Annotated in this window: 36 protein-coding genes; 12 read left to right on the plus strand and 24 right to left on the minus strand. The window is 61.0% G+C overall.

The genetic code is table 11. The features are described from left to right. From ONB25_10010 to ONB25_10075, 14 genes are all read right to left on the minus strand, one after another. On the minus strand, positions 1–229 hold a 229-nt coding region (locus ONB25_10010; protein ID MDZ7393212.1), incomplete at its 3' end, for an NAD(P)-binding domain-containing protein. A 137-nt stretch (positions 230–366) separates the two neighbouring features. Continuing rightward, positions 367–1,161, minus strand: coding sequence for an outer membrane lipoprotein-sorting protein (locus ONB25_10015; protein MDZ7393213.1), 795 nt, complete (start codon positions 1,159–1,161; stop codon positions 367–369). A gap of 564 nt (positions 1,162–1,725) precedes the next feature. Further along, positions 1,726–2,283, minus strand: a complete 558-nt coding sequence (locus ONB25_10020) for a DUF4252 domain-containing protein (GenBank protein ID MDZ7393214.1) — start codon at positions 2,281–2,283, stop codon at positions 1,726–1,728. 12 nt (positions 2,284–2,295) lie between these two features. Continuing rightward, positions 2,296–2,868 (minus strand): DUF4252 domain-containing protein, encoded by a 573-nt coding sequence (locus tag ONB25_10025; GenBank protein MDZ7393215.1) that lies wholly within the window; start codon positions 2,866–2,868, stop codon positions 2,296–2,298. A 2-nt stretch (positions 2,869–2,870) separates the two neighbouring features. After that, positions 2,871–3,422: a zf-HC2 domain-containing protein gene (locus ONB25_10030; GenBank protein MDZ7393216.1), complete on the minus strand. Its 552-nt coding sequence runs from the start codon at positions 3,420–3,422 to the stop codon at positions 2,871–2,873. After that, positions 3,422–3,949, minus strand: a complete 528-nt coding sequence (locus tag ONB25_10035; GenBank protein ID MDZ7393217.1) for an RNA polymerase sigma factor — start codon at positions 3,947–3,949, stop codon at positions 3,422–3,424. The genes ONB25_10030 and ONB25_10035 overlap by 1 nt, the downstream gene beginning before the upstream one ends. Before the next feature lie 49 nt (positions 3,950–3,998). Next, positions 3,999–4,709 carry a sulfite exporter TauE/SafE family protein gene (locus tag ONB25_10040; GenBank protein ID MDZ7393218.1) on the minus strand — a complete coding sequence of 237 codons (711 nt, stop codon included), beginning with the start codon at positions 4,707–4,709 and terminating at the stop codon, positions 3,999–4,001. Positions 4,710–4,720: 11 nt separating this feature from the next. Next, positions 4,721–5,638, minus strand: a complete 918-nt coding sequence (locus tag ONB25_10045) for a hypothetical protein (protein ID MDZ7393219.1) — start codon at positions 5,636–5,638, stop codon at positions 4,721–4,723. Positions 5,639–5,658: 20 nt separating this feature from the next. Then, positions 5,659–6,207 carry a peroxiredoxin gene (locus ONB25_10050; GenBank protein MDZ7393220.1) on the minus strand — a complete coding sequence of 183 codons (549 nt, stop codon included), beginning with the start codon at positions 6,205–6,207 and terminating at the stop codon, positions 5,659–5,661. A gap of 26 nt (positions 6,208–6,233) precedes the next feature. Continuing rightward, entirely contained in the window at positions 6,234–6,983 is a 750-nt protein-coding gene (gene sfsA, locus ONB25_10055) for a DNA/RNA nuclease SfsA (GenBank protein MDZ7393221.1), read from the minus strand. Between the two features lie 9 nt (positions 6,984–6,992). Then, positions 6,993–7,547 (minus strand): nitroreductase family protein, encoded by a 555-nt coding sequence (locus tag ONB25_10060; protein MDZ7393222.1) that lies wholly within the window; start codon positions 7,545–7,547, stop codon positions 6,993–6,995. A gap of 6 nt (positions 7,548–7,553) precedes the next feature. Beyond that, complete coding sequence (locus ONB25_10065; GenBank protein ID MDZ7393223.1) at positions 7,554–8,801, minus strand: endonuclease Q family protein; 1,248 nt, start codon at positions 8,799–8,801, stop codon at positions 7,554–7,556. A 65-nt stretch (positions 8,802–8,866) separates the two neighbouring features. Next, positions 8,867–9,667, minus strand: coding sequence for a 1-acyl-sn-glycerol-3-phosphate acyltransferase (locus ONB25_10070; GenBank protein ID MDZ7393224.1), 801 nt, complete (start codon positions 9,665–9,667; stop codon positions 8,867–8,869). A gap of 78 nt (positions 9,668–9,745) precedes the next feature. Beyond that, complete coding sequence (locus ONB25_10075; protein MDZ7393225.1) at positions 9,746–11,086, minus strand: polysaccharide deacetylase family protein; 1,341 nt, start codon at positions 11,084–11,086, stop codon at positions 9,746–9,748. 210 nt (positions 11,087–11,296) lie between these two features. On the opposite strand from ONB25_10075, the gene rlmB reads away from it, so the two are divergent. Further along, on the plus strand, positions 11,297–12,043 hold the full coding sequence (gene rlmB, locus ONB25_10080; protein ID MDZ7393226.1) for a 23S rRNA (guanosine(2251)-2'-O)-methyltransferase RlmB: 747 nt from the start codon (positions 11,297–11,299) through the stop codon (positions 12,041–12,043). 4 nt (positions 12,044–12,047) lie between these two features. Here rlmB and selA read toward each other — a convergent pair whose 3' ends face one another. The 7 genes from selA to ONB25_10115 all read right to left on the minus strand — a co-directional run bounded on the left by selA (position 12,048) and on the right by ONB25_10115 (position 22,101). Continuing rightward, a complete protein-coding gene (selA, locus tag ONB25_10085) occupies positions 12,048–13,487 on the minus strand; it encodes an L-seryl-tRNA(Sec) selenium transferase (protein ID MDZ7393227.1) in 1,440 nt (479 codons plus the stop codon). A gap of 78 nt (positions 13,488–13,565) precedes the next feature. Beyond that, on the minus strand, positions 13,566–14,252 hold the full coding sequence (locus ONB25_10090; GenBank protein MDZ7393228.1) for a hypothetical protein: 687 nt from the start codon (positions 14,250–14,252) through the stop codon (positions 13,566–13,568). 163 nt (positions 14,253–14,415) lie between these two features. Further along, complete coding sequence (locus ONB25_10095) at positions 14,416–15,981, minus strand: hypothetical protein (protein MDZ7393229.1); 1,566 nt, start codon at positions 15,979–15,981, stop codon at positions 14,416–14,418. An 87-nt stretch (positions 15,982–16,068) separates the two neighbouring features. Then, positions 16,069–16,326, minus strand: a complete 258-nt coding sequence (locus tag ONB25_10100) for a hypothetical protein (GenBank protein MDZ7393230.1) — start codon at positions 16,324–16,326, stop codon at positions 16,069–16,071. 179 nt (positions 16,327–16,505) lie between these two features. Further along, complete coding sequence (locus ONB25_10105) at positions 16,506–19,490, minus strand: carboxypeptidase regulatory-like domain-containing protein (protein MDZ7393231.1); 2,985 nt, start codon at positions 19,488–19,490, stop codon at positions 16,506–16,508. A 60-nt stretch (positions 19,491–19,550) separates the two neighbouring features. Continuing rightward, positions 19,551–20,519: a hypothetical protein gene (locus tag ONB25_10110; GenBank protein ID MDZ7393232.1), complete on the minus strand. Its 969-nt coding sequence runs from the start codon at positions 20,517–20,519 to the stop codon at positions 19,551–19,553. A 91-nt stretch (positions 20,520–20,610) separates the two neighbouring features. Continuing rightward, positions 20,611–22,101, minus strand: coding sequence for a hypothetical protein (locus ONB25_10115; GenBank protein MDZ7393233.1), 1,491 nt, complete (start codon positions 22,099–22,101; stop codon positions 20,611–20,613). A gap of 347 nt (positions 22,102–22,448) precedes the next feature. Between ONB25_10115 and ONB25_10120 the strand changes: the two genes are divergently transcribed. From ONB25_10120 to ONB25_10160, 9 genes are all read left to right on the plus strand, one after another. After that, entirely contained in the window at positions 22,449–24,470 is a 2,022-nt protein-coding gene (locus ONB25_10120; GenBank protein MDZ7393234.1) for a tetratricopeptide repeat protein, read from the plus strand. Then, the gene (locus ONB25_10125; protein ID MDZ7393235.1) at positions 24,467–25,288 is read left to right on the plus strand and encodes a DUF4292 domain-containing protein; all 822 of its coding nucleotides are present in this window, start codon (positions 24,467–24,469) and stop codon (positions 25,286–25,288) included. The genes ONB25_10120 and ONB25_10125 overlap by 4 nt, the downstream gene beginning before the upstream one ends. After that, positions 25,285–26,295 (plus strand): glycosyltransferase family 2 protein, encoded by a 1,011-nt coding sequence (locus tag ONB25_10130; protein MDZ7393236.1) that lies wholly within the window; start codon positions 25,285–25,287, stop codon positions 26,293–26,295. Before ONB25_10125 ends, ONB25_10130 begins: the two co-directional genes overlap by 4 nt. Continuing rightward, positions 26,292–27,386 carry a glycosyltransferase family 9 protein gene (locus tag ONB25_10135; GenBank protein ID MDZ7393237.1) on the plus strand — a complete coding sequence of 365 codons (1,095 nt, stop codon included), beginning with the start codon at positions 26,292–26,294 and terminating at the stop codon, positions 27,384–27,386. The genes ONB25_10130 and ONB25_10135 overlap by 4 nt, the downstream gene beginning before the upstream one ends. Further along, entirely contained in the window at positions 27,383–28,513 is a 1,131-nt protein-coding gene (locus tag ONB25_10140) for a glycosyltransferase (protein ID MDZ7393238.1), read from the plus strand. Before ONB25_10135 ends, ONB25_10140 begins: the two co-directional genes overlap by 4 nt. Positions 28,514–28,557: 44 nt before the next feature. Then, the gene (locus tag ONB25_10145) at positions 28,558–29,892 is read left to right on the plus strand and encodes a glycosyltransferase (protein ID MDZ7393239.1); all 1,335 of its coding nucleotides are present in this window, start codon (positions 28,558–28,560) and stop codon (positions 29,890–29,892) included. A 351-nt stretch (positions 29,893–30,243) separates the two neighbouring features. Further along, the gene (locus tag ONB25_10150) at positions 30,244–31,395 is read left to right on the plus strand and encodes a glycosyltransferase family 4 protein (protein ID MDZ7393240.1); all 1,152 of its coding nucleotides are present in this window, start codon (positions 30,244–30,246) and stop codon (positions 31,393–31,395) included. A 50-nt stretch (positions 31,396–31,445) separates the two neighbouring features. Beyond that, the gene (gatE, locus tag ONB25_10155; protein ID MDZ7393241.1) at positions 31,446–33,377 is read left to right on the plus strand and encodes a Glu-tRNA(Gln) amidotransferase subunit GatE; all 1,932 of its coding nucleotides are present in this window, start codon (positions 31,446–31,448) and stop codon (positions 33,375–33,377) included. Positions 33,378–33,761: 384 nt separating this feature from the next. Beyond that, positions 33,762–35,978, plus strand: coding sequence for an RNA-binding transcriptional accessory protein (locus tag ONB25_10160; protein MDZ7393242.1), 2,217 nt, complete (start codon positions 33,762–33,764; stop codon positions 35,976–35,978). Between the two features lie 100 nt (positions 35,979–36,078). Here ONB25_10160 and ONB25_10165 read toward each other — a convergent pair whose 3' ends face one another. The 3 genes from ONB25_10165 to ONB25_10175 form a co-directional block, all read right to left on the minus strand. Next, the gene (locus ONB25_10165) at positions 36,079–37,269 is read right to left on the minus strand and encodes a glycerol-3-phosphate acyltransferase (GenBank protein MDZ7393243.1); all 1,191 of its coding nucleotides are present in this window, start codon (positions 37,267–37,269) and stop codon (positions 36,079–36,081) included. A gap of 44 nt (positions 37,270–37,313) precedes the next feature. After that, positions 37,314–39,575, minus strand: a complete 2,262-nt coding sequence (locus ONB25_10170) for a TonB-dependent receptor (protein MDZ7393244.1) — start codon at positions 39,573–39,575, stop codon at positions 37,314–37,316. 68 nt (positions 39,576–39,643) lie between these two features. Next, entirely contained in the window at positions 39,644–40,216 is a 573-nt protein-coding gene (locus ONB25_10175) for a hypothetical protein (protein MDZ7393245.1), read from the minus strand. 498 nt (positions 40,217–40,714) lie between these two features. Here ONB25_10175 and lexA point away from each other — a divergent pair, with 498 nt between their 5' ends. Both lexA and ONB25_10185 read left to right on the plus strand, forming a co-directional pair. Continuing rightward, positions 40,715–41,326 carry a transcriptional repressor LexA gene (gene lexA / locus ONB25_10180; GenBank protein ID MDZ7393246.1) on the plus strand — a complete coding sequence of 204 codons (612 nt, stop codon included), beginning with the start codon at positions 40,715–40,717 and terminating at the stop codon, positions 41,324–41,326. 187 nt (positions 41,327–41,513) lie between these two features. Beyond that, a partial coding sequence (locus ONB25_10185; protein MDZ7393247.1) for a hypothetical protein occupies positions 41,514–41,970 on the plus strand: 457 nt, incomplete at its 3' end.

Below are 41,970 nucleotides of genomic sequence, written 5' to 3' on the forward strand. Positions count from 1 at the left end.
CCTCTCCTTCCAGCCGGATGCCACCTCGCTCCTGCACGGGCTGGATACGGCGCCGTCCGCGATTGAATAGGTTCACCTGGAATCCCATCAACGCCAGGTGCCCGGCCATCGCCAGCCCCCCGTGACCCGCACCCAGGACGCAAAACCTCAACTCCTTCGGGTCTTTTGCGAGCATGGCCTTCAGGTACGCCCGCCTCTTCGCGTCCAGGTCGGCGCTGTTTCGGTTCATGGTCATGCCCTCCTGTATGCCGGGCCCTCTAGCTCTCAGGCTATCGCCTGGAGCGCAGGGATGAGACCCCGCGAGTTTCGCATCCCCTGCACCGAGCAAAGGTCCTCCCTGCTCGGCACCCCCTGACCCGAGGGACTCTACGGCTGCTCCCGCTCCATCATCTGCATCCACTCCTTCATGCTCGGCCCTTTGACCTTTACCTTTTTGGGATCGAAGAGGTCATCGGCCAAGCCCGTGTTGACCTTGACCGAGGTCACCCTGGTCGTGCTGGAGAGTTTGCCACCCACAAACACATCCGTGCGGTAGGGGATCTCGAAATCTCTGTGGACGGTGTGAAAGTCAGAGCAGAGGATGCTCATCCGCTCTGCAGTTGCCCCGGCTGTGCCTTCAGCCTTGACCAAAAGAAAGGTCTGCTTGTCGATCCACAGCTTGGAGAATGGCGAGCCCTGTTTCGACTTCCCCTCCACCACGTGGCAGGTCCGACCGTTGACCTTCTCTTCGCCTACCACCCTGACCTCCGTGGTCATGCGATCCCACCATTCCCAGTTGCTGCGGTATTTTTCACCCTCCTCCTGGGGTAGCTTCTGGGTGCCCATCATCGGGGAGACGAGCCAGTAGTACGTGCCGTCCCCGATGACCACGGTTTGCATGCTCCTCATGTTGGCGGGCGCCCCGGGCCCAAGGTCTGTCTGCACATCGGCCCTAGTCTTGTCCCCCTTGAGGTAGACGGTCATCTGCGAGCTCATCTTGCCGCGGTCGGTGACGTTTTCCATCACCTGCTGCATGGTCATGTCGCGCACCTCCGCCCTGAACTTTGCATGGCGGGCCTGGGCCTCCTTTACCAACCCCGCATAGTCGATGGCTAAAGCTGTACCAGTCAGCGCTCCGCACACAAGCAGAGCGATGCCCATGACTCCTCGGTGCCTTTTCATTGCTTTCTCCTCGTTAGGTGAGAAACCTTAGGCGGGAAAGGCCACCCCTTCTTTGCTTGGCCCAGCTACAAGTACGTGTGCCAATATAGGCCTCCGTGAAGAAAAAATCAAGCTGTTTCTCCCACGAAGCAACAAAGGGGGTTCTCAGCGAAAGAGCAGAGCCGGAGGCATGGCAAGGACTGGCGGGGGGATTGCCCCTGGCAAGGCCGCGCCAAACATTGGGCCACCTGGCAGGGTACCTTCTTGGAGGATGCCCCGCCGACCGGTCGTCGGCTCATGCCGGCGGCGGCCTACGCTGTTACTGAGACGCACCGGCCCTGGACAGGGAGAAGACGCTCGCAAGTTTGGGCCGACACACGTCGGAAGGCATCAGTGAAGGCGTGGACACACAGCACAGGGAGCCGGCAGACCCTTGCGTGCAGAATACGTGAGCAAATGGACTCCCAACGCGCGAGCGGCGCAGGGAACAATTGGAACGCACTCGGCTTCGAGCCCTCCGTCGTAGCGCATCAGAAATTAAGGTCGGCGCGGTATGGGGAAGGCGGTGCCGATTAGTCCTACCGATCAAGACGTACCGCGGTTGCTAACCACAGCGATGGCTTTCTTGGTGCGCAGGCCCCGATTGCGGACTGCCTCCTGGACCACTCTCTCCAGCCGGCCCCGCACCTCGGCCAGTACCAGTTCTTCTCCGTCGATGGCCACGACAAGAAGGGCCTGCAGGCGCTCCTTGCGCATCCGGGCAAAGACAACGGTCGCCTCTCCTTTGTCACAGACTTTGACGATGGGCTCGTACCCCCGCTTGGCCAAACGACGCACCAATGCAGCTGGGGTTCGCCCGGCGTCTGTCACTTCGCCACGCAGGCGATATACGCCCACTTGCACGGCATGGATGTCGAGCAGGAGACCGGCCGCCTCGTCCTCGCCTGAGGCCAGCCTCGCCGCTGTCCCGCCGAGCCACAGCAATCCAGGCCCCAGGCCAATCTGAAACTCCGTGACTACCTCCCGGGTGCCGATGGATTGGACCACAAGATCGCGCACCCGACAAAAGTTGCCGTCCACGCCCGCACAGCCGAAGATGAAAGTGCAGGCGAAGGCAAGCAGAAGACACGTCGCTCTTCTCATCGCACGCACCGCCTACTTGGCTTTGCGGCCAGACTGGACCTCTTCCAGGACTGGGATGTCGAACTTTTTCCCCAGCTTACCGATGGCCTCCATGTCAATTTCGCCCACGATGTTGACGAATGCAGCCTCGCCCCCGGGTTCAACTGCCATCACCAGCAGGCCCAGTATCTTTTCGCCTTGCATCTTCATGTACACATGGGCCGTCTCCCCTCGCCGGTCCTTGGCACGAACCACTTTTTCCCATTGCTTTCTGGCCAGTTCTTGCTCAATCTTGGCAATCTGTGGCCGTAGGGCCAGAGCGGTGGCACTGTCGGTGCCAAAGGTGTTCACCCGCACCAAGAGGAGTTTGGACAACATTCTGGCCAATCCCTCCTCTTCATCTCCAGCGGCTTTGGCAACCAGCCGCAGGAGCGGGCCGCGAATGTACACCTCCACCAGTTCCTCCCCCTCAGTCGGGATAGGGAGCTGGGAAAAATCCACGTAGCCGGGATGCTTCTTGAGCTCTTCATCCTCCTGAGCCACCAGCGGGGCACCAGCGCTGGCCATGAGTGCCAGCACAGCCCCAAGCACCATTGCACTCCTCATGATCAAATTCCCTCCTGTGTCAAGGCCCCGAAGGCGGCAGCTACGCCGCGTTTCAGTGGCTTCACCACTTGCCTGGGCAGTACCTCTTCCTCTAACGTGCGTTCGCTTAGGCGCAGCGCATGATGAACATAGGCGAAGGCCAATTCCACGTCGCGGCGCGCCTGGAGTACCTCTTCTTCGCTGTAGGATGTGCCCTCATAGGGTTGTCGCTGCCACGGCTGCCGCCAGAGCAGAATCAGCATTGCCACTGCCACAGTCGCCCCCACCATGGCCAGACGCCAGCCGAAACGCGGTCTGACCGCCGCGTGCCACCTGCGCACGACCTGCGGAGTGCATCGTGCCTGCACCCGCGCAATCACCTCCTCAGGACAGGAGAGCACGGGAAGGGTACGCAACTTGGCGTGGAGCTGGCGGTGCCCATCCAACTCCGCACGACAGCGGGGACAGGTGCGCACATGAGCTTCCACCTGGCGGCGCTCCCTTCGCGAAAGTTCACCATCCAGATAGGCATCCAACAAGGCCCCCGGATGTGCACGATCGTGCTTCTTTCCCATCAATCCACCTCTTCGAGCAGATGCCCAAGCGCAGCGCGCAACAGTTTGCGTCCTCGATGAATGTACACCTTTACCGAGTTGAGCGGTAGATCCAATGCGGAGCTTATCTCCTCGTAGGTCATGTCCTGAAGCTCGCGCATGATTATGACGCTCCGCAAGCGCACGGGCAGACGTTGAATCGCCTGAAGCAGATGACGCCGCAGCTCGCTTTCCTCAGCATTCACCTGAGGGTCGTCCTCGGCCACGAGCGGCAATCCCTTTTCGCACCCGTCGCTCGCTTCCGGCGTCCGTACCACCTGCTGCGCCTTGTGCCGCCGCAAGGTATCGATGCACAGATTGTGAGTAACCCGCATGAGCCAGGCCTTCACAGTAGGCTTCCGGATCGCATCCAAATTTTGCCACGCGCGGAGCAAGACCTCCTGCGTCACATCCTCGGCGTCCGGACGGTTTCCGAGGAAGTAGTATGCCTGGCTGTAGATGCGATCCTTGTGCGCCAGCACCGCGGTTGTGAAGTGCGCATGTCTCATCGGGTCTCACTGCTAAAGACGCAGGAGCGTGGAAAATGTTACAGGAGGTCTATAGCCCCAGGAACTTGATGGCGAGTCCGGAAAGCGCGATAATCCCGCCTGCGAGGGCATGAGAATACCGCTCCAGGCCCCCCGTTCTAATCATGAACAAGCCGCGCGCAAGGAGAGCTACAATCACAAGCATCGTGAGTACCGTCACCGTGCCAAACACAGCAGTGACCCCAAGGACTGCCCCCCAGTGGTGCGTGGCTGCCGGGTACATCAAAAGGGGGATGAGCGGTTCGCAGGGCCCAAGTACAAAGATGATGAACAGGACCCACGGGGTCACCTGACCCTTGTCCTCGTGCACGTGACCGTGGCTCCCCGAATGGGTGTGGGGATGAGTGTGAATGCTCCCGTTCTCGTGCACGTGGGGATGGACGTGCGGTTTACCCAGCATCGCTCTGCGCAATCCCCACACGCCGTACGCAAGGCCAAATCCGATGAGCAACCAGGAGGCGACCTCACCGCGCACGCCTTCCACGCCCTCGAGTCGGCCCACGGCGATCCCTGCCACCACCCCGATGGCCCCGATGAGCACCGAACTGAGCACATGTCCGATGCCACAGCCGAGCGTCACAAGAAGCGTCCTGCTCATGCTCCACTGCCGCGCACGCGCCAACACCACAAAGGGCAAGTAATGGTCGGGTCCTATCACGGTGTGCACAAAGCCAATCGACGCCGCAGACCCTATCAACACCACCCATGTCCCGTACTCCATCGGCCCTCTCCTTATGCCTGTAGCCGGTCTGGCTTCCAGCTGGTGGTGCGAAACCACAATCCTGGTTCGCCTTCTACGGCAACTTCTTCCACGCTCCTGCGTCTCAGCAACTCTGCCAGGGCCTGTTGGATCTCCTGGTCCCCCCAAGAAAAAAGCTGCGCGATTTTTCGGGGAGAAGATACCAGCACCGTGGCAAAGTACTTGTCAAGGATAGCCACTCTGGCCTCGTGGGGCGAAATGCTCGCGGCCAGTTCCACCTCCGGCGCGAACCTGCGCACCACAAGGTCCCATACGAAGGTGAAGGGCTCGTCCAGCTCTGCCACTTTTACCACCAGAAGCTGCATCTGCAGCTCCGCCATGGTGCGGTCAAAAGCGTACCTGTCTTCCGGTCGCGCCAGGCCGGACGCGCATTTGAGCTCGCGGGTAATCTGCGGTGCCCGTTTGCTCAACGCGTCCATGATCCGCCTGGCCGCCGGGCTGAGCACACCGCGACGGTACAGCGCAAGGTATTCCTCCTGGTCACCTTGTCTGCCTTGTGCGCGGTAGAACTGGGGGAAAAACTGCAGCGAGATCATGGTGGGGCGAGAGCGCAGGGCCTTTCCGTAGTAGATTTTCCGCTCCGCCGCTAGCACGTCTTTGGCCTCCCACACCAACCCTATCGACCAGTCGTGCTGGATGTGCTCTGGCAGGCGGGGGTTTCGTTCGCCGCGCACGGCGTGCCACAAGCAGGGAAGCTCAGAGTGCCTGGCGGCAAAGGCAAAGCAGAAACCCACGCTGTTCACAAAATCGAGCGCTTCGGGGATGGAGCTGACGCGCAATTCGTTGCGCCGCCGATAGATGAGGTCGCGCCGCGCCTCAACCTCCTCCCAGCTGACGCGCGCCAGGGTCCCAGGGTGCGCTGGAGGAGACTGAGGTATCTTGCGGCCCATACCCAGTGCACAAGCAACGCTCAGAACTGCGATTCGGAGGTGTGCAGAGGCGGCATCGCGCGCAGAATCCGTAGCACCTCCTCCACGTGTCCCTGGACCGCCACCACGGGAAACACGGCGCGCACATTGCCCTGTTCGTCGATCACGAATGTGGCGCGGTACGCCCGACCGTCCTTGTCCAACGCCCCGTATGCCCGGCACACCGTACCAGCGGTATCGCTCAGCAGGCGAAAATTGAGGTTTAGCTCCTGGCAGAACCGTTGGTGAGACTCCTGGTTATCCACACTGACACCCAACACGACGGCGCCTAACGAGTCGATAGTGGCCAGGCGGTCGCGAAAGGAGGCCGCTTCCAGGCTACAGCCGGGTGTCCTGTCCTTGGGGTAGAAGTACAGGACCACGCGCCGCCCCCGCAGCGCTTCCAGGTTTACTACAGACCCGTCGTTGGCAGGCAGGGCAAAGTGCGGTGCTGGTGCGCCCACCCTGGGCATGTGGATCGCCCGCCGCTCCACTTCCGTCTGGCCGCAGGCAAGAATCAGAAAACAGAATCCCAGCCACCACCTTCTCACGTTGACCTCCAGAGGGTATTGCGTTTTCACGTCGCAGCCGAGCCCGGTTCTGTCTGCACTGGCACCCGCATCCGGGCGTGCCCCACCTCACATGGGACGCGTCGGTCCAAGCGTATCTCCCTCTTACTCACCCTGGCACGATACGCCAGGCACTCCACCCCATGCGCTACCGCGCGGCGGAGAGTCGCGGCATACCAAGGGTCTATGTGGGCCGCAGGCCGAAACAGGTGCGCGTCCTGGCGTTGCACCACGAAAAAGACCACCGCTCGGTGCCCCTGGTCGTGAGCCCGCATGAGCTCCTCCAGGTGTTTCGCGCCGCGGTTTGTCACCGCGTCAGGAAAGTAAGCCACCCCTTCTTCGACCAGGGTGACGTTCTTCACCTCCACGAAGCAGAGTTCATCACCGCGCGCAAGCAAAAGGTCCAGGCGGGTGTTATCGCCGAAAGGGACCTCTTGCCTGAACAGGGAGTAGCCGGCCAGCTCAGGCACCAGCCCCTGGAGCACCCCCTCTGCCGCCAGCCTATTCGCGAACCACGTGTTTATGCCCACCCATATCCGCCCGACTCTTACCAGTTCCCAGGTGTAACGGCAGCGTCTCTTCGGGTTGTGTGCGAGCGACAGAAGCACCACACTCCCGGGTGCGCTACAGCCTCGCATACTGCCGCTGTTGGGGCAGTGCGCGGTGACTACCCTGCCGTCTTCGAGAAGCACGTCGGCCAAGAACCTTTGGTAGCGGCGGATCAGCCTCCCTTCCACAAGCGGCCTCGGCAGGACCATGGCAGGATGTTACAACCCCTCGCTGGTATTGAATCGGCAGATCTCATCGATGGCCTTGCGCGTCTTTGGTTTCAGCGTCGCTTGTGCGGGGTAACCCATGGCGATGAGGCTCACCACGCGGTAGCGCCGCGGCAGGCCAAGCGCCTTGCGCGCACCACGCGCACTGAACCATCCTATCCAACACGTGCCCAGTCCCAATTCGTGCGCCTGCAAGACCAAGTGCTCGCCGGCTATGCCCATGTCCAGGAGGTAGTAGTGGGTCCCTTGCAGGCGCGCCCCCAGCCGATTGGCGATGAGGTCTGGCCTGGCCAGTAGCGCGATCAGCACCGGCGCACGCGCCGCCCACCGCGTAGCCGAATAGATTCCGCTGAATGCACTGCGCGCCAGCCTGTCTTTCAGCTCCGCATCGTCGACCACGATAAAGCGCCATGGCTGCACGTGCTCGGCCGAGGGTGCCCAGCGCGCTGCTTCGATGCAGGCGAGGATCTTTTCCCTCTCCACCGGCCGGTCGACGAACTTCCTAATGCTCCGACGCGTCCGCACCAATTCGAGAAACGATTCCATAGGAGGTCAAAACAGACTCAGTTGGTCCTGACCCGCGCGTTCGTCCTCGCCGAAAATGCTGATCTTGCCGAACTCGCCGTCATGCCCAGGAACAATATGCAGCTTGCCCTGCCTCACGCGCATGATCCCGGTGGCGATGCGCTCAGGCACAAAACTGCGCACCTGCGCTTCATCTAGGTCTAGAAGCAGGCGGAATTCGCTGCCTGCTTCGCTCACCAGGCGCAGGTACTCGTTCTGGACACCCACCGTTTCCACCCCTTGACCAAGCGCCTCGGCAATGATCTCCTGCAGAGGGATCAGGTGCACTGCGGGTATGGCATTCTCAGGCACAAATCCTGGCGCACGATCGGCCAACTCATGCACGCGATGCATGACCCCGATGGTGAGCTGGCGGCCGCACACCGGACACAGGCCGCCGTGCTGTCTGGTTTCCTCCGGCGAAAAGACAATCCCGCAGCGGCGATGGCCGTCAAAGTGGTACTTGCCTTCCTCTGGGAAAAACTCGATTGTCATGAGAAAGCGCGAGCGGTCCTTGCTCTCGATAACACGCTTCAGCTCGTAATAGTCCAGATCGCAGTCGAACACATTTGCCTCTCGGCCAATGCGCGATGGGGAATGGGCATCAGAGTTGGAGATGAGCGTGATGTGGTCCAGTGTGGACAGGCGCCAATTCATGGCCGGATCGGAGGACAGTCCCGTTTCGATGGCTTTGATGTGGGGCGTCATGTCCTGAAAGCACTCCTCCAGGGAGTCAAATCCAGAATTGGCGCCGAACACGGAGAACCAGGGCGTCCAAGCGTGGGCAGGGATGACCATGCAGTCGGGACAGGCCTCCAGCACCACGCGCGTCAAGTCGCGCGCTGACAGGGCGAACGTGGGGCGACCGTCCGCGTCCAACCTGCCGCGCACCTGGAGCGCCCTGACCACCGCCTCGGCCGCACCCAGGCTCGGCGCATAGACCAGTAGGTGGACCTTGCGCGTCTTGCCGTCCTGCGCGTACACCGCAGAGAGCTCGGCGCTGAGCATAAACCGCACGCTGCCGTCGCCGTCCTTAGGCACAAGCAGGCCGTGGCCATCCTCCTGCAAGGTAGCAAGGATTTCTTGTCGGTGCTTGGGGTGGGTAAAGTCGCCGGTGCCCATCAGGGCGATCCCTTTGCGCCGAGCCCACTTTGCGACCTCAGGAATGCCCATATCCTGGCTGGTGGCAATGCTATAGCGCGAATGGATGTGCAGATCCGCAATGAAGCGTGGCATCCCTACCCACCTCGTGTCACTTTTGGCACATGTCCGCTGCCACAAGACCGGGTACTGGTCTGTTTCTAGGCCGCAGACGCGCTAAACTCCCCAGGAGGTTCCGTCGCTGACTCCTCCATCTTCACCGCGTGCGCGCACCGTCGTCCAAAGTCCAGCAATTCCTGAACGCTCTCCCGCAGCTTTTCGCTGAACAGGCGCAGGGTCTCTTTCTCATGGCCCAGGATATAGTCCCTGATAAAGTGCGGGGTACCCACGCGGAAGAACAATTTTCTGCCCGGCACGTAGAGGTGTTCCGTGCCCCGCAGGGCCGTGGGCAGGATGGGGATGTCTTCCATCCCCTCGCTATGCAAGTCATAGACAATCTTAGCCAGACCGTGCTTGAAACGCCGCAGTCGCTCCGGTCGCGATGTGCCCCCTTCCGGAAAGATGCACAGCAGGTTCCCTTGCCGCAGCACCTCTTTTGCCAGATCGAAAAATGACTTGTCGTTGACCCCCCGCTTGACCGGGATAGTCCCGCAGTAGGGCACGCGGGTCACCATCACGTGCGCGGCCCAATCACTGAGCTTCCTAATAAGCCCGTGCGCCCAAGCAAATGAGAGGTGCTCGTGGATGTACCTCTCCACCATCTCGCGGCATACCTCTATGTCAAACAGCTCTGCAGTGCCCACAAAGGACACCCGGCGCGGCACTACACCGCCGATAAAGAATATGTCCTTCCAATTGATGTGGTTGGCCGCCAGCACTGCTGCTCCTTGGCGGGGGATATGCTGAAGCCCTGATACGCACACCCTCTGCGTGCGCACCCACCATTCGGAGCGCTTTTTCCAGAGATCGTACAGCTTTTCATTCAGAAGCACGCGATTCATAGATTCGCGCATCCCTAGTCCACTCAAGTCTCACTCCTGACTGACCCTTGCTCACAGGGTCGGCAATCGTGCAGTTCATTACATCATTTGCGACACGGTGACAAACACATAGTTTCTGGCGCGCAAGCCGTCGATGATGAGCGGCACTGCCTTGTGCACCTGGTCCTCCTTTCGCTCGGTGCCCAGGTGCATGAGGATGATGGCGCCTGCGGCCCCACTAAGGTCGCTGTGCCCAAAGTGCACAATACGCTCCACGATCTCTTCCGCAGTCTGGTAGGCCGGCGAGTCTTTGTCGGCCACCCAGTCCAAGGTGTCCATGGTCTCATTGCCGTTGCGGCCCATGGTCCACCCCACCTGGCGATAGCCAATTTCGGCTGCCCAACTGCGGATTTCGGCGTTATGTTCGCCGAAGGGCGCTCGCCACAGCTTGGCCATCTCTTTGCCCGTGACCTTGCGGAACAGGTCGGCCGTCCGGAGCAGCTCGTGCTGCAGCATCTCTCTGGTCACCCCAGGCCTGGTTGTGTGACGCCCGTTTTCCGCGTAAGTGGTGAGATGCGGGTGGGACCAGGTGTGGTTGCCGATCTCATGTCCATCTGCCACCATCTGCCGGACCAGCTCGGGGTAGCGGCGGATAAAGGCCCCGGTGAGGAACATGGTGCAGCGCACACCCTTGCTGCGCAGCGCCGCGAGCACCTCCGCTGCTGCATTGTCGGAGGAGCCACCGTCAAACGTTAATGCTACAAGCGGCCTGTCCGTTGGGCCTCGGTCAAAAGAGCGCACAAGATAGTTGATCGTGGGCAGTCCGTAGAGGAACTCGATGGTTTGCAGGATCTGGACCGAGCCATCTGCAGAGGTGGCGCGCACCACGAAGCGGTTCTGGCCCCGCCGCGCCTGTACGCCCGAGAAGCAAAATGTGCCGTCGCTAGCCATGGTCACGGCGAGCAGGTTCCCGTCTGACCACAAGCTTATGATCTGATTGGGCCCTGCCTCTCCCGTGATATCAAAGGTGCTGCTTGTGACCATAGCCCCAGGGCCGCTCACGCGCAGGGCGCTGGTGTCGGGTGCGTGAGCGAGAGCAGGCCATCCATAGGTCTGCAAACGCTCCTCCAGGCGCTGTCCCGTGCGCACCACCCGCAGCAAAGCCAAGGCAGCCAGCACCAGGGCTGCCGCAACGAGCACGTTAAAGATGGACTGAAATCGTGGTCGCCAACGGAGGTGCCGCGCTTTGGTCGCCGCCCGACTAGCCCCCCGCGGAGCTTCTCTGAGCAGGAATCGGCTGAGGCAGGCAACACTGCAAAACACGTGGTGGAAAGCAGGCCTTTGGCACTCCGGGCAGATGGGCGCGCCACAGACAAAACAGTGCCGCTTGGCAAGCCGGTCAGGGTGATTCTTGCAGTACTCTTCGCGTTCGCTCAGCATCGCCCTCTGCTCCTCATCGCTTAGCCAATATTACCACAAAAGCCACAAAAAGTCAAGGCAAAAAGCAACACCTTTGCAAAAACGAGCCCTTCAGGTGGCGACCATGCCACCAGGGTGCCAACTTTCCCCTTGCTCATTTCAGCAACCTTTGCTACTTTGCAGTGGTGATAGTCTTTTCCCATCGATGGCCGGCAAGGCTGAGGAGGTCAGGTGAAGAACTTGGTGTACGGCCGCAATCCGGTTCGCGAGGTGCTGCGCAGTGGGCGAGCCGTCCGGCGCTTGTGGCTCTCCACGACGCTTGCTGCCCCGGTGGCCGAAGAGTTTCTCGCCCTGGCAGGTGCAGCCAATACGCCAACAGAGCGCCTCTCGCCTGATGAGCTGACGAGGTTGGCTGGGACTGCGAAACACCAGGGGCTTGTGGCAGAGGTGGAACCTTTCGCCTACGCGAGCACTGAGGGTATCCTCCACCTGGCAGAGCAACGGCGCGAGCCAGCTCTGGTGGTAGTGTTGGACGGGGTCGAGGACCCTCACAACCTCGGCGCCATCATCCGTTCAGCCGAGGCGGCCGGGGCCCATGGGGTCATCATTCCCCGCGACCGCGCGGTGGCAGTCACCCCGGTGGTGGAGAAGACGGCCGCCGGCGCCGCCTCCTACCTGCCGATCGCGCGCGTCACCAACATCGCCCGGACCATGGAGGAACTGAAGAAACACGGCATCTGGCTGTTCGGAGCAAGCGCAGAAGCACCACAGGAATACACTCGGGCAGACCTGACCGGCCCCACCGGCTTGGTCCTGGGGAGCGAGGGCAAAGGCTTGCGGCGCCTGACCCAGGAGAAATGCGACTTCCTTGTCCGCATCCCTATGCACGGAAAGGTGAATTCGTTGAACGTTTCGGTCGCCGCGGGGATCCTTCTGTTCGAGGCCCGCAGACAGCGCCTGGCACGAGGCGATAGGTAGAGGGCTACTTTGCCCTTCGCATCACCTTGCGCAGGGCTGCGGCAAGGAGCGGGACCTCGTCATCTCGTACCGTGCGCATGTCCAAGTAGAGTTCTTCGCCCTGGACGTAGCCGATCACTGGGAGGGGCAACCTGCGCAGGCGGGCGGCCAGCTCATGAGCAGCAAGGTCCTGGCATCTAACCACCACCGCGCGACTCGGGATTTGCTCAAGCGGGAGTGCCCCGCTTCCGGCCTGAGCATTGCTCGGGGCCACACGCACGTGGCACCTGCGCTCACAGGAGGCAGCCACCAGGTCAACTACCCTCCGGGCCCGTTGCTCTACGACTTCCACAGGAGTGGAGAGCATGCGTAACGTCGGATTTGCCGCAAGCAGCCTGTCCCGGTCTAAGAAGAGCTTGAGGGTGGCTTCCAAGGCGCCTATCGTCAACTTGTCGCACCGCACCGCCCGCATGAGAGGATTGGTCTTGATGGCCTCCACATAGGCCCTGCGCCCCACAATGACACCCGCCTGAGGCCCGCCCAGCACCTTATCGCCGCTAAAGGTCACCACATCCACACCTGCCTGGACACTCTCTTGGACCAGGGGCTCATAAGGAAGCCCGATGCTGCGCAGATCCACGAGCACCCCACCGCCAAGGTCGTGCAGGACAGGAACATGGTGCGCATGCGCCATGTCCACCACCTCGCGCAGCGCCGGTTCTGCCGTGAAGCCCAACACCCGATAGTTTGAAGTGTGAACTACCACCACCACCCCGGTTCTTTCCGAAATGGCCCGCTCATAATCGCTGAGTTTGGTCTTGTTTGTGGTGCCCACTTCCACCATAATGGTGCCGCTCTTTTCCATCACTTCGGGCATACGGAAGGAGCCGCCGATCTCCACGAGCTGGCCACGCGAGATGATTGCCTCTTTGCCATAGGCCATGGTGTTAAGGGCGACGAGCACGGCAGCTGCATTGTTGTTGACCACGCACGCCGCCTCTGCGCCACTCAGGCGCCGCAAGAGTCTTTCCACGTGCAGCTGACGGTCGCCGCGCTTGCCGGTCTCCAGGTCCAGTTCCAGGTTGCAGTAATGCTCGGTGGCGGTGAGAATGCTCTTGCGCGCCTCCGCGGCCAGGGGGGCTCTCCCCAGCCCGGTATGCAAGACTATTCCGGTAGCGTTAATGACCCGCCCCAGCGAAGGTCGAAACAGCTTCACCATTCGCCTCTGCGTTTCCTGGAGCACATAGGTGACCGCAGCCTCCCTCGAACGTACGCCGGCACGGCCACCTCCCAAGGCCTCTCGGCGCAGCTCATCCAGCACGCTCACGACCTCCTCCTTGATGAGCCAGCGGGGGTAGCGCGCACAGAGTTTATCGCCTCTTGGCGAGGATAGCACCGCGTCCACCGAGGGCAAGAAACTCAGCACCGCAGCAGGTTCCACCTCTTTGAGCTTTTTCGCGGTCATCCTGGCCGCCCTTGCGTGATACTTCTCACCCAGATCGCAGTTGTGCCAGCCTCAATTTGTGAAAACCAAAGGGGATTTTCAAGCCTTTTTTCGCCCCTTTGGGGCCCTGGTGGCACTTTGTGCACCTTTCAGGCTCCGCAATAGGACAAGCAGGCCTACGCCCAATAAGACAAGGGGTAGCACCAGGCCATGCACCTCAGGTGTGCCCAGGATGAGAACCAGCACTGCCACGCCAAGGAGCGAAAGGGCGGGGTATTGTGCCCACGCGAGCTTGCGCTGTTCGTTGCGCAAGATATAGAGAAGACCAAATGTTATGCTGAGCCCTGCAAAGAAGATCACTGCTTGGTAGTGCCCCGGGACCAGGTCAAGACGCCCGACCACTCCGGTGAGCCCGATGGTCAGCAGGATGCCACCGGGAAGGAGCCACCACCACTGCGCCGGATGCCTCAAGAAAACGACGACAAAGGCGAGCCCTGCGCCCAACAGACTTAGCTCCCACATGACCCTCCACTGCTCGTAGCCGGTCCATGGGAGCAGCCGTTCGACGGCCATCAAGCCCAACCAGCAGGCGAGCAGGAGCGCCCACCAGCGCCTGTGCTCACGAGCATACACGATGGCAAGGGCCACCGCAGAGACGCCAAGCATGATTGTCCACACTGTTCCCCCACTCAGCTGAAACAGTTCAAGTTTGCTCGCAAGCAGCAGGGCTCCGAGCACAATCATTAGGCAGCCGATGACCAAGGAAACATCTCGATCCTTGTGCATTCTCCCTCCCTCCTCTCTGTTTTCCCTCGCCCGTTCGCAAAAACCATTGAGCGAGGGGAATGAGCAGCATGGTGGCCGCCGGTGACTACACCTGACTTAACGGCTTCGCGAAGGAAATGTTTCAGCCAAGCTGGAAGTGTGCTGAAGAAAATGTGGCAGGTTCTCAGAAGCGGTAACGGAGCTCGAAGGTGAAGACCGATGTGCGGGAGTCATAGGCGCTGGCCTTGACATCCAGGTCTGCGTCATAGTTTGCCAGCACATTGAGCTCCCAATGCAAGGACCACGGCCAGGTCACGAAGCACATGAAGGAGGAAGCCCGCCGGTCGGAATAGATCGAGAGGCCGGACACGTCGCGGGTGGGCGACTCGGGGTAAATTACCTTGCCCAGGGTGGCGCTGGCCGAAAGCAGGAATCCTCTGGGGCCGCTGTACTCCACTGCAACGGAGGGACCGAAGGAGAGGTACTGATCGATCAGCGAAAACTGGTCTTGTTCGATCCCTTCCGAGGCCCGCGGTGTCCGACGTTGAAGTCGATAGCCTACCTCCAAAAATCCAAAACCCGCCACCGGCAACCGGAGAGCTGGCGACACTTCGTAGAGCCGATAGTCCGGAGTGGACGCGGCTGGAAACCTATAGTCACGCGCTGCGAGGTAGCCGTGGAGGACGAGCGCAATCCAACGACCGAAATCATGGCGCCACTCGGCGCGCAGTTCTGCCTCCACGTAAGGGTTGTTGTACAAACTGTCCGCGAATGGGGTAGTGAAGTGCCGGTGCCGCACGAGACCATCGACAAGCAGGCCCTGGAAAAAGAGACGGCCGCGGAGCGCGTGGTCACGGTAATCACGACTCGCCAGGTGGGGGTAGCGCCAGCGGCCGAACTCGTATTCCAACGATAGGCGCGTGCTTGGCACTACCAAGGCAGTGACCTCGCTTCTCAAACGATGGGCCACGTAGCTGGCATAAAAGCGGTCTTCTCCGGCGTAGCTTTGGAGCGAACCGGTATACCCCACCAGGGCAACGAGTGTAGGAGCAAGGGCATAGCCCAATTCGCAGCGCAGATTGGCGCGCCCGAAATCGGGTGGTTGCGCCTCCCGATACGCCATCCCCTCGATCTCGTTCTGAAGCATCACGTAGTGTCCATCTCCAAAGCGCACGCGATGGCCCAGAAAAAGGCGGCCTCCCTGGTAGTCCCGGCTGCTGCGCAGTTCCAAAGTTCCATCAGTCAGCCTGGTCCGAGCCGACCCCCGCTCAAAGCCCAGCCGCAGACCAATAACAGGGTTGCCATCTCGTTCCGCGAGGGTAGTGTCCTGCAGCTCCCCGGGCACGGCAAAGCGCTGGTGCCACCCTTCCACGCCCACAAACAGCTCTGGATACCAGCGTGTCCCTATGGATCTTGGAGATGCAGCGGCTTGGCTGATGGGGGGAGAGGAGCTTTGTGTTGTTCCAGACAAGTACTCCGCAACCACACCGAGCAGCGCTTCTGCACCGGCCCATTCTTGCCTCGCGGCAAGCTGCAATGCCTCATTGACTAGAGCAGCCACCTCCGGGTCAATGCCAGTCGTGTCGCCGTGCGCAAAGAACTCTGGAACAAGTCGCTGCACACGGAGGAAGGCCAGTTCGTAAAGCGTTCGGGCAAGGATGACGGCCTCAGCCTGATCCGGCGCGCGGGTCGACTCTTGAGCCGGCAGGTTTTCCGCAAAGAAAAAGCACGCCAGGAGGAGCACGCTCACCACAATCCTCCTGGCCGCACGTCGAGCGCTGTAAGAGAAGATCTTGGCCACGGCGCCGTCTGAGCTAACGGGTCTGCTCTTTGTCTGTTACCGACGCGCCCAATGTCCTTCCACCCACCGCCAGCCGCGTGGTGTCTCGCGCCAGTAGCCCGGTACCCACACTTTTCCTTTCGATGCTTTCCGCCAGTGACCAGGAGTCCACACCCAAGTACCGTGCCACTCCCAATGGCCCGGAATCCAGGTCGCTCCGGCAAAGGGTGGAGGACCGGCTACTTCGACGCGCACCACCGGTGGGGCACTTCGCACGTACACTGCCCTTGAAGCACAACCAACACTCAAGCCCATTGCTATACACATTCCCACAATACAAAGTGCCCGCCTCATCCAGTTCCTCCTTTGACAGGACTATGCTGAGCCTCATTCGCGGCCAAGGCCGACTCGAAAAGGATCGTGCGATCCTCCCACGAGAGAGGAGGGGATCGGGCCGGATCCCGACCCCCTCCTGGGAGGAGCACAGCGTCAACCTATTGGGCCAGCAGCATCTTAGTCACGAATAGATGGCGCTGACCGGATGGCGTCTGTGCTTCGAGCCTGCACAAGTACACACCGCTTGCTAGCGACACCCCCCTTTGGTCCCTGCCGTCCCAGGTCACCGCGTGTCTGCCAGCTTCAAGCACACCTTGGAACGCCGTGTGCACTGGCTGCCCCAGCACATTGTAGATGATGATGCTTACTTCGGCTGCCTCTGGCAGCTCGAATCGCACCTCGGTGCTGGGATTGAACGGATTGGGGAAAGCACCTACGAGGGCAAAACTCTGTGGCAACGCGGCCTCGGCACCAGCAGGGCCGTCCTGGTTAGCCAACAAAAGATTCAAGTTCTCGCAAGAGCGCTCCTCGCTGCTCAGCGTGAGAGTAACCGCAGGACCCCCGGAATGCTGGCCGACCCGCTGCGCGCACACTTCATACTGGCCAGGCGGCAACTCCTCCAGCAGGTAGTTCCCATCCTCGCTGCACAAGACAGTGGCGACGAGTTCACCTGCCTGGTGCACAAGCACCAGCGCTCCCGAGGACGGCAAGTCGCCCTTGTCCATCACTCTGCCGGCCAGAGTAAACGGCCCGCGAGCCTGGGGAGTGAGCGCAAAGTCGATGCCGGTGACCTGCTCGCCCGCTCCTATCGTCACGGGTGTAGCGAGCCACCAGGAATGGGTATCTTCATAGAACTCGACCAGATAGCCGCTCTTGAAGGCCCACACAAGGTAGCGTCCGGGCTGTAGTCCGCGGAGAACGTAGAGCCCCGTGCTGTCGGTGAGGTCATGATGGACTTGGCCAGACGTCACCGGCGCGGCGTAGACGCGTACTCCGCGCAGAGGCTGGCCGGTCCGCTCATCCGTAACCCTGCCTGCAATGGCCCCACCCTCAAGGAAGCGGGAGGGAAGCGAAAAATCAATACCGGTGGTCGCTTCTGGCGCATTGACGACCACAGGGGTTGCCTCCGCGCGGCGCGAGACCCCGTCAAAATAGACGGGAAGATAGTTCCTCGCCGAGGCGTGCACAAAGTAGCTTCCACTCGGCAGGCCAGTGACCGCATAGGCTCCGTCTTCGCCTGTAAAGGTCACTCGCATAAACGGACCGGTCGCACCGGTCACCTCCACGCGCGCGCCTGCTATAGGCTGTCCAGTACTCTTGCTGCGCACCGTGCCGGTGATGCTGCCACCGCCCGAAAGCGTGAAATCAATGCCTGCACTCGTGTCGCCACCGGCGACCGCCACCAGGGACGCATCTCGCACGCTGGACGCTTCGCAGTACCATTCAGCAAGATAGCCTTCTGCCACAGCTCGAACAAAGTAGTTGCCTGGCTGTAGCCCACTGATCAGATACATGCCATGCTCATCGGTCCGCACTGGCGAAGGCTCAGCCCCCGGGCCTTCCCGGTAGGCGGTCACCACCGCCCCTGCGATGGGAGCACCGCTCCCTTGGTCGGTCACCAGGCCGCTAATAGCACCGAGCCGACTCAGGTGGAAGTCTATTCCATAAGTGTGCTGCTCGCTGACCACGAGAACCGGGGTCGCCAAGCGGCGCTCTGTCACGCCCTCGAACCACTGCGCCGCGTAGTCCTGGGCTCTCGCTTCCACGTAGTAGGTGCCCGGACTAACCCCCAGGGTATAGCACCCGCTGCTATCGGTCAGGACTCTTGCCTCCGATGTGCCGCGGCCAGATGTCCCAGCTGCGTGCGCACAGACGTGGGCCAGGGCAATAGGGGCACCAGTGACCGCATCAAGCACACGGCCAGTGATGGCGCTGCTAGTCTGTAAATAAAAGTCCACGCCTGTCGTCGTCTCGGTCTCCGTTACCTCTACCAGCGTAGCCTGGCGCATCGTAGGCGCATCGGTGTAGAACTCGCCCCGATAGCCGACCGCGGTTGCCTCCACCACATAGGAGCCTCCCGCCAAGCCGGCGATGACATACTCACCGTGCTGATCAGCCACTGCGTGATAACGCACGTGCGGCAGAAGGGGGAGGTACGCCTGCACGTGGGCGCCGGGCAAAGGAGTGCTGTCCAGTTCCGCTGCGACCAAGCCGCTTATCGCGCCGCCCCGGCTTAGCGCGAAGTTGACAGCAGTTACTGTGTCGTCTTGGGCCACACTGATTGGAGTCGCTTCTGGCAGAGACCGCGCGTTGTCAAAGTATTCTGGCACGAACCCCCGCGCTTCCGCGCGGACCACATACAATCCTGGCGCGGGCACGGCCACCTCGTAATCCCCTTCCTCCGTGGTGGTGTCCTGAGCGCACCATGGCAAAGCCCCCAGCCCCTGCACCGTCACCACGGCCCCAGGCACGGGGGAACTATCCGCTTCGTTTACCACCCTTCCTGCGATGACCGCATTCATGTGCGGACGGACCATCACACGCGCCACCCCCCGCAGCAGCTTTCGCTCTACCGCAACCTGGGCGACGACCTGTCCCACCGCTGGCAGGTTTCCCGCAGTGAAAAGGCCTTCGGGCGTAATGGTACCCAGCGCCGGGGGCATGACCTCCCAGCGCACACTCTCGGCTGGTACCGTCCGCCCTTCCCTGGTCTGAATCACCGCGCGAAACTGCTGCGTCTGCCCAGGCATGAGCTCGACAACGCCCGGCTCTACCACCAAACGCATCGCCGCTTCGCTTCCCCGCGCGGGGCCGACGACAACATCTGCGCTTCCCCTCACCACCAAGCTGCCGCTTCGCGCACTGACAAGCGCCCGCCCGATCCCCTCCTGCTGGCCGGCTACGAAGTAACCGTCGCCCGTGATCGCCCCGAGAGTGGCCGGTTCCACCGACCACGTGTAGGTCGCACCGCGCACCGGCCTGCCGAGGTTGTCAAAAAGCTGGGCTTCGAACTGCTGCCCCTGGCCAGGCTGGAGCACTGCCTGTTGCGGCCTGACCACTACCTGCTGCGCCAGTACGGAGCCGGCTAGCAACAGGAGGGAAGCCGTAAGTATCCACCAGCATAGGCCTCTGTTCCTGTGCATAAGTTGATCCTCCATGATTAGACTCCCCTTCGCAAGGCACCGGAACGTGCCCACGCACAACTATCTCCTTCCGTACACCATCCCCCACTGCACCGAATTATACGGCGCTGCGTCGTCGTAGATGGTGCCGTTGTCGATGGCGTCGATCAGCAAATGCCGCAACCCCTGGTCGTGTTTCGCCACCCAGCAGCCGCTGAACACCCCGTCACCGGCGACCTGATCGGGGTACGCCCCTTGATCGTTAAGGACATGCCGCGCCCGGTGCAGACCTCGGTCCACGCCGAAATGGACGAGCACCGTCGTGCCGGGAGGCGGTGGAAAGCTATTGCTATTGGTAAGGGACACGTACACCTTCACCGTGTCGCCCGCCGAGAACAGGGGCAATCCTATATGGCGAGGTAGCCAATAGCTCAGCGGGTCTGCAATCACCAGCGGCTCCTGCCCTGGAGGTTCAATCCACACACGGGCAATGTCGATGGTAGTGGGCACAGACTGGGACTGGCTCATGCTCACCTGGACAATCCGCCAGTTACGAAGGGGGTTGTCGGTGTACGCCACTCGACGCAGCTTTGCCTTCCGCACCACCGTGGTCTCAATGGGTTTCTCGTAGACTTTGTACGCCTGAGGAGGAGTGTTTTCGCTATCTTTGGCCACGACGACAAACGTACCAGTGAACGTCTTCGTCACCGTGGCGATGGCCAGGGTGTCGAGTTCCCCCGGCGCAGCCTCGAACTCAATGTCCACTGACACGAGAGAGAACTTGCCTCGCCGGCCATACCTCACGGGTTCAATGTAGTCGCCTGCCTTTGGGGTAGCGCCAACCTCATAGCTTGGCGGTTGAGCTCCTCCGTCGTCCAGGCCCATCTCGTGGAACACCTCCACGTCGCCCAGCACGATGGTGCGAATCGCTTCTTCCTCAGCAGACCGATCCACAACATGCGCGGGGTTTTTGTCACAACTCATGATGGTGGCCATGGCCAGCACGGTCACAGCCCCAACTTGCAACAGCCTCGCTTTCTTCATCATCATGCGTCCTCCTTAGCCAATGTGAGTTGAAACCACCACACGAGTTACGGCTCATTATCCAAGGTGATGTCTCCACGCTGTGGTGCGAAAAGCCTTACTCAATCGGTTGTCGCGCTTTGCTCAGCAGGTCTAGGGCGGTTTCAGCAATGCTGCGTGATACACCCGGTTGCTGGCGTTCCAACGCGTGTGCCGCAGCCGCGCGCAGGGTCCGGGCCTGCTCGATGAGCGCGCGCCTGTCGTCGCTCACGCCTCCTGCCGCCTGGACCTCCTCCAAGGCACGATCCAGTTCTTCGATTCGCTGCGCAGCCATCGTCGGTACGGTGCCCGCCTGAAGGCCGTTGAGGCCGGGCGTCAGAAGCCGCGTACCGGCCAGGACCCACATCAGCGCCAGCCGATATCGCCCCTGTTCCAGAGCCATTTCTGCCAGGTGCTGCAAGCGTTCTGCCTGGGTCACAAGCTCATCTGTTCCTGGCTGTCCAGCTCGCATCTCCCGCACCTGGCGGATGTCTTCCTGCAGGCGAGCTACCTCCTCCTCGGCGCGCAGGGCAAGGGTTTCGCCCTGCAGGGAGCTCCGGCGCATAAGGCGAAAAGCGATCCCCTCCGCCAGCTCCGCATTTTGCAAAGCCAGCGCGAACGCCCCTGCGCCCAAGTTTCTTCTTGCCCGGGCAAGCAAATCAGCCCCACGTTGGAGAAGAAGGCGCGTCTCGGGCCCTTGGGAGTCCGCGGCCTGTCTGGAGACCTCCGCCATCAACTCACCGACACGCTCCACTTCTTCCTCCGCCCTTTCGCGCATCGAGGGAGTTTCCCCGTCGGCCAGACTAATGGAGCGCAGGAGGAGGCGAATGCTCTGGTGATAAAGCTCCCAGGCCAATACCGTCTGCCCCCGTTGTAGCGCCCGCACCGCGAGCATGCCATGGCGTCTGGCTTGTTCCAAGGACCGTCTTGCCACGGGATCGTCGCTGCGGGCCACCCGCTCTTCGGCCACCGCCAGCAAGGACTGGTACTGCTCCCGGGCCTCCTCGAGGCGCTCGCTGCCGGCCCTGACTGTGCCTTGGGCCAACTCCATCGCCCGCTTGCCGAGGTAGATGGCCACGCGGTAGTACTCTGCGGCAGCCTGATAGCGCTGTTGCCGCTGGGCCTCGATGGCGCGCCTCTGCTGGCGACGTGCCTGAGCCAGGAGTCGTTCCGCCTCCGAGTTTCCGCTGCCTGGAACCACCTGCTCTGCCTGGCGAAGAAGGTCCTCCAGGCGCTCCCCCAGCTGTTGCACTGGGCTACGCAGGAGGCGCGCCGTCAACTGGTCAAGAAGGCGACGCGCTGCCGCGATGTAGGTGCTGGCTTGCCCATGCCTCCCCGCCCTCATCTCTGAAGCTGCGCGTTCCCGCATCTGCTTGGCCTGCTCCAACATGCCCCGCAACGTGGGGTCATCGTTACCCGCAAGCAGTTCCTCTGCGGTCCGCAATTGCCGATCCAGCTGATCAAGCGCCGCCTGGGTGCCGCGCTGGCCCTGGGCCCATACCTCCGCCGCCAGCAGCAGCACCGTCACCACAAGCAGACCTCTAAATCTCGGGTAGTGCGTAGTATTCATAGTCCTGAGACCTCCCTCCGTCCGCCCGTCTGTTTGCAAGGGCCGTGCCACTTCGCCCAGCCGATGCGCTTTTCGAAAAAACAAGAAAATACAAGGTGAGCGGCCGGTCCCCAGCAGCCTTGGCGTATCCGATATGTACCTCCAAGTACACCCGCGTGTACCTCACGGGCCACCTGCCCGCCGTTTTTCTCTCGCCAGTGGTCGGGGAACCAGAAATTCTCTTTCCCCGTTGCATGAGTAGGCTTGATTAGGCCGGTGCTGGATTTTTCGCTTGTAAATCTTGCAGCCTTATGGTATATTAGCGTTAAACTGAGATGTGTGCCCACGTTATGTCCCGAGGAATGACTATGAGCCCCCGGAGAAGGGTGGCATTGTTCGTCTGCTTGCTGATAGCCGTAGCAGGGTGTGGCGGGCCGCTTGCTACCCACAAGCAGCAAGCCATGGTGACCCAGAAAACAACGGAGCTCCGCGTGGATCCTTCGGTCGCTCGGCTGGTGATTCGCGGGGCGACGGCTGAAGCTCTGCGTGACCTCCCCAGCGCCCTCGCCGCGTACCAAGAAGCCGCGCTGCACGCCCCCAATTCCTTCGGCATCCAGATGGCCTTAGGGGAACTGTACTTGCGCCTTGGCAAGACAGAAAGCGGGCTCATCTGCTTGCGAAAAGCGGCACAACTTGACCCACAGAACCCGGATGTACACGCGCTTCTCGGCAATATCTACGCCGAGCAGAGGCAGTACGAACTGGCGGAAAACGAATTCCGCATCCTGCACCAGCTTGATCCCGGAGATTTGGAGGCGCTTGGCAAGTTAGTCAACCTCATGCTCGCACAGGGCAAGACCGCCGCCGCTTTACAGCAGGTCCAGCGGGCAGCCAAGTACCTGCCGCAGGATGCGGACTTTTTTGTGCAGGTAGGGAATCTGTTCTTCCAGAGACGAGGCTATGCGCAGGCCCGCGAGCTGTACCGAATGGCATTGGTAGCAGAGCCAAAGGCTGAGACCCCCTACTTGGCCATGGCTGCGGCTTTCAAGGCAGAAGGCGATACCGCCCAAGCAATCGCGTGGTACCGCAAAGCTCTCGGCGTGAACCCGAGGTTCGAAGAGGCACGAAATGAGCTGCGTGCCCTCTATGCCGAGGGCAAAAGGTGGGACGAAGCCCTCGCGTTCTTCCGTGAACTCATCAAGGCGGACTCGAGTGAGGTTGAGCACTGGCTGGACTTGGGCCGCGTGCACATCATGAAAGGAGACACCCTGGCCGCCTTGCAAGTGTTCGCCCAGGCGCACGAACGTTTCCCCGACGACCAGCGCACCCCTGTGGCCTTGGGGCTCCTCCAGGAAGGCTTGCGCGACACTGCCGCAGCAGTGGCCACCTATCGTCAGGCTCTCCACACCCACCCAGACTTTGCGCGTGTACGGAAGCTGCTGCGGAACCTCTTTGTGGCTCGCCGGCAGTGGGATCAGGCTATTGAGCTGTACAAGGAGGCCTGCGCCCGCGATACGACGGACGTGCTGAGCGCCCTGGAGGTCGGGGACCTCTATTTTGAGATGGGAGACACTACCGCCGCTCTACGCCACGTTGCTGCTCTTGCGGAGCGTTTCCCTAAGGATTGGCGGGTGCCCTTCTCTGCTGGGCGCATGGAGTTTAGGCGCAGGCACTGGTCAGAGGCGGCGAAGCACTTCCAGCAGGTGGTGACGCTGAACGAGCGCGTGCAGCCTGCCTGGTCCCTTTTGGGGCGCTGTCACATCCTGCGCAACGACCTGGAGCAAGCCGAGCAAATCTTCCGCAAGTCAGTCGCCCTTTTCCCCGAAGATGGAGAATTGAACTTTCTTCTTGGCTCCGTGCTGAGCCAGATGCGCAAGCCGGCGGATGCGCTCCCGTTCATCACCAAGGCCCTTGAAGGGAATGAAGAAAACGTGCAGGTCCTTCTGGCGTTGGCGGCGTGCTATTCCGAGCTGCGCCGCGACGAGGAAGCCGATTCCGTCTACGCCAAGATTCTGGACCTCGACCCGGACAATCCCACGGCTCTCAACAACTATAGCTATAGCCTGGCAGAGCGCGGGATCCGCCTGGAAGAGGCATTGGTCATGGTAGAAAAGGCCCTGCAGGCAGAGCCAGAAAACGGCGCCTTCCTGGACACGATGGGGTGGGTCTACTTCAAGATGGGTAACTACCACAAGGCGCTGGAGTACATTCTGAGATCCGTGCAAGTGCGCCCGGGGTCGGCAGAGGTGATAGAGCACCTGGGGGACGTATACGAAAAGCTGGGCGAGCGCGGCAGCGCCCTGCAGTACTGGAAGAAAGCCCTGGAACTTGACCCGTCCCGGACCCATTTGGAACAAAAACTGAGGGGGGGCACCGACACGCGTCCATGAGCGGCCTCACTTTCCACTGGCATGCACCTTTCGGACGACTGTTCGCCGTAGCCTTCGGGTTCACTGCGTGCCTCGGCCTATCGTTGATTCTTGCGTGCGCCCCTACCGCGCGACGGGCCGAGCGGGACTTTTCCCGCCTTACCATCGCCGACCTTCAGCGCGAGATCAACAGCAACGTCGGCAAGCTAAAGACCTTGCGCGGCGTGGCACGCATCTCCTTCGAGTCGCCGTCCGCAGGCTTCGCGGCGAACTCACAGATCGCCGTGCGCCTGCCGGATTCAGCTTCCATTAAGTTGGAAGCGCTCTTCGGACTGGATGTGGCCTCCCTCGTCATTTTCGGACAGTCCTTTGCCGTGTATGTGCCGTCGGAAAAGCGCGTGTACAAAGGGAGCCTCGATCACCTCCGCTACCTCGAACCTTTTGGGCTTTCACTGGAAGGTCAGGTGCTGCTCCGGGCATTGACGGGCCTGGTGCCCCTGCCCGCGGCAACGACGCACCTGAAAGGTGCCGACCACGACGGGCTGCTGCTGGAGGCCGAGCAGGAGGAAGGCGTGTATCGCTACTGGGTTGAACCGCATCATCGCTTGGTCTGCCGAGTAGAGTTTGTGGACGCGGAACTGGGGCTGCTGTACCGCCTCAGCTTCAGCCGTTTCGCCAGAACCTCTGGCATCGTCTTGCCGCAGATGGTGACCCTGGAGCGACCCCAGTCGGGTGAGCGCGTTACCCTTTTCTACGTGCAGCGCGCCTTGAACGTTGACCCTCGCACCTTGAAGGTGGGCCACAAGCTCCCTGCGGGCGTCGAGGAGGTGGTCCTATGAAAGGCAAAGCCGACGGATGTGCGCTGTCGGTGGTGGTGCCGCTGTACAACGAGGCGGAATCCCTGGAACCGCTCTACCGCGAGATTGTTGCCGCTGCGGACAAGAGCGTACCTTCTTTTGAAATCATCTTTGTCGACGACGGGTCGTGCGACGATTCGCTCGGGAGGCTGCGCAGGCTGGCAGCACAGGACAGCCGTGTCAAGGTCATTTCGCTGCGCAGCAACTGCGGCAAATCGGCGGCGCTGGCGGTTGGCTTCGCCCACGTCCAAGGTGAGTCAGTGATTACCATGGACGGCGACTTACAAGATGACCCAGCGGAAATACCCCGTTTGCTGGCTACGTTGGAGCAGGGATGGGACTTGGTCTCCGGATGGAAGAAGAAGCGCCACGACCCGTGGCGAAAACGGTGGAGTTCCAAGTGGTTTAACCTCGTCACCTCCATGCTGAGCGGCCTGAGGCTGCACGACTTTAACTGCGGGCTGAAGGCGTATCGCCGCGAGGTGGTGCGCAGCATACGCGTCTACGGGCAGCTGCATCGTTTCTTGCCGGTGTTGGCACATTGGCAGGGGTTCAGAGTCACCGAGCAGGTAGTACATCATCGCCCAAGGCGTTTTGGCAAGACCAAGTTCGGCCCCTGGCGCTTTTTCGCCGGTTTTTTCGATTTGCTGACGGTGATGTTCCTGATGCGGTTCAACAGGCGGCCCATGCATCTGTTTGGCTTTCTGGGGCTGCTGTGCTTCACGGCCGGGAGCATCATAACCCTCTACCTGGCAATCATGCGACTATTCTACGCCGTATATTTGAGCAATCGCCCGCTTCTCTTCCTGGGCATCTTGCTCACTATCGTCGGGATCCAATTTGTGTCTATTGGCCTACTGGGCGAGATGATCGCCGAGTCGCGCGCTGCCGACAGAGGCTACCCAATCCGCCTCAAGATCGGCTGGGACGAACCACCTAAGGGCAAGTCTGCACAGCGGACGAGAGCACACTATTCACGAGGACGATGACATCCACCTATCGTGCTGACTGCCGCCACTTTCGTGGAGATGTGCCGTGTGCCCCGCACAAGGCCCACCAAGTCCATTGCCCCTCCTGCTCGTGGTACGAGCCGACTCATGGGCGGATTCTCATCATCAAGTTGGGGGCTGTGGGCGACGTGATTCGCTCCACGCCCATCCTTCACCCTCTGCGCCGCGATTACCCTCACGCGGTAATCCATTGGCTCACCCACACACCCGAGGTGGTGCCGGCCGTTGTGCACCGCATCCACCGCTGGCGGCTTGAGGACATCCTGTATCTGCAGGCCACGGAATTTGAGCTGGTCATAAACCTGGACAAGGACCAAGAAGCCTGCGCCTTGGCCAGCATGTTGCGCGCTAAGCACAAGCGCGGGTTTCTGCTCAAGAACGGTGTGCCCGCCCCAGCGGATGCCGCGGCAGAACAAAAGTTCCTCACTGGCCTTTTTGACGACCTAGCCAAAGCCAACACCAAATCCTACCCGCAGGAGCTTTTTGAGATTTGCGGCTATACCTTTGCTGGCGAGCCCTACATTCTGGATAACTTTGCCAAAGACGGGTATCGGTGGGACATACCACAACCACGCCCGCTCGTGGGCCTCAACACGGGTTGCGGCACACGCTGGAAATCCCGCCTCTGGCCCGAGGAGTACTGGGCTCGGTTGGCTACTGCTTTGCGGGACCGCGGCATTGGCGTGGTGCTTTTGGGTGGACCACAGGAACACGAGAAGAACCAGCGATTGGCACAGGCTACAGGCGCAGGCTACTTGGGACATTTTCCTCTTCGGCAGTTCATCAATTTAGTTGACCAGGTGGACCTGGTGGTGACTGCGGTAACGATGGCTTTGCACGTTGCGATCGGCTTGGGCAAACGGATAGTCCTTTTTAACAACACGTTTAATCGTTATGAGTTTGAGCTCTACGGCTTGGGGGAGATACTGGAGCCGGACTTTACCTGCGACTGTTTCTACGCCGAGGAGTGTCCTAACAACTGCATGCAATACCTGCTCCCAGAAGTCGTGCTGAACAGCTGTCTGCGCCAGCTCCAGAACGTGCGCACTGGGGGAGACCACGGCGCATGAGGATTGTCCTCGTTGGCACCGCGTACCCCCTGCGCGGGGGGATTGCCCACTACAACGCCCTCCTTTACCGCACGCTGCGGGAACGGGGCCACCAGGTACACTTCATCTCGTTTAGCCGTCAGTACCCCTCCCTGCTTTTCCCTGGTCGCACGCAGAAGGACACCGGCGAAGAGGCAATCCCCATCCCTGCCGAACCACTTCTCGATTCAATAGGCCCTGTCTCCTGGTTGCGCGTGGCGCTGCGCATCCGCCAGTATGCGCCGGACATGGTCATTTTCAAATATTGGATGCCGTTCTTCGCCCCGTGCTATGCCGCGGTGGCATTTCTGACCAAGCTCCTTCACCACACGCGCATTCTTTACATTTGCGACAACATTGTGCCCCACGAACGAACGGTATTTGACGCACCGCTCACCCGCCTAGCGCTCGCCTATGTTGACCACTTTGTGGTAATGTCCGACACCGTGCACCAAGACTTGTTGTCCTTTGTTCCGGGTGCCGACGTGAAACGGGTGCCACATCCCGTGTATAGTATCTTCGGCGAGGCAGTGCCTAAGGCAGAGGCCCGTCGCCGGCTTGGGCTGGGGGAAGGCCCTCTCATCCTCTTTTTTGGCTACGTGCGCGCCTACAAGGGACTGCATGTGCTCTTGGAAGCAATGGCGGAGGTGCTGCGCAAGATCCCTGCCCGGTTGTTGGTTGCGGGCGAGTTCTACAGCGACAAGTCGACCTATCTGGAGTTGGTTGAAAGGCTTGGGCTGTCCTCAGCTGTCACCATCGTGGATGAATTCATCCCCAATCAGGATGTGAAGCTTTACTACTGCGCTGCCGATGTGGTGGTGCTGCCTTACCTTTCGGCGACGCAGAGCGGCATTGTGCAGATAGCCTACAACTTTAACACGCCGGTAATTACCACCAATGTGGGCGGGCTCCCGGACGAGGTACTCGATGGCGTCACTGGTTTTGTCGTGCCCGCCGGCGACCCGAGGGCCCTGGCCAATGCCATTGTGGCCTTTTTCCGAGAAAAGCGGGGTCCCCAGTTCGCAGCCCAGATCGCGCGCCATAAGGAGCGATACTCGTGGGATCAGCTGGCGCAGGCTATAGAGGCATTTGTCCGGCCACGAGCATGAACGAGCCGCTGCCCAACGGCCTCTCCTCGAGGTGCTCCAGCCAAGTGCGGAAGAAGGTACTGGTGGTGACCTACTACTTTCCGCCCAGCGGCGGCGCCGGCGTCCAGAGAACACTGAAGTTCGTCAAGTACCTGCCCGCTTCTGGGTGGCTGCCAGTTGTGCTCACGGCCCGAAACGCCGACTATCCTGCTTATGACCCCACCCTGGCGGCGGAAGTGCCCCCCGAAGTACCCGTGCTCCGGTCGCGCATTGTAGAGCCCTATCGCGTCTACCGTCGGCTGACCGGCCGCCGGCTGGATGAGCCCATGGACATCGCCGCGCTCACACGGGATGAACACCAGCGCCGTTCTCTCCGCGAACGCCTCGCGGAGGCGGTGCGTAACTGGCTGTTCATCCCAGATGCCAGGGTTGGGTGGGTGCCTTTTGCCGTGTATAAGGGGCTACAGGCGGTTCGCCACCACCAGGTGCAGGCCATCTATAGCTCCGCTCCTCCCTACTCGTGCCATCTGATCGGCCTCTGTCTCTCGCTTCTAACCGGGCTACCATGGATAGCTGATTTCCGCGACTCCTGGGTAGGATGGCTTTCAGCGGCGCAAAGGCCGCCTTTGCCGCGCAAAGTGGACCTTTACCTCGAAGAGCGAGTTCTGGCACGCGCCGATGTAGTACTTACGGTGTCCCGAGGCGTGGCTGAAGACCTGGCCAGCCGTCACCCGGAATTACATGACAGCCGTTGGCACCTGTTACCGAACGGGTACGACGGCGCAGATTACGAGGGTTTGGCGCCCTTGCTGCGCTCAGGTCGTCTGGTCATCACCTACACCGGCTCTCTTTACGGCCCACGCAATCCGGAGGCCCTGTTGCGGGCAACCAAGCGGCTGATTGCCTCGAGGCCGGAGATTCGGGACCACCTCCTCCTTCGCTTTGTGGGAAGGACCGGCGGGTTCATCGAGCAGATGCTGCGCGACCCGGCCTTAGCGGGCGTCGTAGAGCTCGTGCCATACGTGCCGCACCGGGAGAGCCTGCGCTTCCTCCTGTCTTCAGACCTGCTCCTTCTCATCATCGACGATGCGCCCGCCAACAAGGGCATCCTCACTGGGAAACTTTATGAATACATTGGTGCGCGCAAGCCAATTCTGGCACTTGCCCCGGAAGGCGAGGCCGCCACGCTGATCCGCAGCCTGGGCCTGGGCGAGGTGGTGCCGCCTACAGACGACCACGCAATAGAAGAGACGTTGACGCGTGCCTACCATAGGTGGCGGCAGGGAGCCCTCCGGTTGAGCCAAGTTCAGCAAGAAAAGCTGGAGTTTTTCGATCGCCGCCATCTCACGCGGCAGCTCGCCGCGCTCCTAGACGAACTCGTGCAGGCTGACAACCCTTAGCTCCACCATGGTGACGCCTATAGCTAAAGCGCGGAATCAACTCCAGAGGGGGAGTCTCAGCCGGAAACACAGGTTCACTCCTGGGTCTGCGGCAGTCCGCTCGATGGCCGACGATGCTGGGGAGAGAAGCGTTCCTCCACCGCGAGGCAACAAGTGCGCGCCAGAGCACCAGCGTGCTCACACCGTGTGGTCAACCGGCATGCGGTGGCGACAATTCTGGGGCACGTTTTCCCCAGCCACCGGCGATGCCCGTGCTTCGTCGTGGCCGGTTTGGTCCACGTGGCGTCCGCAGGAACCATAAGAGTCAAGTGAGGAACAGAACAAGTCTTTCCTGCCATGCAACAAGGACCCTTGCGTAAGCTTCGCTTGCTTTATCTGGCCGACCCCGCCGCCATCCATGTGCAGCGCTGGCTGCGCTATTTTGCCGCTGAGGGGCACAGTGTTTACCTTGTGCCTTACCCCGATTCGTTTGCTTTTGTGCCCCCTGGGTCCTTGCCTGGCGTGCAGGTGCTGAGGCCAGCCAGGCTGTTGCGACGGTTTGCTCACCTGCGTCCAGGCTTGACACCCAAGGTCCTGATAGTCGCGAACGTCCTGTGCGCACGCAGAACAATCCGCCGTTTCCATATCGACCTGCTCCACGCGCACTATCTCTCTGGCAACGGCTGGATCGGTATGCTCAGCGGCTTCCATCCTTTCGTGGCGACCGCCTGGGGGTCTGACCTGAATGTGGACCCACAACGTTCGCCGCTCTACCGCACGCTGACTGCCCACGCAGCGCGTCGTGCTGATCTACTGACTGCCAACTCCGAAGACCTTTGCCGCAAGTTGGTGGCCTTGGGTGTGGAGCCGAGCAGGGTGCACCTGATCCAAGGGGGATTGGAACTGGCGCGCTTTCCTTTCGTACGCGGCAACGCAGCACTGCGCCGTTCCCTGGGTATTGGCGACGGGCCGGTGGTGCTGAGCACACGCATGTTGGGAGCCGTCTATAACTTGGACGTTGTGGTCGCGGCAATTCCCAAGGTGCTCGAAGATGTGCCGAGTGCAAAATTCGTGTTTGCCTACCGCGGCACGCCTAGCCAAGAGCAAGCGCTGCGGGAGCTGGTAAGGAATTGGAAGGTTGAGCATGCGGTGCGGCTCTTGGGCCCTGTGGATAACGCACAGATTGCCGGCCTCTACCACCTCGCCGAGGTCTTTGTCTCGGTTCCTTCGTCAGAGGGGATGCCTGGCTCCCTCACGGAGGCAATGGCCTGCGGGGCTGTTCCCGTGCTCAGCGACTTGCCTTACGTGCGCGAATGGATTGAGCCTGGGCGCAACGGGCTTGTGGTGCCGGTGCGCGAGGCAGGGGCTCTCGCAGAGGCCATCGTCTGGCTTTTGCGCCACCCGCGCGAAAGGGGTGCGATTGCCCGCCGTAACCGCATGTTGGTGGAACAGAAGGCGGACCATCGCCTGTGGATGAAGCGTGTCGAGGAGCTTTACCGCTCCTTGCTTGCTGCAGCAACCTAACGAGCAGATGCCAGGACAATGGACACCCAGGACCTTTGCAACGAGGCGCCATGAACGGATTCACGGAACAGATCGACTATCACGCTCTGGGACTCAAGGTGGGCGTGGAAATCCATCAGCAGCTTCTGACCACACGCAAGCTTTTCTGCCGGTGCCCTGCGGGACGTTACTCGACTACGCACCGGGCGGAGGTACTCAGGCACATGCGGCCCACCTTGTCCGAGATGGGCACCTACGACGGCACGGCGCTGATGGAGTTCAAGACGAAGAAGAATGTCGTTTACCTTCTGGACCCGGAGTCGGTGTGCACCTATGAGATCGACGACACCCCACCGTTCTTGGTGAACCAGGAGGCATTGGAGATCGCCCTTCAGATAGCCCTAACCTTGGACTGCAAAATCATTGATGAGCTGCATGTGGCCCGCAAGCAATACCTGGATGGGAGCATCCCCACCGGCTTTCAGCGCACCATGGTGGTGGGAATCGACGGCGCAATCCCTTACAACGGGCGCACCATCCGCATCCTGCAGGTGAACCTGGAAGAAGACGCTTGCCGCGAGGTCAGCGACATCGGTCATACCATAACCTTTCGCACGGACCGACTGGGGATGCCGCTGGCGGAGATCATCACCGGGCCGGACATGCACACGCCCCAGGAGGTGGCGGACGTGATTCGCCTCATCAGTGCGGCGGTCCGGGCCACGGGAAAAGTCCGGCGGGGAATTGGTTCGGTGCGGCAAGACGTCAACGTCAGCATCGCCGGGGGCACACGGTGCGAAATCAAGGGTGTGCCAAAGATAGGGCTCATTCCGCCGCTGGTCCACTACGAGGCGGTGCGGCAAAGGCAGCTCCTTGAGCTGCGGGATGCCATGCGCCTCCGCGGGTTGTTTCCCGGTTCGCTGCGCTACGAAATTCACAAGCTCAACGACGTCTTTGCCCACTCGGCCTTCGAACCATTCCGCCAGGCTGTGGAGCGGGGAGAGGTCGTGCGAGGGATTAAGCTGGTCGGCCTGCGCGGCCTGTTGTCTCACCCTGTAGGCGCCGGGCGCACCTTCGCCGACGAGCTGGCAGGCCGCGTACGGGTTATCGCCTGCCTGGATCGGCCGCCCATCCTGATCCACACCGACGCCTTCCCTCACTATCCCGGCTGGGAAGCAGAGTATGCTGCCGTGCGCGAGCGCTTTCACATGTCCGTCCAAGATGCAGTGTGCATCTGTCACGGCAATGACGCGGATACCAACACGGCCGTCGACGAGATTCGCGCCCGCGTAGCGGAGGCTACCGAAGGTGTGCCCAACGAGACCCGTCAGGTCCTACCCGGCGGGGGTACCGACTTTGAGCGCATTCTTCCGGGGCCCGACCGAATGTATCCTGACACCGATCATCCCCCTACCAAGATTACTGCCGAGCGCCTGGCGAAGCTACGCGAGTTGATACCGGAGAAGCCGTGGGATCGCCTTGCGCGTTATCGCGCAATGGGCCTCTCACCAGCTTTAGCCGCGCAGATGGTCGCCAGCCCCCATGCGCCCTTGTTCGAGCGAGCGGTCAAAGAAGGACCCCTTCCTCCGGTCACTATCGCCTCGCTGCTGCTTTGCCGTCTCCCTGCACTCCGCCGGCGGGGAATCAACGTAGAAGCTCTCCTTGCCAACCAGGTACTCGAGCTCCTTTGCCATCCCCAGGCGGCTGGGCTTACCGTCCAGCAATTGGCCGACGGATTGAAGCTATGCGCAGCGGCACCCGACCAACCAGCTCACAAAATTCTGCGGCACATCCGGCCAACGCGACGCAGCCTGCAGCAGCTCCATAAGGCGGTGAGGACGGTGCTTTCCAATCACAAGACTTTGCTCGACGATCCGGGCATTCCGGAGGCAAAAAAGCTGCGCTACCTAATGGGCGAGGTACGCTCCCACGCGCCAGGGGCGTTCGACGGTCGCGAGGCGGCAAGGTTGCTCAAAGAGGCTCTTCGCGGCGAACAGGAGTAGGTAGGTGGGGGAGGTGTGGCCGCAAACCTGCCAAGGTTTCTTGCGTTTGCGTATGGCTTGGGCGGGCCGAGGGCGCGCCATGTGTTACGAGGCCTCTTTCCACTCCTCCTGAGATCGGAATCGGGCAAATAGAATGCGAGCGCTCATGCGAAGCGGCTATCAAGCGACCTGGCAGGAAGCACCAGGCCGTTCACCTAAGGCAACGTATGCAGAGCCTTCCGTTGTAGCGGGAGAGGCTATAGCGCGGCTATGTCTCCCCTCATCCGCTGGGGTTGCCACCTCCGCGTGCCGCCGGCGCACAGTCGTCACTTCTCCGCATGACCAAGGGCGGAACGTGGGTGGCAGTTCGAAGCCGCACTTGACAGTCTCGGAGGTAGGTCCGCGATGAACGACGACGCCCTTGTGGCCCTGATTGCCGAAGAGATGCACCTATCCTGGCGCCAGGTAAGAAACACCGTGGAGCTGCTGGACGCAGGCAATACCGTGCCATTCATCGCCCGTTATCGCAAGGAGCTCACCGGCAGCCTGGACGAGGAATACATCCGCGCCATTGAGGGCCGGATGCGCTACCTGCGCAACCTTGAGCAACGAAAGGAGGTGGTGCTGCGCAGCATCCAGGAGCAGGGCAAGCTCACACCGGAGCTGGAGGCGCGTATCAGGGCCAGCACCAAGTTGCAGGAGGTCGAAGACCTCTACCTGCCATACCGCCCGAAGAGGCGCACCCGGGCCACAGTCGCCAGGGAGCAAGGGCTGGAGCCCCTGGCGCAGATGATACTGGCTCAGGAAGTCATCACCGGGGACCGTCTCGAGGCCGCAGCTCCTTTCATCTGCCCGGAAAAGGGTGTGAACAGTGCCGAGGAGGCGCTGCAGGGAGCACGGGATATCGTTGCGGAGATAATCTCGGACGATGCGGACGTACGCCAGCTCCTCCGCGAGGCGACCTGGAAGAGGGCCTTGTTGCACAGCACGGCAAAAGACCCCGCGCACGCCGGCGTGTACCAGATGTACGCCGACCGCGCCGAGCCGGTACGTACCATCCCACCGCACCGCACCCTGGCCATCAACCGCGGCGAGCGAGAGGGCGTGCTGCGCGTTGAGATCGAAATAGAGACCGAACCGCTCCTCCACGCCATCAAGCAGCGTTACATGGCCAATCCCCAGTCCATCTTCACCCAGGACCTGGAAGCTGCTATTGCGGACGCGTACGAACGTCTCCTGGCCCCAGCAATCGCTCGTGACATTCGGGCCCAGCTCACGGATCGAGCGGAGGACAAAGCGATTCGTACCTTTGCAGAGAACCTCCGGCATCTCCTCATGACACCACCGGTCCGTGGCAAGGTAATCATGGGCATCGACCCGGGCTATCGCACCGGGTGCAAAGTAGCCGTGATCGACCCCACCGGCAAGTATCTGGAGAGCCAGACAATCTACCCGCACGAGCCTCAGCGCCTGTGGGACGAAGCCAAACAAGTCCTGCAGGAGCTCATCGAAGATCACAAGGTGGACATCGTGGCCATTGGCAACGGCACAGCCAGCCGTGAGACCGAAACACTAGTCAGCGAGGTGATTGCCGATTCCCCACATCCGGTCGTTTACACCATCGTCAACGAAGCGGGTGCTTCGGTGTATAGCGCCTCGCCTTTGGCCCGGCAAGAGTTGCCCGAGCTGGATGCATCCATGCGCGGCACCGTCTCCATTGCTCGGCGCCTGCTAGATCCGCTAGCCGAGCTGGTGAAGATCGACCCCAAGTCCATCGGCGTGGGCATGTACCAGCACGACGTGGATCAGGGTCGGCTGGGCGAGGCCCTGGACTGGGTAGTACAATCGTGCGTCAACCGCGTGGGCGTGGAGCTCAATACGGCCTCTCCTGCCCTCTTGCGCTTTGTGGCCGGCATCAACCGCAAGGTAGCAGAGGCCATCGTCGCGCACCGCAACGTTCATGGACCGTTCAAGTCCCGGGAGGACCTGAAAAAGGTCAAAGGATTAGGCGAGAACACCTTTGTACAGGCGGCAGGTTTCCTGCGCATATCCGACGGCGATCACTTTTTCGACGCCACGGCAGTGCATCCGGAGTCCTATCCGGCGGCCGAGCGGCTACTTTCGGCATTGGGCCTCAGCATCCAAGAGGTAAAACAGAACGGAGCGCTCATCCGGACCAGAATGCGGGAGATGGGGCTGACCATCGAGCAGCTGGCGCCCACGTGTGGGTGTGGCTCAGAGACACTGGCGGACATCGTGGCTAGCCTAGAACGCCCAGGGCGTGACCCTCGCGACGAGGTACCCGGTCCCATCTTCCGGCGCGACGTGCTCAAGATCGAGGACCTCAAGCCAGGTATGGTCCTCAAAGGTACTGTGCGCAACGTAGTGGACTTTGGCGCATTTGTCGACATAGGGGTTAAGCAGGACGGATTGGTGCACCGCAGCCAGATGGCGCGCACATTCGTGAAGGACCCAATGGAGGTGGTGTCGGTCGGTGATGTGGTGGAGGTTAAGGTTCTTAGTGTGGACTCCGAGCGGGGACGTATCGCGCTGAGTCTCATCTTGGACGAGCCATCCCCCCCTCCGGAGAGCCCCAGGCCCGCTCCATCAGATTCGGCTTAATCCTCCCGCTGGCCTGAGTCAGGAGTTATTGTCAACCTGGGCAGTGGTAGGCGGACCCACCATTTGCGTCTCGAGCGAGTGGCTGCGGAAGGGGTGCCTGTCATACCTTGCCCAGGAGCTGCATTACCAGCCCGCTGGCAAGGGGCATGAGCAGGTTATCGTTCAGACCCAAGGGCAGAAGCTCGGCCACCGTGGCGACCACTGCGCCCAGCACCAGCAACCCTGGACTGATGGCCACAACCTCCGCAACAAACAGAGAGGCCACCAGACACACCGCCAGGCAGGCCAGTGACCCTTCCACCGTCTTGCCCAGAAGGGGCGTCCGACCCCACTGCATACCGAAAAGCTTCGCAAAGGGATCGCCGAAAACCACAAAGACGATGGCTGCAAGCGCAACTGGCGGTGCAAAGAGCAAGATTGCCAAGAAGCAGGCCGCCAGGAACGCCGTGATCCGCGACATATGGACCCCGCCGAGGAAGAACGGATGAACGAGGTAGGAGTTGTGGTGAGAAACCTCGGGGGCCTCGCGGTGCGCTCGGACCAGATCACCCACTACCGAACCCGCCAGTACCGCACCCAGGAGCAAAAGTGCGCTGAGGGTGCCATAGTGTAGATCTAGCAGCGGGAAAGCCAGCGCCCCGGGCCGTAGCACAATCCTCCACCACTCCACCCTCTCCCTGACCGCCTCACGCACTGTCACCACCTTTTTGACCACGATGTTGTAGACGTTGATGAGAAGGATGTGCGCCACCACCACGTTGAGGAAAAGAAGCTCCCAGCAGATGGGAGCCCGAGTATCCACCAACAACAGCAGGAGCGGCAGGACCATGATCCCTACCATCTCCCCACGCCGACAGATATACGCAAAAGTCACCACCCACCCGGCGAGCACCGCCATGTGCCACCAGGCCAACCAGCCGTCGGTCAAAGCGATTGCGAGGTAGTAGAGCATGAGCCCGACGGCGGTGGCAACGCCCTGGCCGCCGCGAAATCGCAGGTAGAACGGAAAGACATGCCCGACAATGGCCGCCAATCCGGCAAAGTACCCCTGCGCCGTTCCTCCCCCGAGGACCCGCACCAGCCACATTGCTGCCAGGCCCTTACTCGTATCGAAAACGGCGGTGAGCACACTTGGCAGGGGCCCCAGTACCACGAACGTGTTTACTGTGCCCGCGTTCCCATCGCCGTGCTGACGAATATCGATGCCACGCAGCAGGCGGCCCAGAAAGTAGCTGGGTAAAACAGAACCCAGCACATAACCGCCCGCTACAGCTCCGAGGGTCAGCCACATGGGTCATCCTCCGGGTCAAAGGGGGAGCGAGTAGGTTGCCCCACTCAGGAGGTAAAATCTATCTGCAGGGTGTAGTGCCTGAACGGACCCAACGCGGCGGGTTGCTCAATGTAGTAGTATTGGAAGAGATTGTTGACGAAAAAGCTCACCTTGAAACTACCCATCTGAAGCGCAAAGCGCAGGTCCGTCACATAGGTAGCCGGCGTCACGTCCAGGTCTTTGATGGAAAGCTGCTGCATCTTGTCAACCCGCTCGATCCGGCTCACGTAGCGAAAATCGACCCCCGCCGAGGCAGCGTGATACCGAAGGTCGGAACTCAGCGATAGCACGTGGCGCGGCCGGTACTTGAGCACCTGGCCATAGTCCGGAGTGGGCGTGCCATCTGGGTTTTTGGAAAGATCCACGCTGTTCACATAGCAGTAGCCCACATTGCCGGTTAGGGCATCCCTGATAAGTTCGACTTTCAGCGCACTTTCCACGCCCCGTATCCTGGCCCTGGTAACATTGACGAATTTGACCTCTGGGAGGAGCTGGCCATTGTGCGGGACCAGCCTGGGTTGAGGCCGCACCTCGATGAGGTTCCAAAAGTCGGAATGGTATGCCACCAGGTCCAGGTTGATGCAACCCAGCATGGTATGGTTGACACCCAACTCGGCGCTCACGCTACGTTCAGGCAACAGGTCGGGGTTCGGAGAGACCTTCACCTGATTGGCAAAAGTGGACACATACCTCTCCGCCGTGGACGGTGCTCGAAATCCCTTGGCCACTGACGTCCGCACTACAGTGAGTGGGGACACCGTGTAAGTCAGGCCCACTTTTGGGTTGAGCTCCCCTACCCGGGTTGAGTCGTGGTAAACCTGCGCGTCGTAGCGGAGGCCGAGCGTGAGCAAGGCCTTCTGCCAGGGCCGGTACTCGTTTTGGAGGTAGGCGGCATATTTGAACGCGGAGGGCCTCCCATATTGGATCGCATCCACGACATCGCGCTGGCCATCCACCCCGGCCACCAGAATAGTTTGGGAGCTGTACTGATAGTTGACCTGCACTTCACCGCCAACAGTGGTCGCACGGGAACGACGGTAGACACCCTCCTGGCACGAGGGATTCGGCCTAGTCACCTGCAAGTAGTCCTGACTGGCCGTGCTGAGAAAGCGCCCTTTGACAGAGTACGCCATCGTGCGGCTCACCGTGTGCGTCAACGAGGGATACAGGTACGACTCCCTCATTTGCGAGCGTGTGGCGGTCCCTTCCGGGTCGCCACCGTTCCGTGTGGCCAAGTTGTAGCTTTTCCAGAAAAGGAACGCGCCGGTTCGCTTCTTCGAGTAGCCCGCAAGGACCTCCACCCGCATATCCGGGGTGGGACGGACATTGAACTTGCCCATGAAATTGTAGCTTTTGATGTCATCATTCTCGCGGTAGCCGGTGTTGTTGCGCCATGACGAGGACAGCCAGGCGCCTATGCCGCGCACCTTGGTGGCATAGCTTAAGGCCGTTCCCTCAAAGTGGCGCCGCTGGTTCGTAAAGACCCATGAGTCGTACTTCGGTCGGTCGTAGAAGCCGGTATAGGTGCGGGCATGGAACCTGGGGCCACTGCCCGGTTCTTTCAGCACCAGATTCACCACGCCACCGAGGGCGGAGGAGCCATACAGCGCCGAACCCGCTCCTTTCATCACCTCCACCTGCTGCACCTGGCTGGGCTCAACCGCGTCCCAGTCCACGTCGGCGTCATCGCCGCGGATGAACGGTACCCCATCCAGCAGCACCAGCACGCGCGTGCCGATGCCGGAGGAGTAGCCGCTGGCGCCGCGGATGTTGATGTTGCTGCCCATGGTGGTCACCCCCGGCACGAAGCGCAGCGCCTCATCGATGGTCATGGGGCTCCGGCGGCTGATCTCTTCCGCACCCATAATCGCCATGGAGGCTGGCACATCCCGCAGCGTCTGCTGGTACTTGCTGGCCGTCACCACTAAACCGCCCAGTTCGATCACCGTGGGCTCCAGGGACACGTTGACCTCAGTGGGGAGGCCTGGCAGCACGCGTACCTCCAGCGTCACTTCCTTGTAGCCAATGCTGGAGACAACCACCGTGTACCATCCCGGCGCGATCTTGGGAATGATGAACCGCCCCTTGGCATCTGATGCTGCCCCAAGGATAGTGCCCGTGACAACCACGTTGGCCCCCTCGATAGGCCGACCGGTGCTCGCCTCCACCACGCTGCCGCGCACACTCCCCGCATCACCCGTGCTCCCAGCCAGCGGGGCAGCCGCAAGAAGTAGCACCAGTACCAGCGCAAGGAGACGATCACACATGGCACTCTCTCCAGATCGACTGACACCTACCTGCTCGATGGCCCCCAACAACAGTGAGCGATACGCCATCACTTCGAGAAGTAGAGCATGAAGTAGATAGCAATGCTGGTGCCCATGAACGGCAGCGCTGAAGGGAGGGTCACCAGGTGCAGCCTGTTGGCCGTGGCCGTGTAACCCAGAGTGTCTAGCCGGAAGTTGGTCTTGTTGAAATCGAAGATGAGGGCATTCGGGAGCTGTCTCCCTACCACGCCACTGCTCACCAGGGTGTCGCCGCCGGTGTACACAATGGGAACCAGAGAATCCGGCTTGGTGCCAAACCAGACGGTGGCCTGAACGCCGAGAGTGCAGGCGGCGCTGTAGCTATTGTCCTGGCGTATGGTGAGCGTGCCGCGCAGCTTCTCTTCGTGCGTAAAAGCATACACCCCAAACATCTGCATCATGGCCAACAATGAGGAGTCCACCAGGTGGATGGTCGCCGAGTCGGCACGCCATACCCCAACCGGGTCCCCACCGGACATTTTGACCGGGAATTCCACCTTTGGCTCCGGCTTGGTAGGCTCGCCCTTGTCGCAGCCAAAGTAGAGCCCAGCAAACAGAACCACCAAGGCAAGGAACAGAACTACCGGCGTAGCATTGCGCATAGGCCTCCTCCATGAACGTTTACGACTCCGACTCCACCATCCCCCGTGCCCTTGGAGAGTCCGTCCACACCATGTGCCTCGCATGAACACCGGGACGTCCGAGCACCTGGGTAATAGTATAGCGAACTATTCTGATTTTGTCAAGCTCTTTCTTCCGATGCTTTCCTCCACGCCTGAGGGGAGCCGGGGGCGCCCCGAGAGCCGCCACGCGGCCTGCTCACCGATGGCAGCTCTCCAGCTTGGACGGTGCCACGCCGTGTGTAGCCCCGGGCTGACTTGGCCGAATGCTTGTTCTGGAGAAGCTCGAGGGTGCGTCTGAGATCTGCGGGCGCCAGAAGGGGCGAGTTTTTGCATTGGAGGCGGCTCAGCCTGCGCAGTACCTCCGGTCCGGTGTGCCAAGAGCATTTTTTGGAAAACAAAAAATTTCTCTTGACATTTTGCCTCTTGAGCTATATATTTATGGTGTACAAATGTACACCGAATGGATGGGGAGCAGCGATGGAAGAATTGACGCCAAAACAAGCTTTAGTGCTGAGCCTGATTACCAGACGGGTCAAGGAGGGTGCTCCGCCGACGCTCCAGGAGTTAGCGGATGAGCTGGGCGTGTCCTCCAAGACGGCGGTCACCAAACACCTGGCTGCCCTGGTGAAAAAGGGCTACATCTCCCGTTCCAGTTTGGCGCGAGGCATCAGGTTAGTGCGGTCGCGGGTGGAGGAGGCCCGCGAGCGAGGGGTTCGCGTGCCGCTGTTGGGCACCATCACCGCAGGGCGGCCGGTGCTGGCCCAGCAGAGCATCGAAGACTATCTGACTCTACCGGGCACGTTGGTCCGCTCCACCGGACCCCACTTTGCCTTGCGCGTGCGTGGCGACAGCATGAAGGATGCCGGCATCCTGGACGGCGACATCGTCATCGTCAAGTCCACCAAGGAAGCCGCAAACGGCGACGTGGTGGCCGCGCTCATCGGCGAGGAGGTGACCATCAAACGCCTGGTGATTAAGGGAGAGAAGCGCTACTTAAAAGCCGAAAACCCGGCATTCAGCGACATCTATCCCGAGGAGACATGGAGCATTCAAGGAAAAGTGGTGGGGCTGATTCGCCATCTAGATTGAGCGGTGGCGGCCGCGCTTGTGCTTGTGGCTGCCGGTGATGCTCGTAGTCAATTTGTTTCTGGTGACCGCGGGGCTTGATGCTTGCATAAAGGCCATGGACGAGAGGAGGGTGACGAAGGCCATTCTACATGGAGAGGATGAGGTACGTCTCTTTTTTTACCCGCTAAGGTGAACTAATGTACACCATATGAAACCGCGTGCCATTATATACGCTGACGCCACTGCCTTTCCGGTCCAGGTGGAGCGTCTTCGGAATCCGCGCCTGCGGGGTTATCCGGTAGTGATTGCCCCGCCAGGGGCGCGGGCACAGGTGCTGGCCTTGTCGTTCGAAGCCCGCCAAGCCGGCCTGCGGAAGGGAATGCGCCTGAAGGAGGCCCTCCGTCAATGTCGCGACGTGGTGGTTCTCCCGCCTGACGAACGCACGTACGCCCGCGCCACGCAGGCGATGAACCGGATTCTTTGTGCGCTCTCGCCGGTATTCGAGCCCGAGCGTTATGGGCACACCTATCTTGATATCACCTCTACGCAGCGCCTCTTCGGTGGGGCAACCGACACCGCCTGGCGGGCGCAAAAGGAGATTAAGAGCCGCCTGCAGCTGGACGTGTCGGTGGGCCTTGCCTGCAACAAGATGGTGAGCAAATTAG

The organism is candidate division KSB1 bacterium, assembly GCA_034506335.1.
GTDB lineage: Bacteria > Zhuqueibacterota > Zhuqueibacteria > JANLFK01 > Oleimicrobiaceae > Oleimicrobium.

Bases quoted from the DNA above. Each gene is read 5' to 3' on its own strand.
- ONB25_10015 (MDZ7393213.1), bottom strand. From the start codon at position 1,161: ATGAAAAGGCACCGAGGAGTCATGGGCATCGCTCTGCTTGTGTGCGGA.
- ONB25_10020 (MDZ7393214.1), bottom strand. From the start codon at position 2,283: ATGAGAAGAGCGACGTGTCTTCTGCTTGCCTTCGCCTGCACTTTCATC.
- ONB25_10025 (MDZ7393215.1), bottom strand. From the start codon at position 2,868: ATGAGGAGTGCAATGGTGCTTGGGGCTGTGCTGGCACTCATGGCCAGC.
- ONB25_10030 (MDZ7393216.1), bottom strand. From the start codon at position 3,422: ATGGGAAAGAAGCACGATCGTGCACATCCGGGGGCCTTGTTGGATGCC.
- ONB25_10035 (MDZ7393217.1), bottom strand. From the start codon at position 3,949: ATGAGACATGCGCACTTCACAACCGCGGTGCTGGCGCACAAGGATCGC.
- ONB25_10040 (MDZ7393218.1), bottom strand. From the start codon at position 4,709: ATGGAGTACGGGACATGGGTGGTGTTGATAGGGTCTGCGGCGTCGATT.
- ONB25_10045 (MDZ7393219.1), bottom strand. From the start codon at position 5,638: ATGGGCCGCAAGATACCTCAGTCTCCTCCAGCGCACCCTGGGACCCTG.
- sfsA (MDZ7393221.1), bottom strand. From the start codon at position 6,983: ATGGTCCTGCCGAGGCCGCTTGTGGAAGGGAGGCTGATCCGCCGCTAC.
- ONB25_10060 (MDZ7393222.1), bottom strand. From the start codon at position 7,547: ATGGAATCGTTTCTCGAATTGGTGCGGACGCGTCGGAGCATTAGGAAG.
- ONB25_10065 (MDZ7393223.1), bottom strand. From the start codon at position 8,801: ATGCCACGCTTCATTGCGGATCTGCACATCCATTCGCGCTATAGCATT.
- ONB25_10070 (MDZ7393224.1), bottom strand. From the start codon at position 9,667: ATGAATCGCGTGCTTCTGAATGAAAAGCTGTACGATCTCTGGAAAAAG.
- ONB25_10075 (MDZ7393225.1), bottom strand. From the start codon at position 11,086: ATGCTGAGCGAACGCGAAGAGTACTGCAAGAATCACCCTGACCGGCTT.
- selA (MDZ7393227.1), bottom strand. From the start codon at position 13,487: ATGACCGCGAAAAAGCTCAAAGAGGTGGAACCTGCTGCGGTGCTGAGT.
- ONB25_10090 (MDZ7393228.1), bottom strand. From the start codon at position 14,252: ATGCACAAGGATCGAGATGTTTCCTTGGTCATCGGCTGCCTAATGATT.
- ONB25_10100 (MDZ7393230.1), bottom strand. From the start codon at position 16,326: ATGGGCTTGAGTGTTGGTTGTGCTTCAAGGGCAGTGTACGTGCGAAGT.
- ONB25_10105 (MDZ7393231.1), bottom strand. From the start codon at position 19,490: ATGCACAGGAACAGAGGCCTATGCTGGTGGATACTTACGGCTTCCCTC.
- ONB25_10110 (MDZ7393232.1), bottom strand. From the start codon at position 20,519: ATGATGATGAAGAAAGCGAGGCTGTTGCAAGTTGGGGCTGTGACCGTG.
- ONB25_10115 (MDZ7393233.1), bottom strand. From the start codon at position 22,101: ATGAATACTACGCACTACCCGAGATTTAGAGGTCTGCTTGTGGTGACG.
- ONB25_10120 (MDZ7393234.1), top strand. From the start codon at position 22,449: ATGAGCCCCCGGAGAAGGGTGGCATTGTTCGTCTGCTTGCTGATAGCC.
- ONB25_10125 (MDZ7393235.1), top strand. From the start codon at position 24,467: ATGAGCGGCCTCACTTTCCACTGGCATGCACCTTTCGGACGACTGTTC.
- ONB25_10130 (MDZ7393236.1), top strand. From the start codon at position 25,285: ATGAAAGGCAAAGCCGACGGATGTGCGCTGTCGGTGGTGGTGCCGCTG.
- ONB25_10135 (MDZ7393237.1), top strand. From the start codon at position 26,292: ATGACATCCACCTATCGTGCTGACTGCCGCCACTTTCGTGGAGATGTG.
- ONB25_10140 (MDZ7393238.1), top strand. From the start codon at position 27,383: ATGAGGATTGTCCTCGTTGGCACCGCGTACCCCCTGCGCGGGGGGATT.
- gatE (MDZ7393241.1), top strand. From the start codon at position 31,446: ATGAACGGATTCACGGAACAGATCGACTATCACGCTCTGGGACTCAAG.
- ONB25_10160 (MDZ7393242.1), top strand. From the start codon at position 33,762: ATGAACGACGACGCCCTTGTGGCCCTGATTGCCGAAGAGATGCACCTA.
- ONB25_10165 (MDZ7393243.1), bottom strand. From the start codon at position 37,269: ATGTGGCTGACCCTCGGAGCTGTAGCGGGCGGTTATGTGCTGGGTTCT.
- ONB25_10170 (MDZ7393244.1), bottom strand. From the start codon at position 39,575: ATGTGTGATCGTCTCCTTGCGCTGGTACTGGTGCTACTTCTTGCGGCT.
- ONB25_10175 (MDZ7393245.1), bottom strand. From the start codon at position 40,216: ATGCGCAATGCTACGCCGGTAGTTCTGTTCCTTGCCTTGGTGGTTCTG.
- lexA (MDZ7393246.1), top strand. From the start codon at position 40,715: ATGGAAGAATTGACGCCAAAACAAGCTTTAGTGCTGAGCCTGATTACC.